Genomic DNA, 57,671 nt, shown 5'->3' with positions numbered 1-57,671 from the left:
GTGCTCCTTTCAAGGGGCTTTTTTTGTAAGGGAAATATATAATTTCACGTATCGTAAGGTTTAATAAAAAACAAAATACATAATCAATAGTCTACATTTAATTTTGTGCCTAATTAATCCGCTTAATGGATTCGGCCTCGTCTGTTTTGGATACTATTTTATGTGAAATGGAAATATTATTTTTATTTCGTATAGATTTCTTGCGAAATATGTCCCTAAAGCAGTATTTCGATTTAAATGTGATACGATAGTGATATATTCGTTTTGCTAGTAAAAGGGGATGAGTGTCGATGAAAAACCACATAAAAGTAAATGGAAAAATCCTTCAAACAAATAAAAAATGGTCACATCTCAAGCAAAGACAAAGACAACATATTTCTAATTGGTTACGTAGAGAATATACACAGTTTGTAAAAACACATTATAGAAAACCTAGAAAGTATGAACATGATGAGATTCTTCATGAAGTGATGAATCAAATACAGGAACGTGAAATTTGGATTCCCAATGGTGAAGTAAAAAGATATTATCTAAGCAAAATAGGAAAATGGTTTAGAAAAATAGAAAGTGAATGGGAATCACAAATATCCAACAGTGAAAAGCAGCAGGTATTAGAAGAAAAGTAAATACAAACAAACCAGGGGGCATATTTCATGTTTAATTTACAAGAAGATATGTATGAACAATTGAAAGAGAAAAAAGGGGCAGTTACAGTATTTTTAAAGAATGGCGTTCCAGTACGTGGGAAGATCCTTGCAACAGATAAATTTACCGTCCTAATGATGGTTCATGGTAAACAACAACTAATCTACAAACAAGCAATCTCTACACTTGCTATGTAATACATACTGGGGTACCGCCAGCATTTCGGAAAAAACCCACGCTAAGAGTATGCAAGATTTTATGCAAAAAATAGGGAGACATAGGGAATCCAAAAGGCACTCCAGAATAGGAATGTATAAAAAGATGCATAGGGTCATAGAAAAAGAAAAAGGCGAATCCCTTGTGAGAGTAAGGGGACGTCTTTTTCTTTGCTATCGATAATGAGACGTTATGTTAACTTAACGTGTATATGTTATACATCAAAACTTCTCATCCAGCGTTCCCCCCACATGATACAATTAAGAAAAGGAGGAGAACTTCAAAATGATTTTAGAAGCAGTCATGTTGCAAGTAAAAGACGGTATGGAGACGGAGTATGAATCAGTATTTAAGCAAGCATCCTCAATCATCTCTTCCATGCCAGGATACATAAATCATGAATTACAACGCTGTATGGAGCAGAAAGGAAAATATTTGCTCCTTGTGCAATGGGAAACTTTAGAAGATCACACGATAGGATTTCGTCAATCTGAACAATATCAAGAGTGGAAAGCATTATTGCATCACTTTTATGATCCATTTCCAACAGTTGAACACTTTAAGTCTGTAGAGTTATCACGAAACTGAACTTGACTGTCTATTAATACTTGAAAAGTAACTTCCAATAACGATAATTATGTAAATGAGCTGTCCAAATGGATGGCTTATTTTTTGCTTAGCGTTTTTTTTTCCAAAATACTGGCGTTACACCACTAAGGATTCCTTTTTTGTATCTAAAATCCAAAAATAAAAAGATAAGATCCGGGAACACGATCTTATCTTCAGCACAAGGAGTAAACAAAAGGATAACCATCATATTTTTATTATAATTTATTTTTTATTAATTTTGAATATTGAAACCATAATTAACAAGTATATCAATATTGAGAAATTTATTACAAAATTAACTATAAGTGATTCAAAACTCCAATGTAAACTTTTACCCATTAGTTTACTTTCAAATTCACTTAAGGTACAAATTTTCTCGTTTCAAAAACTTCATGTTTCAAAAGTTATGGTTTTCTGAACAAATGTTACTAAACGTACAATTTTCTCAGAATGATATAGAGTGTTTTTGCCCATCCCCTCGAAAAGGGGGAAAAAGACAAATGGCATTAAAACCTATTTACTGTTTGTTTTTATACAGATGCCCCTCTCTACACTTTAAATATACCAGTTTATGGACAAAAGAAAAGACACCCTAAGGTGCCTTCCTCCGACTTGATAACCACTTTAATTTTAATAATATATGTTGGAAACCCATCAAAATATTATTTTACCATGTTAAGTAATGTCGGTTATTGAGAAAAAATAAAAGCACTCTTTGAGGTAGCACCACATGGCTATCAAGCTAAGCTTATGCAAAGTCAATTTTAGGCGAGATTGTTTCTTTTTTCTAAAGGGCAAGTGTAGATGATTGAAAGATTTGCATATGAAATAAACCCTAACGGGTTTCACTTTTTTGAATTAAGCGGCTTGATGATCAGACAGTTTTCTCATATCGATGAGACTTTCGCCCGTTTTGCTGTAGGAGATTGAACAGGCGCAATAACACCTTTGATAGCTCTTGGGTGTTTTTCTTACGATTAGTCAACCTGTATTTTTAGTTTTTTACTGGAGTGAATATCAGATTGAACAAGTACTTGTTATCATGCATACCAAAAACCCCTAATATATACTCGTTTTTTTACTAGGGGTGAGATATGATATGATGAATGAAACTATGATATTAGGCCGTTAACCGATAATCATAGTGGATATCATGTGTAATAAGGTGAAAGAGGAGTTTCAAGAACTTGTTTACACATGCAATGGACGCAACTTTATGACATTTGTTATAGGGTTGCGTTTTTAATTTATCGTAATACTCAACAATGTGATTTTGTCCGTAACGTCGTTGTTTAATCATGTTCTGGATGATGAGGAAAAGGAGCTTCCGCAAATGTTTATTTCCACGTTTATTGATTTTATCTTTAAAAAAGGTTTTACCTGATTGAAAACGGCGTATATCAATACCCGCAAATGCATTGAGTTGCTTGTTATTGTTAAAACGAGTAATATCTCCTATTTCAGCCATCAAGCGTACTGCAGTATTCGGTCCAATCCCAGGAAGACTGAGAATGATATCGTATTCTGCACGTTGCTCGGCTATATATACCATCTTGTTAATACAGCATTCTTTTTGGTGAAGAAGCTCTTGATAGCGCCTTGCGTATAATTTGAGTTGATCACACAGAACATCGTTCTGAGAAACAGCAGGATAGGAAGTTTTCGCTATTTCAAGTATTTGAATCGCTTTTTTCTCCGCTGTAATATTTGATATTTTTTTATTGGTGTTGGCACGAATACGATTTTTTATAATGGTTTTTGAAAGACCTAAAATACAATCTGGGTGGGGGAATAGTTGAACAAAATTTAAAAACAAATCAGATTTACTGGTAAACATTCTCTCCAACTCAGGAAATGTTAATTGGATTACTTTATGCATACGACCACGAATTATCGATAATTCACTATCCAGTTCGCTATACAATCTAGAAAGAGATTTTAACTGATGGAATAAGTTATTAGTTCCATTAGATACCCTTCGGGTAACTGTGAAATGAGTGAGAGCTAATCGGTGTGCATCGCTTCGATCGGTCTTATGAATCCGTAAGGAATCACATTGTAGCTTGGCTTCTAATGGGTTTAATAAACAATATGTATACTGATTATCTTGCATAAATCGTTCTAGCTGCCTGGAATAGATTCCTGTTGATTCGAAAACAATTTCAGGTGATTCGCCGTTTTCATCTGTAACCTTATGTATCTTTTCTTGGAGCTTTTTAAAATCTGGCTTAGTATGCTTGATTTCACTTTCGAATACGCATTGTTTTTGTACATTATAAATGACCATATAGCTTTTACCCATACTAACATCAAATGCAATAACGTGTTTCATATAGCTCCTCCTCAGGTGGAATTGAAGTCTTCAACTTACACTTATCTATTCTCATTTCTTATACACGATCTCGAAGACCAACATACTAAAAACTGATTCAAATAAGGTAAGTGAAGAAGGTCAGTTTTGTATACGGATTCAGGATCCCAAAACACCCACGACCTTCTCTTCACTTCTACTATATAAAAAATAGTAGTGCGAACCAATGCCTTGGTCTACACTACTAATCTTAGTATGTTTTGTATAATTTGGAATAGAAGAAGAAAATAGTCTCTAATCATATATATGGCTTTATACTCACTAAGCTCTCGTTCTTTCTTTATAATGAATTTTATTCAGGGAATAATTACCTTTGATATCCTAAGCTAGTTTATCTATAGTATAAAAGGGTATATTGATGACATTAGTATTTTTATACTGCATTAATTCAAAGTGATAAAATTTCTTTGTGTTTTTTTAATTACTAAAAACATTTAAAAAACTTCACGACAAACACATTTTAACTCCACTCATCGCACAAGTTAAAATTATATAATTAATTTATAGTAAAACAAACTAATAATTTTAATATAATAATATTAAGAATATACATTTATTGATTATAATAAAATATAAATTGAATGCGAGGTTGTATTATGAACAAATTTAATAATGATAATATACCAGGTTTAGTTTCTGAAGAAAACGTTGAACTATTAAAAGTTATGGCTCATCCAATACGTCTACAAATTGTTAGTGAATTGGCTAAGAGCAAGAAATTAAATGTAACACAATTAACTAATATTTTGGATATTCCACAATCAACAGTATCGCAACATTTATCCAAAATGAAAGGGAAAGCACTGAAAGCTGAAAGAAAAGGGTTAGAGATTTACTATCATATTCAAAACTCCAAAGCTGATAAAATCATACAAATACTAGGTCAAGCTATTTAAATTGAAAAAATAGGTGGATGTACACCCAAACAGGGATTACAATTCACCTATTTTTTATTTTATAAAAAACATAAAAACGTTATAGTAAAATTTCTATAATTATAGTCCTTGTTCAACGTATTAAAGATTTTAAAGCATATGTTATAGAATGTAACGCATCGTAAAAACTTTACAACATATTCATAAAAAACACGGTACCCTTTCTCGTTAAAACAAGAAAATAGCAACGTGCTTTTAACCTCATAAATAGTCTAAATCCTTAAGTTGATGGATGTGTGGTGCTACCCCTTCAGTATATTCTTTTGGGTCACCATTATCTCCACATGCTACAGGTACTGTAAATGAGAAAGCTCTTACTATCATTAACGTACTTGTTATGTACAAATTTATTCCTCATTTTACCCCTGAAAAATAGGACATGGTCTGTATTTCATCTCCATTTAGATAGAAGGAAGACGTTTTTTTGTTTTGGGGTATTTTTTTAGCTTAATAGCAATACGGTAGTACCTTCTTGTAGGACAAGGGTTGCAATAACTAACAGAAAATTACAAATGATTAGAAAATTTTATATCAATTTACTTTATATTCCATTTATGTAAAAATAATTGTGAGTACATTTTTTAAAACTTTCCCCTAATAAAGTTTTGAAAGAGTTGTCTCAACATTCCCTATGTTGTAAGTATGCCAAGGAAAGAGAGCCTATATGGGTTCTCTTTTCTTTTAAAATTAATTTTTTAACCTCATATTTAAGTAGTAGAAAACTCTATCAGGGATACCATTGCTGTATTGAACAACAAGGGTAGATAAAACCAATAGTATTGTTTTCGCCTTTTTCATAAATGATTATTAAGGATACTATATAAGAAAAGGGATAAATAGGTATATTATTCCAGGGAATAAAAAAGTAGCTAGCAAAAGTTAATTGCTCTGTAAATAAGAAGAACATCAATAGAAGATGAAAGTTTGCCTGAATTATGTCTAAGCTTACAATTTTCTTTTTTTGATATGGTGAGGCTTCTTATGTAAAAACAATCCATAAAATAACATGCTTTGATTTTATTACACTTGATTATATATTTATTTAGTGTATCATTATTTGTAATGGTTAAATTTTCTATAAATAGGAGGTTATATACAATGTTGACTGATTTGCAAAAAAAATTTTTCTCACGGCTACAGATAACTCCGAAAAAAGATGTAAGCTTTGAAAATTTACATGAAATTCTTCAGCAAATGGCATATGTAATACCTTATGAAAATTTAGATGTTATGGAAAAAAATGTCCGGAAAATTACTAGAAAAAATGTTCAAGAAAAATTACTACTAACTCAACGCGGAGGACTATGTTACGAGCTTAATACACTATTATATTATTTTTTACTTGATTGTGGATTTGATGTCTATCGCATATCTGGTACAGTCTACGATTTAGGTGGTGATAAATGGAAACCTGACGATGGACATGTAATTATTATTTTAAATTATAATAATCAAAAATACATTGTAGATGGGGGACTCGCCTCACATCTTCCATTACACCCAGTTCCATTTAGCGGTGAAGTCGTCTCATCTCAAACGGGAAAATATCGCATTCGTAAACAGAATACTGAAAAAGGAACTTACCTACTTGAAATGAAAAAAGGAGAAAATGGGGAGAGTGCTCAATTCCTTAATTCTGAACCTACTAATACATGGTGTACTGGGTTTGCGTTTTCATTAAATGAAATTGATTCCAACAAAGTAAATGCTATACAAAATATTATTGTGGAGCACCCCGAATCACCTTTTAATAAAGGATACATTGTCTGCAAATTAATTGAAGATGGACATATTTCACTTACTAAAAAAAGTTTTACGGAAACAAGGAAAGGTAAAAAAAGCAAACGAACTATAAATGAAGACGAATATCAGCAAATTCTTAAAGAAGTATTCAATATTTCTCTAAATAAATACCCTGATAAAATTTTAGAGAGAGGCTAGCTAACACTAACTCATATAAAATTCTTTTGTTAATTATAACTAGATTTCTTTAAATATAATTACATTTTTATACCTTTATACAATTTCAATTTGGGTAGCTAGTATAATTTATTTACAATATGTTTTAAGAGTGGAAAAGCATAATTTTTTAAGAAGTAGTAGAAAAAGCACTCGAAAGAGTGCTTTTTCATTCATAGAATTATAAATCAATATAAAAGTAAATGAATTGTATTTTACTTTTAATAGAATAATTATATACTTTAAGGGGGGTAATCTCGAGAAGAACAACAGAATACATATTAGGGCTTATCGGTGGAATTATGGAGATCTTATTTTCAATTTATGCTATGTATTTTTATAGAAATAAGGAGTTTGTACATGTAATTTTGCATACATAAGCACAAATCCTTAAAATACATATATTATAATATATGTATTTAATTAAAAAATTTAGAAAATAGGTTAATTATTTATCTAAAACTAATAAAGGATTGATTTAAAATGTCAAGAATTAGCATAACAAAATCCCAAGATAGTATAATGATTGCATGGCAATCAGCAGAGATTACCATCCCTTTAAAAGATATTATTACTATATCTACGAATGACGTTCCTCATAATAAGCTCGATCATGTTGTTTATATTGGAACTCCATCTACCTCGAAGAATAGAATACTAATACATACTACAAACTTAAACTTCATTATCTTTGTTGTTAATCCATCTATAATCTTAGAAGAAATTAATATTGAGTAATACAGTTCTAATAAGAAGTGTAGAACGGCATGAAAATAAGAACTAATTTTATAGTGTAAAATGCTCAATTATCTATAGAGACAGTTCATTTAGTATCCATTTTCTTGTCCACATATCGAAACAAGAAAATGGGTACTTCTTTAAACGGAGACACCAAAGTGGATACTTTCTGAATAGACTTCAAATTGTAGATTTGAAATAAATACAAGATCTTTGCAAGAAAGACGTGAGGTTTCTAAAAAGATACGATGCTTTATCTCTTCATTTAAAGCAATTAGAAGCACACAATATAATACTTTTATTAAAATTAATGAAATAGAAGACTAACTTTATATATCTATAAAGTTAGTCTTCTATTCGTAACAACAATTATTTATGAGAATTCAGGTCCTTTTTTTCGTTTTAGGAAACAAAGAATTGCTTAGCTTGATAGCGATATGGCGGAATCACTATAATTAGTCTGTTATCGATTATTTGTTAAATTCTTTGAAAATACATCTTTCGTGATGTAGAAAGAATGCATACCTGCAAATTCTTTAAATTCTTCATTTAAATTTTTGATTTTTTCTTCAAATTGAAATCCGAGCTTTTTCAAAACTCTAATTGATGCTTTGTTTTCAGGGAATACAACAGCAACAACACGCTCTATCCCTTTTTTTTAAAAATGCGTATTGTAAAAGGGCGTATGTGGCTTCCGTTGCATAACCTTTTCCCCATTTATCATACGATAAAGCATAATACATTTCTGTAGATGTAATCTCAAAGTCTAAAGGATCTAATTCACAATATCTGCTAAACCTTTGAGAAGTTTTTTCAAAAATAGAAAGATTGAATTTAGCAATATTATTTACGTTGTTTTTTTGTTCATCTCTATGCTCCATAGAATAATACCTTGTATTTCTTCTAGTGAATACGACGGAGATGGCATAAAACGGTTTGTTTTGGGATGTTTTTGTAATTCGTATAAAGGTTTTGCATCAGATATGTGATAAGGTTTGATTAATAATCTTTTGGTTTCGATATGAGCCGTACTAACAATCTACAGTACTATGTCTAATCTTGTTTCATTAGTTATTTCAGTAGTATTAATAGCATCAGCTGGAGAATCATTGTTAGTTTGACTAGGTGTCTTCTCATTATCAGCACGAAACTTGTTTAGCATCTCCATAAGGGGACACCTTTATCTTTTAACATGTTCCATGAGCAGAAGGAGAATCTTGAGTATTCTTTACTGTACCCACAGTTGAATACTTTGTAGATTGATTTACCCTATGTGCATTTAAACCAATTTCCATTCCTTACACCTGTTTTCTTTAAATGTTTATATATAGATATTACGAGTTGAAAGATACTTTGGAAATATAAATTTATGGAACTATTACTATCAATATTCATTGAAAGATCAACTCTTAGTAGATATTTTTATAAGTATTTTAGTAATTGAATGATTTCTTTTTTAAACTCAGGACTTGCTAATTTCAATAACTTAGGGACTTCTCTAAAGTGTTTTACAAGGGCTTTATTGATTTTATTAGAGTAATGCTTTTTGTCACCTGTAAGCAGGTCTACAATGTCGTTTTTTAACGAAGTACTCACTTTCCCCCATAAAAATTCTGATTCTGTCTTATGTTTATCAATAAATATTTTTACTTGATTAATAAAAGGATCATTTTTATGCTGAATAGCATCTTGTAACTGTGTAATTGTCATCACTTCTGCTTGAAGAGATTGGTACATAGGAGCTAGATTAGCATTTTCGGCAGCACTTACATTTGTTGCGAAAACTCCAATACCACTACATCCAATCATACTAGCCAAAGCAATTCCTGTACATTGTTTTACAAATGATTTTGGTTTTCTTGCGTTCATAATAAATCTGCCTCCTATATTAATATTTTGTCTTACAGGTAAATGCTACCATATTTATAAGGAGTTTGGGCATATCGAATGTTACAATAAAGTTAAATATTGGGATTTTAAACTTTGTGATAATACGTTTAAAGATTCAATTGGACCTGGTGGTTTGGAAAGTAAGTCTTTTTTCTGAAGTTGGATATACGTTAGAAAGGGCTGTTAAACTAGGGATAAATGATAAGGGGCTAAATGCTGATGGAAATGTGAGTATGATTTAAATAAAGATTTGATGATAAATAAGAGCACATTTGTATATCCGCTCTTAGAAAGGGAAGTAGACAGTCAGTGATAATACAAGAAAATGATTTATTGGATATAAAAAGGAGATTGGAACACAAGAAAAAATTCAGCGTCGATAAATTGATATGAGCTTTTCTACATGTGAAAGAAAAGAGTCTAATTTTACGAAAGATGAAATCCTATCAACAGCTCGTAATTTTAAACCTTTTTCTATTGATGAATATGGAGAGAAGAGTTTTGGTGGTAAGCACCCTGATGCAGATATTCTATTTAGAAATAAAGGGTCAAAACGATTAGATAGGGCACATTATTTTACACTTGGTGCAAGAGTAAGTTCAATATTACCAATGAAAATAGCTTCTTATTATAATGCTTTAGAATGCCTGTTTACTACCGATAAGTCTGAAGTAAGCCGCAAAATTGCAGAACGTGTTGCATTAATGTTAGGCACTTCAGATGAATCAAAGAAAGAGTATTTCGACCTTATTAAAAAGGCTTATGGATGTCGTTCGACTGTGGTACATGGTCAACATATTAAAGGCGAAGAAAGTGATTTCATTGAAATTTCTAAAAAATTAGATGATATTCTAAGACAACTACTTGTTGCAAAACATGAGATATTTTCAAAAAAAGATTTAGAGATAGAGACGTTCTTTACTGATTTACTCTTTAAAACTAAATAACAACTCTACTCAATTTACTAGAAATACCACCAACTCATGATGCACCTATAGACGCAGTAACGATAACTTTTAAAGAAAAATTAAAATAAGATAATCAAAATAAAAAATCTATACAAAAAGGACCAATCCTAAATTGCCCGGTTCTTTTTGTATATCTAAGAATTATAGTTAACAATAACATGAAATTTATTTTCACATAGCTAATTAACTTTAAATATATACCTTTCTAAAAGAACCCTAAATTATTACACAAGACCAATTAGATTTAGTTCGATAAAATTTTAGTTTTGACTTTCTTGTCTAAATAGTTTAAAATTTCATGTCTTTGTACAATTTCTGTAGAAGGACATGAATCTCTAAACTAAAATCGCATTAACAAACAGGGTGAAGTAGCTACTTTTATGAATTTTGTAGGTACTTTCATGTCCCAGAAAAGAGACATGAAAGTCTAAACTTTTTGAACTAGGGACAAGAAACCTTAAACTACTTAGCTTATAATAAAATATCCATGAAAGTATTCTAAATAAATAGATTTATACAAAAGACAAGAAGCTTCTTAATTGTAAGAAGCCTCTTGTTTTTTTGTTTTAGACAAAGCAAATTTATATCAATTTTAAATAACTAACACAACCATAGATATTAAAGAAATAGCATCTATATACTTATTAGTATGGGGATTTTCCCATTGGAAACCTAATAGTTATTTTGCCAACTTTTCAATGATTGGAGCTTTAGCAGATAATTCACCAGTTGCCATATTACTCATAAAAGATGCCCCATAAATAGTAACTGTATCGCCAACTTGAATATCCTCAAGCACTTCAGAAGAAACAACAGCAGTAACAGTCAGGCCTTCACTAGAAATTTGGACAGTTTCCTTCGTTTTATTGATTACACTTCCAGTGTGCATTTTATATTGTTTTTTCAACACGTTTTCCTCATTTTCTTTTTGAACAATTGCATATTTAGCTGTAGCTGGATCACCTGGTATTGAGCCTATAAACATAGGAGCATAAATGGTAACGGTATCCCCAATCTGAATATCTTTAAGTACCTCAGGGGAAGAAACGATAGCGTATACGCTTGAGTTTTTACCAGAAACCACTAATCCCTCTTCTGTTTTTTCAATTACTTTACCTGAAAGTTTTTGATGTTGATCCAGAGCATTTTGTTCTTTTTTATCGACTTCTGATATAGATTTCGATTTATCTACACTTGTATTAGCAGTCACTGTCTTACTTGCCAACTTTTCAATGATTGGAGCTTTAGCAGATAATTTACCAGTTGCCATATTACTCATAAAAGATGCCCCATAAATAGTAACTGTATCTCCAATATTTATATCTTGTAAGACTTCAGAAGAAACGGTAGCGCTAACCGTCGAACCTTCACTAGAAATTTCAATAGTGTCCTTTGTTTTATTGATTACACTTCCAGTGTGCATTTTATATTGCTTTTTTAGAACGCTTTCTTCATTTTCTTTTTGAACAATTGCATATTTAGCTGTAGCTGGATCACCTGGTATTGAGCCTATAAACATAGGAGCATAAATGGTAACGGTATCCCCAATCTGAATATCTCTAAGGATCTCAGGGGAAGAAACCATAGCGTATACACTTGAGTTCTCACCAGAAACCACTAAACCTTCTTCTGTTTTTTCAATTACTTTACCTGAACGCTTTTGATGCTGATTTAGAAGAGGATTAGTATTTGTATAGTCTTTTTCTTTTAAGTTACTATTCATTTCTCTAGATATCATATCAGTTTTAGCAGTAAGTTGAGCGGCCTCGGCGCGTGTTATGGATCTATTTGGTTGCCAGCCGTTATCAGTACCATTAGAAATTTTTAAGTCAATCAAAATATTTGCATATTTTTCTCCCCAATGTCCTTTTAAATCTTCAAATTTACTTTGGCCATTATCATTTGTTGTACTCTGTAGTTTATAAGCATTTACTAGCATAGTAGCCATGGCAGCACGAGTAACTTTTCCGGATGGATTGAAGATTCCATTCCCTTCTCCTTTAATAATGCCCGTTTTTTCAGCGGCAGCAATATATGGAGTAGCCCAGTGGCCTTGGGTATCTGTAAAAGAAGGTTTTGCTTTTGTATCAATTTTTATCCCTAAAGCTTTTGTTATAATTGTTGCGGCGGAAGCTCGATCTAACGTAGCGTTTGATCCAAAGGTACCATCTGGTAAACCTGATACAGCTTGTTTTTCCAATAAATAATTAACAGATTGCTCTGCCCACTTTGGAACATCAGGAAACTTTTGAGTATCCGCAAAAATACTAGAAGAATAGGATAATATAGCCCCTGCGAGAAGACCTGTTGTGATTAATTTGCGCTTCATAAAAATATACACCTCTACCAATCTATTGTATTACCAAATTGAAATTTTTTATTTTTATATTTATATGTTTGTGATGATGCTGATATTAAATAGACATCTATTCAATTTGGTGTAACGATTATAGTTACTTATATGTACAAGTGTCAATGAATAACATTTACATAAATGCTTAAAATTTACATAAATAATAAGTATATATTATTTTTATTAAATAAGACTTAATATTATGTTGACGTATTAATGTAGGCTTAATTATAATAAGATTGACAACACGAGATTACAAGTGTAATATTCAGTTATAGATTACAAATGTAATACAGAGAGGTGTAATTTTAAACAATGAAAGAATTACCTAAAATTTCGGAAGCTGAATTAGAAGTTATGAAAGTACTATGGTCGAACTCTCCACAAACGGCAAATGAGGTGATTGAAGCGTTAGAGGTGAAAATGGATTGGAAACCAAAAACAATTCGAACGCTGATTAATCGATTAGTCCAAAAAGAAGCAGTTGCTTATCATCAAGATAAAGGACGTATGTATGCTTATTATCCTTTGGTATCGCAAGATAGTTATTTACAAGTAGAAACGAAATCTTTACTTAAACGTTTCTATGGTGCAGCATTTAAACCTTTGCTTGTAAATTTCTTAAAAGAAGAAAAGCTTTCTTCAGAAGATATTAACGAACTTAAACGTATTCTGGATGAGAAAACTGAGGAAAATCAGAGGAAGGATAGATTATAGTGATAGAAAGATTTATAAATATCTATCTACCTGCTTTTTTTGATTGGGTGATTGAAACCTCTATTATGGCTAGTATATTAGTGGGTCTAATCTTATGCATCAAGATCTTGTTTAGAAATAAGTTAACTCCACGCTGGCAATATATGCTATGGATCATATTAATTATAAGACTTGTATTACCTTGGTCGCCAGATAGTTCCTATAGTATCTACTCTGTACTTACTTACAAGAATAATGATGCATTTATTTCTAGCCAAAACCCTGTAGCTAGTATTCTTACAAAAGAACGTATGCAAGAATTGAAGAATATAGATAATACAAAGGATCTCACAAAAGAAGATACTTATACCTCAAGTTCAACACAAACTACTCAGACAAATAAGACACAAACATACAATAATGAAAAGCAGGATGAAAAGACGGTTCCATTCTATACAATCTTTATATACATTTGGCTTACTGGAGTTATCCTTCTAAGCTTTGCTACTTTTATAATGAACAGGCGTTTATTACTTTACATAAAAAAACAACCTGTTATTACAGATGAGAAGATTATCCAGATTTTTGAAAAGTGTAAGCACTCTATGTCTATTCAACGGAATATCCCTCTATTTGTATCTGGAAAGGTTTCCAGTCCAACAGTGTTCGGATTTATTCGTCCCAAGTTGTTATTGTCAACTGTACATATGGAAATATTAGATGAACAACAGTTACGATATATTTTTTATCATGAATTAGCTCACATCAAGCGAAGAGATGTTGGTGTGAACTGGCTTATGCATGGCTTACTCATTTTAAATTGGTTTAATCCTATTCTTTGGTATGCCTACTCATGTATGCGAGAAGATCAAGAACTAGCATGCGATGCATTAACTCTTACATGTATAGATTCAGAGGAACAAATTGCGTATGGACATACTATTATTAGTCTATTGGAACACTACTCAAGTTATTATCAAGTACCAAGTATAGCAAATTTTAGTAAAAACAAGAGAGCGTTAAAAAGGAGAATTCTAATGATTAAAAAATTCCAAAAAAAATCATATCGTTGGTCTGCGATAGGGGCTGTGGCAGTGATTGCAGTATCATCTGTATCCTTATTAAACGCCCGTGCTGATAAGCCGACTACCCCTGAGAAACAACAAATAGAAGTCAAAAATAATATGAAAGAATTAAAAACACAAACCGATATTCCTATACAGCAAATTGTAGAAAAAATGATTGGTACAAAAGAACAGGCAGATGCAGAATTTTTTATTTCGGAGGGAGATTATAATACTTTACTTACAGAACTTGGGGTGGCACGAAATCTGTTTACGAAAGAAGAATTTGAACGATTTATTGATTTAGAAACAGTGGCATCTACTTTAGGTAGAAAAGAAAAGTTAGACCCAGAAGAGGAAAAAAAATATGAGAAAAACAGTGAAGAAATTGGACCATTTAGAGAGAAAATTTATTCGCATTTTAGATTAACTAAAAAGGAAGCGCAGAAATATCTTGATTTTCCAATTAAGACCCCAAGTTATGTGGTAAAAGGGTATAAATTAACTGGTCAAGATGTTCAAACACCGATGACTACTGAAAAAATGAATCCCACTATTGTTTCTCAATATCAAAATGAAGATAATGTGTATTTTGTGTACCAAACTGCAGATACTGATCAGGGAGAAAATTTGTCGAACAAAGTAGCGGAGTATAATGAAAAGGTAACAAATTATGAATTAGAAGGTACAAAAATAAGCTTAACTGAAAGTCTCGATACAGAGGAACACTATAAATTTATGCAAATGATTGTTCCTGCAAAAGGAAAGAATAGCGCTTATCAAGTCATAATTCTTGCAGGTGATTTAAGTAAAGAAGAAACAGAGAAAATTATGCTGTCCTTTCTAAAATAAAAATAGAGTCTCAGGATCCCGTTCTTGAGGCTATAGTTTTTTAGCTTAAACGAAACCTATAAGTGCGAAGAGAAATTAGTATAGTCTATATAATAAGAAAGTAAAATGATATTTAGTTTTGCTAGCTTGATTGAGGTGGATAAAAAATAACAATTTAAAAAATAAATTGAATCTAGGTAGGTATATTGTATGGAGAACAGGAGGGAATATGATTCAAAAGGAAGTAATGGAAGAATACTAGCAAATGGTGATGTATTTTAACACTATCACCTGGATTGAGAAGTAAAACCTCATCATTTAGATATAGTTTTACTTGCCCTTTTATAATAAATGCTATTTCTTCACCTTTATGTGCCACAGGCTCCATAGATGAAGCGGTAGAAAAAGAAGAATACAAGCTAATAATGTATTCTTAAGTTTTTAAAGGACGTGAAATGAATATGAAACCAGTTTTAAAATATATAATTATTTCCCTTGTTTTTTCAATAGTAGGGGTGTGTTGGGCGCTGTTTGACATCTTTATGTTAGATGCAGACTGGCTATTGATTTGGATAGGTGTATTAATGGCATATCTATCGTTGTATATTGTGATAGGTCTATATAGTAGAAAAACGTGCGACTCAAAATTGGCTAAAGTGCTTCTAAAAACAATCATTACAACCTTTAGTTTTGGAGCATTAGGTATATCATTCGGAGTTGTACACGAGATATTAGGACCATTGAGTCTTACTTTAATGACATGGTATTGGTTTATAATGCTATTTTTATATTTAATACCCATAATATTATTAGTGATTTTAGTATTGGTAAATAGTAAAAATCATAATTTTCCTTGGGTATATAGTATACTTATACTTCTAAATATACTTCTTACGTTATGGCCGTTATTATGGCCGTTATTTATTAATTTTATGGGATCTGCTATGAATGCAAGTGCAGGATGGTAGTAGCTCACAGATTATAAAAAGATTAAAAGAAAAAGGTTATGAATTTAAAGATTATAACCGAATATAAAAAAGTATGAATAAATTAAATGAATGGAATAAGAAATTAATATAGGGTTTAAATATTTGTAAGAGTGTGTTTAGCTAAATATATAACAACACGCTCTTTTAACTGGCTATTTTTTATTATTTAATTTTTAAAAAATAATATTGATTAAATGAAAAAGAGAGTTTTGCTCTCTTTTTTTGCATTTCAGCAAAACCTAATTAAATGTGAAGTGAAAATTCATTTGGAATTTATATTAGTAGCGAAAGATATTCAAGAAGTATCTACTTTCGTGTCTAAATAGTTTAGAGTTTCATGTCTTTGTACAATTTCTAAGTGTACAAAGACATGAAAGTAGGAACTAATTTTATAGTGTAAAATGTTGAACTATTAACGGATACAGTTCATTTAGTACCCATTTTCTTGTCCATATATCAAGACAAGAAAATGGGTACTTTTTTAAATTAAGACACCAAAGTGGATACTTTTTAAAAATAGCAAAACAGGCAACTAAATTTGTTATAATTGATAAATATTACATTTGAATATTTGGAGGAATTGAATTTTGAACAAGAAATTATTAGCAGCTCTAACATGTAGTACTTTATTTATGGGGATGACAGCGTGTGAATCTAATGATACTGCTAGCACAGCGGAAAAATCAAAGCAAGAAAGCTCAAAAAAATCAAGCAATACACAGAAAAAAGCTACAAAAGAAGAGGTATCGGTAAAAGAAATAAATACAACTATTAATGCTGGACCCTATAAATATAGTCCTAATGGTTTAAATAATGAGCATTTCATAATTTATGATAATGCAAAATTCGAAGATAATTTTGATGGGCTTAAAGTATCTATGAACCAACTATCTTTAACGAATAAAGAAAGTACTTTTAATGAAAAAGATTTAGGATCTCTTCGAATATCCTTTTCAGTTGAGAACACCTCAAGTTCTACTTTTACACTTAACTTTAATGACGTGCGTGTTACTACTGATCAAATCGAACTATTTGCACCATATGAAGCTATTAAACAAACTCGTTTACATCCTACTATAAAGATAGACGATACACAGGATAATAAAGTTATATTTCACGACTATAATATGCAAGGCTTAGAATCTCTAAATTGGGTTGAATTTACTTTTGAAATCCATAGACAAAGCCCAGAAATGACAATTGCAAAAACTCGAAAATATAAAATTAGATTTAATATAGATCAGCATTATACAGGGACTACAACTAAACAAGAACAACCTCAATCTTCTTCAAATCCGGATGCTGTTACATACAAAAATGAAATTAAACCAAAAATTGATTCCATGATAAAAGAGTTTAATGATATATGGAATCAAGAAGTAAAATCAGTTTTTAACAAAGAGGGTGAAACTCCAGCAACTGTAGATCAAAATACTTTACAAAAACAAATGGAGCTTGTATCTACTAAATACAGAGAATTATCTAATGAGAATATCAACTTTAATGCCTCTGATAAAATAAATAATCCAACTTTAAAAGAGAAAATAAATAAATTTAGAGAAGATTTTGGTGCTGCGGCAAATTATAGAGAAAATGCAGCAAATGCTATATTGCAAGGAATACGAGGTGTAGCTCCAATGGAAGACAGAATGAAAGAGGCACGAAAATCCATTAAACTTTCTGAACAAAAGTTTAATAACGCTTCAACTAATTTAATTGAATTTGAAACAAAACTAAATAGTAAATAGTATAAAAAGAGAGCCATGCTCTCTTTTTTAGTTCTCAGAAAAAACCTAATTAAATGTGAAGTTCAACTAAAATTTAATTCTACATAAGTAACAAAAGACAATCATGAAGGATCTACTTTCTTGTCTAAAAAGTATCAATTTTCATGTTCTTGTACAGTTATTTCTTTTATTGTTAAAAATATAGTTATCTAAATAGAATTCCTATTTGTATTTCATAAAAAAATATCACCACTTCCTTATTACAGTATATAAGGTTATTATAATAACTGGAGTATTAATATTTACTAAGTTAATTATTGTAGGGAGAGAATTTAATAGTATGGACATTTTAATAACAATTTTAGTATTTGCTTCAATCGGTTTATTAGTATACTCACTAATACAGAAAATAAGAAAAAAACCAGCTATCATATGGCTTAAAATTGCTGCTATACCATTCGGTCTTGCTTTAATTGTATCTGGATTTTCTGTTGGAGTAAGAGGTGGATTTGCCGCAATAACGTTTATTATTGGTGCATGCGCTACAGTAAAACTAATTATACAATTTGTAAAAAAACAGTCGGGAAAATTAAAAACTTTCATTGTGGTTCTTATTGCATTTACCACGTATACCATACTAGACAATGTAATTCCATATAGTACAAGTGTTGAAAGTAGCGATGGAAATGTTACAAGTCAAAAGAAACCTGCTGTAGATGTGGGGAAAGTAGATAAAAAAGAAGAATCTAGAGAACCTACTCACAAACAGTATAGTACGGAAGAAATTAAATCAATGTTTACTATCGGGATGAGTATAAAGGAATTTGAAGAAAAAAAAGAAGACAGTAAGATAAAAGTTCGAAACTATAACAATTACAATCCAGCCGGATTAAACTCATTTGATACTAAAGATGGGCAAATTGTAGTAGTGGTATTAAATGCAAAAGAAGTTACTAAAATAGAAACATTAACTGACGAAGCTTCTTTAGGAAATTTCATTAAAGAAGAAGAAAATAGAATAAACGAAGAAAAAAGAATTGCTAAAGAAGAAGCTGATAAAAAACTAAAAGAAGCATACGAAAATAATAAACAAAAATTAGAAGGATCTGGTGATTCTGTCACAAATAAAGTCAATCTAAAGTCAGGTTTGGCATTTTTTGATTTTAATAATACAGGTTCAAGAAACTTTATTGTACATTTAAAAAATGCTAGTGGTAATGACGCTGGATTGTTAGTAAATACAATTGGTAGCTATAAAGGAAAAGTATCAACTACAATTCCGGCTAGTGGAGAATATTATTTAGAAGTGAAATCGAGTGGCGATTGGAATGTAGCAATAACGCAAGAAACACCACTTGTATCAGAATCGGTTCCAGGGACAATTAACGGGCATGGTGATGATGTAGTATTCATTAATATCCCAAGCGGAAATCATATTGTTAAGTTAAAGCATACAGGTTCAAGAAACTTTATTATTAAAGTGAATGATCAGAATTTATTAGTGAATAAAATTGGTTCTTATGAAGGTTCTTCTTCTCACGTTTTCAAAGATTCAGGGATGTATAATTTTGGAGTAAAAGCAGATGGAGATTGGAGCATTACAATAGAATAGTACTATAAGGGTGGCCACAAATATAGTTATAGCTTTAAAATGAAGTTTAAATTAAAAACCTTCGTTAAATTTAATGAAATATTGATTTAAGACGTTTTTTGGGAGTCTTAGATTAAACCCTTGTATAAAAAATAATTTTATATGACTAACACGAGAATCTATTTTGATTAATCTTTTTTCAAAATGGATTCTTTTTCTTTATCGTAAAACATGTTTTTATGCAGAAGGAAATGAAACTGGATACTAATTAATAACATAAAATATCTAATTACCAATAAAGAAGATTCGTTTAATACTTGTTTTCTTGTCCAAAAACAATAATAAAAACAGAAGTATCCACTTTCTTGTCTAAAAAGTATCCATTTTCATGTCCTTGTATGTAGAAAGACATGAAACTCTAAACTAAAATATCATGAACAATCGTTGATAAATAGCCATTATCATAAATTTTGTAGGGACTTTCATGTCCTAATAACAGGACATGAAAGTCTAAACTTTTTGTACCTAGGACAAGAAAATCTAAACTACTTAGCCAGTAATAATGCAATAAGAAGAAAGTTAACTTTCTTCTTATTAGGTTTCTCAAGTAGAATTGTTACATTTTTTACTCTAAAATATTGGTGATACCTCTAATGTAAAAACTTTTATTTAAAAAGCCATAGGTTCTTTACCTTTATTTGTCCAAACGGTACCTCTACGTTCAAATTCAATCATTTTCTCGACAGCGTGTGCAATTTTTGGTCCTAGTTTTTGTCCAATTGTATAAATAGCAAGATCTATCCCTGAAGTAACACCACCGCTAGATACTAAATCTCCATCATCTACGATACGAGCATGCACTGGTGTAGCTCCCATTTTAGGTAAAGCACCCATCCCCATAAAATGTGTACTAGCATATCGACCATTTAGTAGTCCAATCATGCCTAAAAGGTTAGCACCTACGCATACTGTATTTAAAGTAATATTAGGGTTGTGTGCTGCTTGGTGTAGCAAGGTTTTCAACTCCGTCTCAGAAGCTTTTTTTAACCTATTTACAACTGAATTTGGTCCATCATCGTAGGAATCGCCAGCACTACCTGGAATTAAAATTACACCTTCAGCGGTTGGATCGAGTATGCCTGTGGCTTCGATTCTTACGCCATTTACTCCACTTTTAACTAATCTTTTCCCTTCGACAGTTACTAACTCCACTGTTACTTCTTCTGGAGATAGAGCTGCTGCAACGTGAAAGACATCATAAGGAGCAAGTGCATCCATTAAATCAAACCCATCAAATAAAACAACTTGAAATTTCATATTTTATACACATCCTATAATTATTTCAGACCGAACAGTTCGGTCTGATGAAAGTGCTATATACAGATTAATGAACAATCCTCCAGTTACACGGAATATGATAATAGGTATGTATATATAACAGTCAATAGTTGCTTATAACACCTGGATTTTAATATCATAAAAATTCTGTAATATACGGCGGAAAAGTAAATAAAAAGAGAGAGTTTAGAATCTAAAAACCTGAATTTATAGATGTAATTATCCGTGATGTATGGGTTTTATGAGTAGCATCATTATATACATTTTGAATTTCCTTTCAGTGTTATAAATGGGGGGGAGTGTTATATATGGTTCCAATGTAGCATACAAGTATCTAAATGGATTTTGTCTTAATACAAAACTGTCTATTTAATTATCGCTAAACTTTTCTATTAGTTATACCAACCAACATATGTATAAAATCTTGATTTTTCAGTTTAAATTATTTAACATCTAACCATTAATCTTATTACTATCAAAAAAGAACTTGTAGTCTAGCTACAAGTTCTTTTTTGATAAGGTTATATGTTTTTAAATGAGGCAGTCCTATTGTTATATTTATAAGATTGAATAGATTTTTTGAACTACTAATCATTTGGCACCATACTGTAATTAAAAGAATGGTGAATTGTCATGAGCTGTCTTCGATGAAATAACCGAATGGAATATATGACATAAAACTTTAACACCCTCTTTTAATTCTTGTTCACTCATATAAGAAAAACTTAATCTCATATGATGATTTTCTAATTCTACAGGGTAACAAGCTGAACCAGGCAAAAATGTCACTTTTTTCTTTTGTGCTTCTAAAAGAATAGAATTTGTATCTACCCAATCAGGAAGACTAATCCAAAGATTTAATCCTCCTTCAGGAGTGTACCATGAAACTTCAGAAGGAGCATACTTTGATAATAAATATAAAACTAGATCTCTTCGTAATTTCAAAGCAGTTCGTAACTTTTTTATATGCTCCATTGATTTCTCTGATTTAATAAACGGTAATATCATCTTCTGAGTGAGTAAAGGACTACCCAAATCTGCGTTAGCTTTTGCTGCTAACAATCGATTAAATATGGAACCAGAAGCAACTAAAACTCCAATTCTACAACCAGGTGCAAATGTTTTACTTAAACCTTTTAAATAAATAACATGCCCGGAATCATCTAAGCTTTTGATAGGAACCGGTGGTTTTTTACTAAAGTAAATTTCATTCCATGGATCATCTTCTATAATTATGCTATTGCTACTTTGGGCTATATCAAGAATCTGTCTACGTCTTTTAGCAGTTGTGATAACACCTGTTGGATTATGAAAAGTAGGGACTGTATATATAACCTTTGGTTTATATTTATCGCATAAACTCTGAAGAATATCTATCCTCATGCCATCTTTATCGATTGGAACGGTAAGGACTGTAGCACCTCTCCCGCGAAAAACATCGATTGCTCCTGGATAAGTAGGAGCCTCCATAATAACCACATCATCAGGCCCGATAAATGTACGAGCAATTAGACCGATTCCTTGCTGAGAGCCATTTGTAACTAATATATTATCTGGATCCGTAGTAATATCAGTTCTTTTTAAATATGCAGCCATTTCATGTCTTAGTTCAAGATCTCCTTGAACTTCTGCATACTGGGATAAAATCCTTGGATTATGAACAAATATTTTTTGAACTTCTTGTTCTAAAAAGCGGTTAGGAAATAACCTGGGATCAATCATTGAAGATGATAATTGAATCATTTCTGGAACTTGATGAAAACGAGAAAATTGAGATCTAGGTAAGTAATCCTGAATTGAGAGCTGCCAATTATAAGGTGAAACTTTTGGTTGTCGATTAACAACTTCTTTTCTTTCCGGATTAACAAAGGACCCTTTCCCTTGAATAGAAGTAACGAATCCATCTTCCTCGAGTTTCTTATATGCTTTTGCTACTGTCACTAGACTCACCTTCAATTGTTTTGTAAGTGTGCGTATAGAAGGTAATTGTGTTCCTTCTTGTAGAAAGCCAGAACGTATTTGATCGACAATAGATAGATATATTTGTTTGGAAAGCGAAATTTCACTATTACGTTGAATTTCAAAATGCATATTAAATCTCCTTTCAGTGTTATAGAAGGTGGTTGCGTGTTATATAGGGTTTCGATATAACATACAAGTAGTTCAAGGGATTTTTAAAATAAAATTTAAAATGCGAAAGGAGGTAATAGCTCAATTAATAAGTATTAGGTTAAACGTCTTTACTTAAAATGATACCTATATGTGATGATAATTGAATCATTTCGCACAAAAGCGTTTTATATTTATAACCCATTAAGTAATGTGAATTAAACGAGACTTATAGTATAGAGGCAATATACGTGATTTTTAAGATTCATGCAAATATTTAATTTTGATTAAATAATTTTTTAGGTAGTCAGGGATTGCAACATTATCACGCTTAAAAGGAGAGATATTATGTTTAAACACGATACTATTGTACGTTTTAGTGAATGTGATTCTTTAGGACATGTAAACAACTCAAAGTATTTTACGTATTTTGAAGAAGCAAGAAATGACCTCTTTAAAATTTTTAACCCGAGTCTAAAGATAGAATCCTGGAATTTAATTGTTGCTTCAACTCAATGTGACTTTATTCGTGAGGTGGTTTATGGTCAAAAACTAGTTGTTTCTACATGGATTAGCAAAATAGGTAATGCAAGTTTTCAAGTTGAACATGTTATACAAGATGAAAATCAAAATTGGATTGCAAGAGGAAAAGTTATTTTAGTTCATTTTAATTTTCATACACAAAAATCAATTCCTTTATCTCAAGAAATAAGGAACGTACTTTCGGAACATACTGAGGCGCCTAAAGGTGTTCCGATGCTGAGATAAAAACATCATAATCATTTGATCTTAATACACAATGGGACACTATGGAGGTATATGCAATGAAATATTATGTAGTAGACGCATTTGCAGAAAACGTATTTGAAGGAAACCCTGCAGCAATTTGTATCATGGAAGAGTGGATTTCAGATGAGAGGATGCAAAAAATTGCGATAGAAAATAATCTGTCTGAAACAGCTTATGCTGTAAAAGAAGGGGAGGGATATCAACTAAGATGGTTTACTCCTGGAGGAGAAATTGATCTTTGTGGCCATGCAACTTTAGCCGCGGCATACGTTATTGCAAATTATTATGAAAAAGGTATTGAGGAAATAATATTTCTAACAAAGAGCGGAAAACTTGTTGTATCCAAAAAAGGTAATCTTTATGAGATGGATTTCCCAAGCAGAATGCCTGAAAAAATTGCATTAACAGATGAGATGGTTAAAGCCATTGGTATAAACCCCATTGAAAGCTACTTAGGTAGAGATTTGATCTTTGTATTAGAAAAGGAAGAGGATGTTCAAAATCTAACTCCTGATTTTGCGAAAATGAAGGAGTTAACAGAAGGATTAGCCGTATCAGTTACTGCTAGAAGTGCTAAATATGATTTTGTTTCCAGAGTTTTTTTTCCAAAACTAAATGTAAATGAAGATCCAGTTTGCGGTTCAGCGCATTGTAGTTTCATCCCATTTTGGGCACAACGTCTTGGTAAAGATGAAATGGTTGCAAGGCAGCTGTCTGACCGAGGCGGAACACTATATTGTAAACATGAGGGAGACAGGGTAAAGATTGCTGGAACAGCAGTTGTATATGCCATTGGTGAGATTCAAATTTAATAAAAAGGAAGCTAGAAAATGAAAATAGAACAAAGAATGGAAGAACTAGGTATTATATTACCTAAGACTTCGCCTGCTAAAGCATTGTACGTACCTGTCAAACAATTAGGAAATTCTCTTTTTGTTTCAGGACAGGCTCCATTTATAGATGGTACACCCGCTTATACCGGAAAAGTTGGTGGAGAAAGAACCTTAGAAGAAGCACAAGAAGCAGCAAGAATTTGCATTATTAATACACTGGCAGCAGTCAAAGAGTATATTGGTGATTTAGACCGTATTGTAAATGTAGTGAAACTACAAGCCTTTGTGAATTGTGAAATTGAATTCAATCAACAACATATTGTTATTAATGCTGCTTCAAAATTATTACATGATATCTTTGGAGTGGAAGGTCAACATGCACGGACGGCAATTGGAGTGAATCAGTTACCCATGAATATCACAGTGGAAATTGATTCTATCTTTGAAATTCAGGCCCAATAAGCGAATTACAAATGAAATTTCCCCTTAAAAATAATAATAAATACTAAAATCACATGCTAGCTGATAAGGATATTCAGCAAGTATTATAATTTAGCTTTCAATTATAATACTTACATTAGACGGAGAAAAATATATGAATAAAAAGAATAATTTAATTGATAATCAAAACAAATGTAAAACTCTTAAACTTTCCAAAAATGATCAGTGGCAATATGAATCATTTTATAAATACCAACCTGTATTTTCATGTAAAACTTTATTGAAGTTTTTCATTAGAAGAACAAAGCAATAGTATTAACTTACATTACAAAGTCTGAATTTTCTTTATTTAAATTTAGGAAAGGGATGCAACTTGTGAAATGCAGATCAAAGCAATTACTATAGAGGAAATTTATCAGGAGATATTAGATGGAAAAAGAAATAGATTCCCGCCAAACACATGGAAATTAGATAAAAATAATGAAATGGCTAAAAGAGTAACAAGGTATTTAGTAACAAACATTTTAAATTGGAACGAAGAAAAGATCAAACAGAATTGGAATAACGCATTAATTGCAAAGTATCGATTACGTGGCGTATTGAAACATTAATATGAAAATAGTCCGTATGCAATGATTAATGATTTATATCCAAACAGATATGTAAAACATTCATTTAGAGGATATATAAATAAAGCTTAATATATTTATAAAAGTTACATTAACATGATAATCCGAAAGGGAAAGGAAGGTCCGTAAAATGTCGTTAGAAAAAGTCATTTCCTATTTTAAACAATATGGTATGGAAGATAGAATTATAGAGGTAACAGAATCTAGTGCAACAGTTGAATTAGCAGCAAAAGCGTTACAATGTGAACCTCAAAGAATCGCAAAGACTTTGTCTTTTCAAATAGAAGATCGTGTTTTAGTAATAGTAACTGCTGGTGATGCTAAAATTGATAATCGTAAATACAAGGAACAGTTTGGTGTTAAAGCTAAGATGATTGATGCAAACAAAGTAGAAGAGTTAATTGGACACGCAATAGGTGGTGTTTGCCCGTTTGCTGTAAATAAAGATGTAGAAGTGTATTTGGATGTATCACTACAAAGATTTATAACTGTTTTTCCTGCTTGTGGAAGTGGAAATAGTGCTATTGAATTAACAATAGAAGAACTAGAACGATACTCAAAATATTTAAAGTGGATTGATGCCTGTAAGGGATATGCAAACTAAGAAGCAATCTTAGGAGAACAATCCATATATGTACGTCTGTACGCTATTTTTATAGAACTATAAATTACAGAGGGATTGAATAAGAATGAAAAAAAGATTTTTTATAATAATGTTAGCTATGCTATTCAGTATTGGATTGGCTGGCTGCGAGCAATGGGATCGTTATAGTCCGTTTGTAAGTGCGATAGATGTATATGGTGTAGTGAAAGAAGAAGCTAAAAAAGACCCTAAGGCCCCTAAAGATGTAATTCATTATTCATATGATTTAATTGGATATGATGAAAATTTAAATAAAATAGACTTAGGTTTTGGATCAGATAACAAATTTCCTATTGGCACATATATTAAAGCTGCGAAAAGGGGAAGTGATACAAGAATGCATGATATTTCAGTTATTAAAAAAGAAGAGATTCCAGAAAATATATTAAAGAAATTAAATGAGAAGTAATAACCTCGATAAAAAACTACCTTCTATATTGAAATGAACCCCGAAAACGGGACACCTATCAAAACACCTAAACCACTTGTTCCCTAAATTCTTTAGGGGATAGGTGGTTTAATTTTTCTTGAATTCGCACACAATTGTAGTAATGAATGTATTCTAGCACAATCTTTCGCACAGTTGTGTTGGATACTTTTGTTATCTCTTGTGAATAGAAGGCTTCACTTTTTAAATGACCAAAGAAGCTTTCCATGACGGCATTATCATGGCAATTTCCTTTTCGGGACATGCTGGTGATGATGCCGTTTTGTTTGGCATATGCTTGAAATTCCTTCGCCGTATAAATACTTCCTTGATCTGAGTGAAGAAGGACATCTTTTATTTTCCGCCCTCTCATTGCTTGTTTTAACGTCTTCATCGCTAATGGCAGTGCTTGGGACTCGCTGATGACATAACTAATAATTTCACGATTAAAGGCATCCATAATCGTTGATAAATACAAGGTACGCTCTCCAAATAATAGATACGTCACATCCGTAAACCACTTTTGATTTGGTGCGGATGCATTGAATTGGCGTTCCAATCGATGAGGGGTCACCACTGGTTCCGCGCCATTGATATATCTCTTTTTCTTTCGACGTACTTTTGAGAGAATGTGATTTTGTCTCATGATTCGTAATACTTTTTTATGATTGACACACAGCCCCATTTTTCGAAGAGTAGCCGTTACTCTTCGATATCCATACCGTAATTTATGCCGAAGACAAACGTCCTTTATTTTCTCTTCCATCTCATCTCTCAGGTCCTCTGTTCGTTGTAACCAGCGATAAAATGTGGAACGAGGTAATTCTAATACAGTACACAATTCTTTTACTGTTATTTTTGCTTTTAAATTGTTCCATAAAGTAACTACAGTTTCCGGGTTCAACTCCTTTCGATTTCCAGATACTTTCCCCATATAAGTAATTTTGTTTTTAATTGTTTATTTTCTAACCGTAGCTGTTCCAATTCATTTAACTCTTTTGGCCCTTTCCCATAAGAATATTGTTTTCCTACAGGTTGTTGAAAACGATACGTTTGATTGGTACGATACCATTTCATCCATGTCTTAATTTGGGAAACATTTTTAATTCCAAGCTTCTCCATGATTGTCCGATTGGAATATCCATCCTTTTTCATTTCAATCACTTTCCACTTTATTTCTTCTGGGTAATGAACTCTTGTTTTCAAACCAAAAACACCTCTGTTGAATTTGCATACTTAGTATGCGAATTCAGGAGGTGTTTTTTTCATGTACTACTATTCGGGTTCACTTCAAAATAAGGAATGTTATTTTATTTTGTACGAGTTTGACCTACTATTTTGTATGTGCTCTTCTTTCTATCTTATAACAATCCGCCAATATATCTTTTAAATATTCCTTATATTTGGAGCGTAGCATTTCTGGAGAAATGATTTTAATTTCTTTACCGAAAGACAAAAAATACTGAACTAGAAAATCTATCTCCTTTTCTCCAAAAGTCCCAATAATGTATTTATTTTGTTCTTCTTCTTGAAGAGATATGTTATCGTAAATGCGTTTATAGAACTGTTCGACCCCTTTATCACTAACTTTGACTTTAAAAGAAAAAGGGCGTTGTGTATTGAATTGTTTTCTAAATAAAGAACTAATTGTCTCTTCAGTAAAAGGAATGCTTTCTTTATCTTTATACTTTACGGATTGAATATAGTCACAACGAAAATTTCGAAATTCATTTTTGTCTAAATCCCAACTAAAGTAATACCAATTTCCATCCGTGATTAATAATCTTAGGGGTTGAATGACTCTTTGATTGTTGCCATAGCGATAATAACTGATTTCTATTACCTTTTTATTGAGTATTGCAGAGAAAAGTTCTCCTAAAAAAGGAGATTCTTTTTTTGATTTGTTCCTACAAATTGGATGACTTGATCCGCCTGTTGAACCATTTCTTTTTGCTTCTTTGGCAGTATAGCTAATAGTTTTTCTTTAATTTCTTTGTAGTCTTTATCAAATGGAGTTTTTAGCAATGTTTTTAATAGTTGTAGCGAAAAGAATATAGAATGTAATTCATTATTACTAAAATAAATTGGTGGTAGAAGTTGATTTTCTAACACGTGATATCCACCATGACTTCCCTTTCAGAATAAAGAGGAACACCTAGTTCTTCTAGGGAAGAAATGTCTCGTAAGGCGGTACTTCTAGAAATATCGAATTCTCCAATCAAGTCGTTAAGGTTAAAATTCTTTTTTGAATTGATATAGATCATTTCTTGAATGAGTCGCTCGTCTTTTTTCATAAAAAGTTCCTAATGGTATCATGTTTTGATACCATTCTATCATATACTGAAGGTATCAAAAATAAAGGTGTGAAAGAATTATGAAACAGTACTCTAATGCTGAAGAATTAATTGAATCAATCGATAAAGCCTATAAGAAATTTATTGAAGAATTTAAGGTGATTCCTGAAGAGTTGAGAGATAAACATATCTCTGAAGTGGATAAATCTCCTTCTGAAATACTTTCTTATCAATTGGGGTGGATCAACTTGTTGTTATCGTGGGAAAAAGACGAACAATGTGGACTTGACGTACAAACGCCCACTCCAGACTACAAATGGAATAACTTAGGTAGACTTTATCAATCTTTTTATGAGCAGTACGGTGTTTTAACCTTAAAACAGCAGGAGGAAGAATTGACAAAGTTAGTTCGAAAGTTAGTCGATTGGATAAATGATCTTTCTGAAAAAGAATTATTCCAATCAGAACAAAGAAAATGGGCCACAACAAAAGCAATGTGGCCTGTTTGGAAATGGGTGCATATCAATACAGTTGCTCCATTTACGAATTTCAGAACTAAAATTCGCAAATGGAAAAAAATAGTTTTATAAGAAATTTAAGAAAAGTAAGTATCCAGAAAGTTAGACAAAAGACAATAAAGTCCATTTCTTATACACTAAAAGAAATGGACTTTATTTATTTGAATTTTCTTAGTGTACGAAATTCGCGCTTTGTTGAAGGAACCTCATCGCTATCAAGCTAATAAAAAGAAAGAGAAATGATTATATGAAAACATCACTTCTCTTTCTTTTTATTTACGAGTGGCTCCAAAAAGAAGGAATGGTTGCCGTACCCCATAAATGATTACTTTTTCATCCATGTATCTACTAATTTTTTATTCTTTTTTATCCATTTTTCAGCGGCCTGTTCAGGGTCATTCGATTCATTAATCATGGTCATCAACGTTCCGAGTTGCTCATCGGTCATGTTCCAGTTATCAAAATACTTTATAAGCTCTGGATAATCTTTTTCAAATCCTTTACGAACAGAGTAATAAATATCATCTTTTTCTCCATACACCTTTTTAGGATCTTTTAAATATTTAAGATCAAACTCTGAAAAAGCCCAATGTGGATTCCATAACGTTACTGCAATGGGTTTCTTTTGATTATATGCTTTTTTTAATTCACTCATCATAGCGGCTTCTGAAGATTGAACAAGATTTAGCTCTATCCCATATTTGTTTATCGCTTTATCTGTTAAGCCCATTAAACTGCTGCCAGGTTCAATACCAATGATTTTATTGTTGAATTTATCCTTATTTATATTCAAATCCTCAATACTATTGATATCTGTCATGTATGAAGGAACAACTAAACCAAGACCAGTACCTTTATACCACGCTGATTTTATTTCAACATCATCCTTATATTTTTCATATAATGGCTTATCAGTAATTGGTAACCAGACCTCTAAGTTGGCATCCACATCTCCTCGTGCTACTCCGGTCCAAACAGCTGCCTTTTCCAAATATAACAATTCAACTTTATAGCCCTTTTGCTCAAGTAATACTTTCCACATATTTGCGGTAGCTATGTTTTCTTTCCAACTCGTTACACCAATTTTGATTTTGCCTTTTGCATTACTGTTCACGCCACTACAAGAAGTAGTAATTATACTAATTAATAATAGTATGCACAGAAGCCATATTTTTTTCTTCATCAAGCTCCTCCTAGTCTCTATGATTAGATATTTCTTCTTTAACTAACGCAGAAAATCATTTCAGTAAAGCTAAATATTTTATTTTTATAAATAAATATTTTATAATTATAACTATGAATAATATAAACTAACTATTAATAGCTTAACAAAAAAATAAAAAAAAGTCTTTGATGAACTATTGTAATGTACTATTTGGTTTAGAAATTGTTACAGTATTTGTATAGAGTCAAAGAAAAGGAGTGAAAGAATGAAAGAAACGAAATTACGTGTTGAAAACGTTACAAAAGTATTTGGAAAAAATCCTTCTAAAGGAATCGCTTTACTAGAAGAGGGAAAAAGCAAAGCTGCTATATTAAAAGAAACTGGTATGAATATTGGCGTGAACCAGGCAAAATTCGATGTTTATGCTGGTGAAATATTTGTCATTATGGGATTATCCGGTAGTGGGAAATCTACACTTGTTCGCATGTTAAATCAGTTAATCAAACCGACTTCTGGCCATATATATATTGATGGTGAAGATATCGCAACAATGGGAAAAGAATCTCTTCGAAAAGTAAGAAGAAACAAAATGAGTATGGTATTTCAAAAATTCGCCTTATTCCCTCATCGAACGGTTTTACAAAATGTTGCATATGGTTTAGAAATACAAAAAGTATCAAAAGAAGAACGAGAAACAAAAGCGTTAGAATCTCTAAAATTAGTAGGTCTAGAAAACAATAAAGATAGTTATCCGGAACAACTTAGCGGTGGTATGCAGCAGCGTGTTGGTATCGCAAGAGCACTAACAAATAATCCAGATGTCCTACTGATGGATGAATCATTTAGTGCGTTAGATCCGATTATTCGAAAAGAAATGCAAAATGAATTATTAGAACTGCAAGATAAAATGAAAAAAACGATTATTTTTATTACACACGATCTAGATGAAGCACTCCGAATTGGTGATCGTATTGCTTTAATGAAAGACGGAGAAATTGTTCAAATTGGAACACCAGAAGAAATTATGGTGAGTCCTGCAAATGAATTTGTAGAGCAATTTGTTGCTGATGTAAATTTAGGAAAAGTTTTAACCTCTGAATCCATTATGAAAAGACCGGAAACCTTATTGATTGATCGCGGTCCACGTGTTGCACTCCAAATCATGAAAAATGCTAGTGTTTCTAGCGTATATGTAGTGAATAAGAAACATGAGTTTTTAGGTGTCTTAACTGCTGATGATGCTAGTAAAGCTGTTAAAAGACAGGTTCCAATAGCGGATTTATTAGTAACAGACATTCCCCTTGTTTATTTAGATACTCTATTAGAAGAAATGTATATAAAAATGGTTAAGGCAAAGTTACCTCTTCCTGTTATAGATGATAAACATAGATTACGAGGGATAATAAAGCGTGAAAGCATTATTCAAGCTTTAGCAGGAAATGTAGAGGAAGAGGTGAATGATAATGAATAGTATTCCACGTATTCCTTTAGGAGAATGGGTTGACACACTTGTTACAAGTTTGTATCAGCATTTCGAAGGGGTGTTCAAAGGATTTTCTTTTATTATCGGGGGATTTGTTGATTTATTAACAAATCTATTAATATTTATCCCAGCCATTATTTTTATTGCAATCACATGCTTATTAGTTTGGTACACCTCCCGTAAAATTTCACTTATAGTATTTTCTTTAATTGGATTTCTGTTTATCCTTAACATTAACTATTGGGAACAGACCATGCAAACACTAGCGCTTGTCTTGACGTCTGTTATTATCTCTATCATTATCGGTATACCAATTGGGATTTTGGCATCTCAGAACGAAAGGTTTTCCAAATTTTTAAAACCAACTCTTGATTTTATGCAAACAATGCCTGCATTCGTTTATCTTATTCCGGCAATTACATTCTTTGGTGTTGGAGTAGTACCAGGTATTATTGCATCTGTTATTTTTGCAATGCCACCCACTATTCGCTTTACTGAGTTAGGGATTAGGCAAGTACCAGAAGATTTAATTGAAGCAGCTAATGCCTTTGGTTCAACATCGTCACAGAAACTATTCAAAGTACAGCTTCCACTTGCAACTGGAACAATCATGGCTGGTGTAAATCAGAGTATTATGCTTTCTCTATCAATGGTTGTCACTGCATCTCTTGTCGGTGCACCAGGTCTTGGCGTAGACGTTTATCGATCGGTTACACAAGTTAATATAGGCATGGGCTTTGAAGCAGGCCTTGCTATTGTAGTAATTGCAATTATATTAGATCGAATTACACAAGGTTTTCATAAAAAATAATTATAATGTACATACTAAAAGTTATCATTTGAAACCGTGAGAAATTTATTGCTTAAAGCTGGTGCAAGTAAGGTAATATTAGTTGGTATTATCCCTTTTAAGTAGACAGTGTAAAAAGACTACATTCTTAATGTGGAATGTTACACTATACTTGAAGGGATATTTTAATGGCAAAAAAAGAACAACATTTCAAAAAATATGCAGAGACATTTAAAAGGAAAGAGAAAAAATATGGAGGATAAACCAAAATGAATGATTTTCATATATATGAAGAACAAGCGGATGTACTTAGAAATATTGCACACCCTGTCCGACTTCAATTACTTCAGGAACTGATACGAAGAGGTGGTTGTACTGTGACCGAACTATATCATATGTTGAAAATTCCCCAAGCCACTACTTCTCAACACCTTGCAAAATTGAAAAGAGCTCGTATTGTGAGAAGTATTAATCAAGGAACAGTGAAAACATATCAGGTATGTCATGAACAGATACATCCAATTGTTAATATATTAATGAATACAAGATAGACGAAGAGTAATTTCAATTTCTATTAATGTTTCATGAAGTACTGGATATCTAACCAAATTAGTATGGCGAGGATTAAATTTATTTAAAATTAAGAATAGTAAATCTTAATTCTGTCAATTTACTATATATTACATTTATGTAAGTATTGTTATAAGGACGTTTTTTAAAACTTTCCCCCTAATAAAGTTTTGAAAGAGTTGTCTCAGTATTCTCCATGTTGTAAATATGCCAAGAAAAAGAGAATCCATTTGGGTTCTCTTTTTCTTTTAAATTTGAGTCCTTAGCCTCAAATTTAAAATACGCAGTAATAATTGTGATAATTTAACAGAAAAATCATCTTAACATACAGCAAATACAAAAAAGACCGGATATAATATTGATATTATCCCCTTTAGGTAGACAGTGTGAAAAAGACCATGTATACACATGGATGTTACACTATTACTTGGAGGGGATTTTTCATGGCCAAAAAAGGTACAACATTTAATACATACTCAAATGAGATAAAGTTATCAGCTGTTCAAAGTTATTTAAACGGTGAAGGAAGCTACGATATGATAGCGGAGAAATATCAGATTAGAAGCTCTACACAACTTAAAAATTGGGTAAAAAAATATAAAGAATGTGGTGAAATTACAGATACTCGTGGGGAAAATAATAAAATGAAAGGCATACCGAACCCTTTAAAAGGCAAACGGATTCATTTTAAAACTGTTGAAGAAGAGCGTGATTACTATAAGGCTCAGGTTGAATATTTAAAAAAGCAGTATCCAAATCTGTAAATGGGGGCGTACTAAAATATAAAGAACGATATCATATCATTGAATTACTAAAGAGAAAATATCCCGTTATATGGCTTACTAATTTTGCGGGTGTACATCGTTCAAGTTACTATAAGTGGGTTCATACAAAAAGTATGAACAACATACGACTAGAATCCGATAAACGATTAAAAAAGGTAATTCAATCTATTCACCTAAAGCACAAAGAATATGGTTATCCACGTATGAAAATTGCTTTAGAAGAAGAGGGTTATTTTATAAATCATAAAAAGGTATATCGATTAATGAGTGAGCTTAACATTCAGTCTATTATTCGGAAGAAGCGTCGCTTCTTTAAAGGGAATTATTCTAATACTTTTCCAAATGTTTTAAACCGTGAATTCAAAGATCGCCAACAAAATGAAGCGCTTGTTACAGACATTACCTACCTACGATTTCAAGAGGGCTTCCGCTATCTTTCTGTTGTACAAGATATTTATAATAACGAAGTTGTTTCTTGGAAAATATCCAAGCGTAATGATAATGAACTTGTATTAGATACAATTGAAATGTTGGCACAAAAAAGAGATGTGCGTGGAACCATTCTCCATTCAGATCAGGGGTTCCAGTACACATCTCATGCCTACAATAAACGACTTTTCGATTTAGGTATCATTGGCAGCCACTCTCGCAAAGGAAACTGCCATGATAATGCCTGTATCGAGTCATTTTTCTCCCATTTTAAATCGGAGATGTTGTATTTGAATCATTTTAAAACAGAAGCGGATTTAATACAAGCAGTTGAAGAATATATTTACTTTTATAACTATAAACGTTTCCAAAAACGACTCAACCATCGAGCTCCGATAGAATATCGAATCTCGATGGCTGCTTAGTCTTTTTAATACTGTCTACTTGACAGGGATAAGACCAATATCCGGTCTTTACTTATTATTGATTAATTGGATTTTCACAATATTTCTTTGCAATTGCACTTGCCATATCAATTGCCCTTTGTAGAGTAGCGTGTTTAGAACTAAAATCATAAGGCTCAAATCCAAATTCTTCATAAATTTCAAAGGAGATGCTTGTTACAAGTCTATACTTTGAAGGGATAGCTTCATTATCAATTGTTAAATGGAAATCATAACGATCATCAAAACATAATAGTTCAACTTTGAATGTATTATGTGTGCTTGCTTGGCGAAATTGATAATACTCAACTGGATATAAATAATCACCTTCATTTTTGTAGTTAAAGTCTTTAAAAAAAATCTTAATCAACGCCCCTCGTGTGTTTTTTGGGATATTTCCTATTTTTATCATAAACTCTTACCTATTACAAAGTACATAATTATTAGATTTATTATTTATAATTGTTTCAAAAACGATGGTTTTTGATAAATATAAAATGAGCAAAAATTAATCTTTATAAATTGCGTAACTGCGTTATCAAAACTATTATCAAAATCAAATTAACTTTAACATCCCTTTATGATAAAATTATCTTGTAAAGGTTAGGTGATTTCATGAATTCATACATTTATGGCTACGCAAGAGTAAGTACTCAACAACAAGATTTGATTCGTCAACTAGACATGCTTCAAAATTATAACTGTACTGAAATTTTAACTGAAAAAATAACAGGTACGAAAAGTGATCGTCCAGAGCTTACTCGATTAAAAGATAAAATTAGACCTGGTGATACATTAGTTGTTGAAAGCTTTTCTAGATTAGGAAGAAGTACCAAAGATTTAATTGAACTTGTTGATTTTTTTGAGAATAAGGGAGTTAAGCTAATTAGTATTAAAGAACAGTTTGATACTAATACACCCCAAGGAAAGTTGATGTTAACAGTATTTCAAGCATTCAGCCAGTTTGAAAGAGACTTGATTGCTCAACGTACTCACGAAGGGCTTGAAAGTGCAAGAGCAAGAGGAAGAGTAGGTGGACGCCCTCGTGTTAAGGATAGTTTCATTCAGAGAGCATTGAAGTTATATGATTCTAAAGAATATAGCATCCAAGAAATTGTAAACATGACAGGTATTAGTCAAGCTACACTCTACCGATATATACGAAAAAATAAGAAAACCGAAAAAGGCGAACAAACTAAAGAACAAACAGCCACTATTCGTATGTTGTTACGTGTGGAAAATAATAATAAATTTGTACGAGGAAAGGGGAAAGTTCTAAAAAATATCGAATCCTTTCTCATATCACAATACAATATGGAACAACATTCGGGAGAGTACAAATTCTATGTTCCTTACACCACAATTCCAGATTTAGAAAAAAAGGTAGATAACATAATTCGTGAAATTGATTTTGAAGCGGATTTACAAAACTGTTTTACGGAGTTAGATGTGTACTGTGATGAATTGGAGCTACAATGGTAAAAGTAGCATTTGCTTATATAAAGAATTACATTATAAAATAATAAGAAGAACAGAAATACAGGGAGAGGAAACCCATGTCCACAAAATTAGTAAATTTACGGATTGATTTCGCTTTTAAACAGTTATTCGGAACGAAGGGAAACGAAGAGATTTTAACTGGATTTCTAAACGCTATCCTAGAAGAATCTTTAGATGCACCTATTGTATCTCTACAACTAGAAGATCCACATCTTCATAAATCTTATGAAGATGATAAGTTATCCATATTAGATTTATTAGCAACACTAGATAACGGAACACAAGTTAATATCGAGATTCAATTACGGAACACACATGATATGGTCAAACGCTCTTTATATTACTGGAGTAAACTCTATACATCCCAAATGCAAGAAGGGATGCCGTATCGTTCACTTCGGAAAACAATTACCATTAACTTATTAGATTTTATATTATTTTCCCAGGATGATTCATTTCACACCATAGGACAATTATGGAATCCCCAAAAGCAACAGATACTAAGTGATGATATTGAAATTCATTTTGTAGAAATTCCAAAATTGGTCAAACAATGGCGTGAAGAAAAAGTAAATCCATGGGAAAATGCATTTGTTCGCTGGATGTTATTACTGCCAGCACATGAAGATGAACATTTAACTCAAACATTGGAGGAGATCGCGATGAATCAAGATCCAATTTTACAAAAGGCAATGAATAAATGGGAAAATATGAGCCATGACTCCTCATTCCGAACAGCTTATGAAGCTCGTGAGAAGTTACTTCTAGATGAACAAGCTAAGTTGGCACACGCTCGTGAAGAAGGATTAGAGGAAGGTTTAGAAAAAGGGATTCAAACAGGAATCCAAAAAGGAAGAGAAGAAGGAATTGAACAAGGAAAAATTCAATTAATCCGTGGTATGCATAAGAATGGTATGCCATTAGAAGACATTGCAAAATTCACAGGTCTAAGTACAGAAGAAATACGAAAATTACTCTTATAATACGTATTATTACAAAAACTTTGCGAAAAATATCGTAAAGTTTTTTATTTAGTACTTTAAACATCAACTCCTTAAAATGTTTTTTCCTTTTTTAGACAGTTTACTTTTAATTTATATTAGTGTGATTTTAAAAGTAAGTTGTACCGTTTGTAAAAATTTTGATTAAAAATCCTATATAAGGCCTCACCATACATGCCCATCAACTTAAGAAATGTATACACCCCAAAAACAAAAAAATGAGCTAATTTCTCAAGATAGCTAACTGTAGAGAAAAAGAATTTTCATTTAGGGGGTACTTCAAAACCTTAGCTTGATGGCAATGGGACGTTACCCCATTAAGGAGTTTTTTATCTTGAAAGCAACGGATATATTATCATACATGTCAATCAATATGCTAAATTGCATATCTAAAAAAGTATAATTTGTTAACATTTTCAAAATAAGGGTTATTCTTATAAAATTCTGTTAATATCAAACTTGTACTTATATAAAAGAAGGGGATGTTTATATGTTTAAAAAAGTTACATTAGGGATATCATCATTAGCAATGGCAGCAGTAGTTGGTTTAGGAATGGCATCGGAGGCATCTGCAGGACCAGCGGCACCTCTAACTTCTTTAAGTGTAGTAAAAGTAGAGTCACAATTGGGTGGAGTTGAATACATTAACCCTAATAGTTTTAGTACAACTAAAGATCATGGGGGAAGTTACTTATATGTTTACACAAAAGAAATAGGGTATGGCCAATTTCCTTTTGCGAAAATGAATGGATTTGATGTGAAAAGTATTGGTTCACAAATAATTGGTGGTAATCCTATTGTAGGTTGGGAATATAAATGGGATGCATCAAATCATCAAGAAGGGACTTTTGAATATCAAAAGACTTCAATAAACTATCCAAGAGATACGTGGCGTACTTCACTATATATTAAATAGTCAGTTTTATATATTCGTAGCATAAAAATCCCTGCACCTTGTGTGGGGATTTTTTCATAAAGAAAAGACACCTTAAGGTGTCTTCCTCCGACTTGAACCACTTTACTTTTAATAATATGTATTGGACTTTTATCCAAATATAATTTTATCATATTTTGCGAAAAATAAAAGCGGATTCATTAACCTGCTTAATGGTTTTATCCATAACTTCTTTATATTTATTAAACTCTTTATTTTTTATATCACCATTGATCTGTGAAAGGAAATCGCCTTTAGCGTATATACAAAAAAATAGTATTGGAGCTGAGTTTCCTAGCTCAACATAGTACTTCTTAGCTTTCTCTAAATCTTCTTTCTTACTAAATGGGGTAGTGACAGGGTAGTTGTTATAGACCGCAAAATAAGTAAGGTTGAACCAACCGTAGCATTAAAACCGCCTATTATCATAATTAATATAAAAGAAACTTATTCTAAATGGAAAAGTGGGGAAATAACAGCTATTATATTTACGGAAATGTTAGAGCTAAAGAAAAATACGTTTTATAAAATAATGAAGGAATATGAGAGAAAAAAGTAGCATCTTTCCTATGAAAAATCCAACTTTTCCCTGGCTGTAAGAATCCTGGGGTTTTTGCACCAGAACAGTATTATATATATCGAGAAAAAATAAAAGACAACTCTAATTAAGAGCTGTCTTTTTGTGTAATAAATTTTACAAAAATCTGAAGATATACAAACGACTATAATACGTTATGGTTATTATTATAACAAAAACGAATAGTATTTTGAATAAAAAAATATTTGAATGAGTTTTTGAGCTTTTTGTTAACAATGTTCAAAAATAAACTTTTTGTAAAGGTTTTCTTTGAATATAATTATTTATTTTAAAAATATAATCATGGTTATTGTATTTCAATGGTTTCCTTATAAACCTTAGCTATATATTTAACAAAATCAATGACGGGATAGTGTATGAGTGAACGGTGCTGCGCAAAGAGAATCCCTTCTTTTTCCATTTTAGAAATGAGTTGTTCCATTTTTAACTCTTTTTGTTGTATCCTATTATAATTTTGGTATACAATGTTTTTCCATTGATAGGAGGAACCCTGAAAATAACTCTCTCCTTTTACCCTGTGACTAAATATTATTTCTATTTTTTCTCTACGTTGTTTTTCCTTCATATGAGCTTCCGTTGACTGCATGTTTATCGCCTCTTCCCTTTGAGCTGTATACTGTTTCCAAAAATAAGGTCTAACTCATCATAGCTAATGTACAGTAATCTTGTTGGGGATTGTCGTTTACGGCTATCTCATCAACTGTATAGATTTTTCAAGCACTTAATCTAACATCTTGGATCTTACATCTAAATAAGTTGTTAGTCTGTATAACATACCATTAATCTTTTAAGTTTTTGCTACCAATAACAAAATTAGAAAGTAGTGAAAACGCAGGAAAGATTAATTGTTTATCAATCTTTATTATAAAACGATTCTTTATGAGCATGCACCTTTTTACAATCACCAAGATTTACAACATGACGAGTATCTTCATCCATGAATGTTATTCTCTATTTACTGATGATCGTTTTTTTATCTAGGCTAAGCAATATACCGTATGCCTCAGAACCCCTTTTATAAAAAAGGACAATATATGTAACGGTTCCTCTTTTGATTTGAAAAAATCATATAAAAATATAGGGATCTTAAAGAGTTTTGTTACAAATTTGTTATGTTTGACTTAAAAAAAGGAAAGTAATATTTATTTGTAGAAAATTTTTAAGGATAAAAATGAATGTAAAAATAGAATGACTATCTATGATAAGAAAAGGGGGCACTTATATATGCTAACAAATGATTTAGATTTCCGATTAGAACCACGTTTAAAAGAACTGTATGAACAACATAAAATAAGAGCGCAAAAGATAGACTGGGGTTATCATGAGTTTTTACCTTGGGATAAGGGAATGGACTTTAAAAGAGTTCCTTGGGATGAAAGCCAAGTTACTCTTCCTTCTGGTGTAATTACAGCTATTGAAACAGCTTTATTAACAGAAGTGAATTTACCATGGTTTACAACGTATTTATCTGCGACTTTTAAAGGGTCCCTTTCTGTTATTACAGACTTTATTCATACTTGGACTTCAGAAGAGGATCAACATTCTAATTTATTGGAGACATATTTACTACTCACTCGAAGTGTGAATCCCAAACGATTACATGAATTAAGAAAGTCAGTCGTTGAGGGTGGATTTGAACCTGATTTTCACACACCAATCGAAGCAATGACATATACGACCCTACAAGAACTTGCAACGATGGTGTTTTACAATCATGTAGCTAAGGTTGCAAGTAAGCACGATCCAGATCTTGCTACATTATTACGCCGTCTTGCAAAAGATGAAACTCTTCATTATGCGTTTTATCGGGACGTCATTCGAACACATTTGGAGTTGGAACCTAATTATTGCTATCATATTGCCAATGTGATTAGGAATTTTAAAATGCCAGGTGCTGTCATGCCTGATTTTGAAAATAGAATGGCTGTAATTGCAAAAGAAGCGAACTATGGACCACTACAATATTTTGATCAAGTACTTGATGTAGTGGTTGATTATTGGGGGTTAAAAGATTTACGACCAATTGCACCTTTAGCTGAAAAAGCAAGAATTGAGATTTTGGAATACCACACAAGATTGAAAAAAATACGGGATCGATTTGGTCGTTTTCAAGGGAAAACTGATCTACGTTAATGAGTAGAGATTTCAGAATATAAGCGGGGAAATTCCCCTTCCCTTTATGGGAAATCTGACACACTCCCTATTGTTTTGGGGGTGTTTTCTACTTAATTTAATTTTTGTTAAAAAAGTGATTGACGATAAAAATGATTTTGTGATATTATAAAATATTTGATAAAAAATCAAATATATGTTAAGGTTAAGAAGGTTACCATATATGGAGGTGGATTATATGTTTCAAATTGGCGATAACATTGTTTATCCAATGCACGGAGCAGGTATAATTGAAGCCATAGAAGAAAAAGAATTCTCAGGGAAAAAACAACAGTATTATGTGATAAAAATGTCAATCCGTAATATGCAAGTCATGATTCCTACGGGAACAATATTGAGTTCGAGTATACGACCAGTTACTGATATACTTGCATTAAAACACATTATACACATTTTCCAGCATGGAGAATCAGATGAATTACTGCCGTGGAAACAAAGGCATAAAGTGAACACGGACAAAATAAAAACGGGTGAAATACAAGAAGGTGCTGAAGTTGTACGTGATTTAATGCGTATGAAGAAAGAAAAAGCACTGAATACAAGCGACAAAAAAATGTTGGATAACGCACATGAATTTTTGATTAGTGAACTAGGATTAATTAAAGGGATCACTGAAAATCAAATAAAAAGTTTCTGTTAAGGTTCATTATAGATCATGTATTACATCTCCCGGAAATATCCTGAATTTTTCGGGAATATGATGATTATTAAAAGTAAATCATTTCAAAGACATTCAACTTCTTCAACTCACTTTTAGAGTAGAAACCTCTTTTGTTATTACTTCAATCTAATCCATTTTTATTTTTAAATTTCTTTTACGAACGTTCAAAGTTTCATTAAATAACTCGATCAAATGGTCACTTGATTTTTGCAATCCTGATTCACACTGGCACGGACAAGGAGCCGTAAGGATGAAAGAGAGGTAGGGCTTTCATTGTTTTAGGTATATATATCTAAGTCATTATTTCTAGAAGAAAAAACAATCAATCTCATCTCTATCTTTAAGAATTTTTACATTTACTGAGACAGTGAATAGTAATTGTTTATCTTCTTTTCATAAGAGAGATACGCGAGTTGGTAACATCTAAATATATGGTCAACGATACAAATTGATGGGATTTCTAGAACTAGAACCCATTTTTACAATTTATTTAACATAATAAGATTAAATGAAACAATAAGAAGGAGTGAAGATATGAAACGCATGCCAACGCAAGAATTAAGTAACGAGTTAAAGAAGCGGAAAGGGATTACTTCTATTAAGATTGAGCCTTATGAAAAAATTGAAGTTGGTGGAATTGTTGTAGATGGATCGGCTGTTATTTTAATTAATCAAGAATACCTAAAAATTGTTGAATGAAGAAAAGGATGATCCTTTACGAAAAGGGATGATCCTTTTTGTTTGCTACAGCTAATATGGGATATACATAACTTTTATCTGATGTGTTGGGGTTAAAAGGAAGGAGAGGGTCGGGATTATCATGGTGGAAAGCTTAATATTGGTAGGATTTCTTTTTACGTTATATAAACTAGTTGATAAAAAACAAACTAATTATTTAAAACGATAGATTGTTTCCTTTTTAAGGGCTAGATTTATTTGAGAGTGAAATGGATAATTTAAAGGAGGAATTTAGATGGATGCAAGGAAAGAACGCATAAAATACGAGAAGATGTCAAGGAATTATGATCGTATTTATTCAGTTTCGTTTATCCTATTAATTGTACTTGTTTGTAGTAGTGTGATTATCATAGGAGCTACAGGAGGAAAATATGGAGTGTTTTTATTGTTAGCAATTTTACTTAACGCACGTATTACGAAAGAATCTCAAAAAAAGTATGAGCACTATTCTAATAAAGGGCGTATTTAAAATCATACATATCCTAAAAGGAACAACCTAGATGTACATTCAAAATATCCCTATATCATCACCTATTAACTAGTAAAAGTAACTTTATATAAATAATTTTTAGCAATTTAGAAATAGAAGCCGTACCTTATTAAAATGTTATTTCCGTTCCTATAATGAATTATCCTTCTAGCATATTTATAAGATTTATATCATATATTAGGAGAAAGAATGCAAGTTAGAAAGGAGTCTTATAGAATGAGTTATTCGGAAGGAAATGACTTGAGTGAACAACAATAGAATGAGTTATTCGGAAGGAAATGACTTGAGTGAACAACATATGGTAAGTGCACCCAATTCCAACGTATATCAGACATTACAATCAGTAATTGGTAAACATGTGGTTATTGAAACTGTAAGAGGTAATGTAAGAGGAAAGTTAAAAGATGTGAAACCAGATCATTTGCTCATTGAAGATACGGTGCCATATATTGTACGCATTCAACAAATTGTATGGATTATGCCAAAACAATAATCAAATTACATCTAATTTAATTTATAACAGATTGGCGTCATAGACGCCCCAATAAAAACACAGGGTTTTATCTCTGTGTTTCTTCAAGTTTTCGTTTTTGAATATATGCTTGAGCATGAATAATTTCTTTCTGAAGTTCTTTTAATTCTTCCGTAGACCCTGATTCAATCCTCATGTACGTAGTAACTAGACTAATCATCATATCCATTTTCTCTACTATATTTTGAATGACCTGTTCAGATTGCTCTTTTTTAGGGTGTTGTATTGCTATTAATACATTTTCTATATAATTGTTCTTTCTTTGCTGGATATCATAAATAAACTGTTTTGTGTTTGAGTTCATTTTTTGTTCCTCCATTTCGGATATAGTTCCATTCTATCATATCTGGATGGAAAATATTAGATTACCCCATGTTTACACCTCTCTCGTACATCTCCTCAAATATACAAACTAATTCCTTAACGTACAGAGAACTAATCGAAATGTGTCAATTTCATGTCTAATTCTTTTCGGGGTAGGTGACCCCCTATAGGTATATCAAATAGCTATAATTTGTAAACAAAGTATATGCTCTATACCCCTAGCATATAAAAGAGAGGAGGTAACACTTTATGGAAAACAGATTAGCAATAAGAAAGCCTAAACTATCTAAACAATGGCATGAAACTAAAAATGGGAAATTAACTCCTTTTGATGTTACATATAGTTCCGATAAAAAGAATTGTGAGAAAGGGCATGAATGAGAAACATCTCCAACCGACATAAAGAAAGTGGCTGTCCTTATTGCTCAAGGAAAAATAAGTTAAGAAATTAATATAGTTTTAAAATAAATTTTTAAAATATGGTTTAGACACGAATTTATCCTTTTTCTGTACGCTGTATCACAATATATGTACCTGAAACAGATAATTACAGAACTCAGTAATAAATCAACTAATTAACCAATTCCAAGCATATAAGCATTTCTTAAAAAGAAAATTTTTATTACGCACATAATCTATTTAGGTTATGTGCTTTTTTGTCGAAATTAACAGAAATAATTTTCAGAAATATTATTGATTAATCACGAAAACTTGATAGTATAGAAATACAGAACATCACGTTTTCGTGATTGAAGAGGGGGAATATAATGACCGATAAGAAGAATTCTGTAGAAAAAGTTTTTTAAACTCCCCACTTTTCAATGTTTTTACAGCAAGTGAAGCCGAACAGAAGTGGGGATTGGAAAAAGGTACCGTGAGATCGTCTTGTGTACGCGGTAAATTAAAAAATTACGTAGAATTAGGGTTAGTCAAGAAGTCAGGAAATACATGGCTTCTGACTAAAGGGGTTATGATTGAAGTATACGGATTTCAAAAGAATTAGGAATCTATAAACCACAAAAAATACTCATTAAAAATAGACATAAAAAAGCCCCCACCACCGCCAAGTAAGTAAGGGCTTTTCCAGATACATTATAAAAGAAAGGCTGATTCTAGATTACAATTAGCTACCTAAAAACTCATCACAGCAAGAATATTTTATCATATTTAACTAAAAAAGAAAATTATTATAAAAACCAATTTAAATAAGCGATATAATGTCACTTGTAAATGGTTTATAGATAATTGTATTACCTCGCAAATTTGCTTCTTTGGTACATTTGGAATATCTATTTTTATGGTTGTAGCTACATATATGATCTCTGGAATAAATTTTGGGTTTTAATTCTAATATCTTTCAACCTATATAATTAAGGAGGAAATATTTGATGAATAAAAAATCTGTAAATGTAAAAATTGGTGATTCTGTACAATTCCGTTATCGTCATGATTCTTCAGTAACACTAATTGGTTCCGTAGTTAATGTATTAACTAATACCATTGTTGTGGATGTCTCAGATTCTTCAAATAAGATCCCTGGACTAGAAAATCGGCAACTAGTAAAGTTGGGTCAGTTTAAAAAAATTTGTAAACAAGATTTGTTCTTAGCGCAATAATTTTCCCTTATAACTAATTCCTTTCAAAAATACAATTTATCTACATCTAACATATGTCAATACGATTGTAGAAGATTTAAAATGCATATTTTAAAGTTGGATTTCTTTACCCATCCCTTCGAGAGGATGGGCAAAAACCCCTTCTTCGACAATGTTTAAGATGAGAGAACTCCTGTTACGTAAGAAACAGAAAGAGCTAAGTGAATATAAAACGATGTACATAATTAAAGAATATTTTTCGATTTTTCACTAAGCATTACACAAAAACACCCAAGAGCTATCAAAGTTTCTCCTTCGTCTGCTTAACCTCCTACAGCGCAACGAACGAAAATCTCTCATCGATACGAGAAAAAGACAGTCTTTGATATTTTAGGTGTTGTGTATGAGTATATCACTTCTACTCATCAGGTAGCATAGTCAAAAAATTCAAACCCGTCAGGGTTTATTTGATATGCCTACTTTTATAACATCTATAAACAATAATAAAATACTACGTGAAAAGACCGTGTTTTGTATAAAAATATACCTTAAGTTGATGGAGGTGGGGTTCTACCTCTAATGGAGCGGATAGATAAACGGATTATGAAGGAGGAACAAAAATGACAAACAAAGTTGAAGTGGCGCAGGCTTTATTAGAAAGAATCAATGAATTAACTAAGGGTTGTAACGACATAGAAACAGCGTTGGTAAAAGTATATCACTCTAGATAAATAAAAATGAGCCTTGAGTGTGAAGCTCAAGACTCATTTTTTAAGGGTAAGGTCGAATTGGCGACCTTACAAACTGATAATACCACAAATTTACATATAAGACAAATTATAAATTATTCGAACATTTGGTAAATAAAAAACTAAAGTGGCAGGTGCCCCTACTAATGCAACTGTTCCTGGATATTCCGATGCGTGAAAGCATCAGAAAGGGTGAGCACAATGCATCCACTAGCTAAAACTAGCATCAAAAAAAGCCCGTACAGAAGCACAGGCCGGTTGTAACACAACGGTAATTACATTTTAACAGGATAGTTAGAAATTATCAAAACCAAATAAAAACCCGCATTACCCCTAAGACGGTTTGGTTATTAAAAATGAAAAAACGCCCAGTTGGGAGACAGGGCGTTTCTCGAAAAGTCGAAAGATTATGAGCTGTTATTATATCATATCGACTTTTCCTAGTAAAGGGAAGAATGTGAAAATGAAAGGAGGTGTAGTTCTAATGTATTGCAAGGGTGGAGTGCTATATCCAGTAGCGTTAACAGACGAACAAAAAAAGATGTTACAAATGTCATCAATGTTATTTCAAGTATTAAAAGTGTTTTTTGATAAACCGCAAGGACAAGCTAGAGGATATACAAATACTTTTTTACCAGGCGGTCATATTGAATTTGGAGAGAGTGCAAAAGATGCATTGATAAGAGAGATTCAAGAAGAATTAGGCATTAAATGTACAGTAAATAATTTTCTTGGATTAGTTGAACACAAATGGGAGAAAAATGGAGAATTACATTGCGAGGTAAATCAAGTATTTGAGGTTAATAGTCATGAGTTACAAAATAATTTAAAGTCTAGCGAATCACACCTTAAGTTTTTCTGATGTGATGGAAAACATTTGGATGATAGGGTCACCATATCATTTCGAGAAAATTGTACGCTAAGGAATTTATAAAGGTCATAGATACTTAATAAACGTTTATAAATGTTTTGTAACATGTTTATAAACGTGATAAACCTTGATTTGATAACGATTAAAGTTACGTCCTTAAAGGTATACCTTTACAAACACGAATTTTATAACATTGACCCCTTATATACATATTCCTTTATTTCTATATTTTAAAAAAGAACTTGTAGTAATTACTGCAAGTTCTTTTGGATTTCTAGTTTTTTATAGAAGAAACTTGTTTTAAATAAAAACCCCACTTTAAGGATGATTCAAAGACTATATCTTGTTACTAGGATGTATTAATAGGAATTTTGAAAGCATTACTGACGAAATTTACTAACTTTAGTTGATACATGACGGTTAAACAGTTTGATTTCCTTACAAATCTGTAATGTTAATGTCATGTTATGAAATTTTTATACTTTGATAAATAAGTTAGAATTATAAGATGAGCTAAGTGTTATAAATGCTTTACCTTAATAATAACGTATAAAAAGAAGCAGAGAGGAAGTTGTTAAAATGAATTTTAATGTCCATTTTAATAAAAAACAAAATATTATTCCTCATATAATATTGCAGGTGTATTTTTAGGGGAGGTTGAGATATAGCTGATTACAAGTTTCCCTAAAAATACATTGAAAAGGAATGAATTGAAAATGTTAGGAACAAAATTTACAAGTTTTATGGGTAGACCACGTGTTTGGAATGTATCAAGTGATGTAATGGGAACCTCTAAAATGCGGAGTACAGAAAAAAGCGAGTTTGAAATCAAAAATAAAGCTTATACAAATGAAAAAGATGAACTTTTAAAAGATAAACAAGTATACATGAATTTAAAATCAGAATTTAATTCTTTTTCGCAAACTCTTAATGAAATGGCTACTTTTAAAGGGGAAGAGAAAAAAGTAACAACATCACAAGAGGGACATATTAAAGTAAAAGCAAATCGTGATGCTATTGAAGGAACATTTCATATGACAGTTACACAACTTGCAGAGCATCATCAAATTGTTTCAAATGCTATTAATGTCGATGAGAAGTTGAATGTAAATGATGTATTGCAAATTGCCGATAAAGAATTAAAGATAACTAGTGATATGACATACAAGGATTTAATTCACCTAATTAATAATGGGGATTATGGAGCAACTGCTTACACACAAGGCGATAAGATTTTTATGCATGCTAAAAAAGTTGGTGAATCAAATAAAATTGAATTAAAAGATGGTGCATCAGATTTATTTAAAAAGTTGTTTTATACCCCGGTGGAAACAAGTCAAATAGATGAACCTGATAATAATACACAAAACTTTGTACTTAATACCATTAATACAGCGAAAGATGCGAAATATATTCTTAATGGTATCGAAGGAACAAGTGATAGTAACACATTAAAACCACTTCCTGGTGTAGAGATTGAATTACTAAAAGAAACTACAGAAAACACCAATGGAAAAAGTAAAGAATTAAAATTTACAGTAAGTAATTCTGGTGTGTCAGATGCAACTAAATTAATAAAAAAAATGGTTGCAGATTATAATAATATTGCTTCGTCCTATGAAGAGTATGCTAGTCCGATGGGAAGTTTACAAGGACATGCGATAATGGCGGATATCTATCATGAAATGAATAATGTAGTTAGATTTTCACAAGGTGGTAATTACTTATCTACATTTGGTATTCAACTTACAGATGAAGGCGCAATGAAAGTAAATGATGCAAAACTAACAAAAGCCTTGGAAGAGCATCCAGGGGCTGCAAAGCAATTCTTTTTTAGCACGGAAGGGTTAGGAAAAATGATGGGGAAATCATTTGAGGAAATCTTTGGTGATAATAGTATTATTAGTGATCGAATCAAAAATATCAATTCCCGCATAAATGATTTAGAAAATAGAATTAGCTATATTGATTTTTATAATAAAGAAAAACAGGATGGCAATGTAGATAAATATCAAAGGTTGGAAATTGCATCTTCATTACTTAATAATCAGATGAATATAATGAGATCGATGATTAGATAAAGAAGAGAATTCTCCTAATTTATAAATGTATATATTTAATTATATTAATATTAAGTTTTCGATTGTAAGGGAGAGATTAAAAATGAATGATAAAGTCTATGAAGAGTTTGTAAATTCTATTTATGAACTTGGTGACTTAAAATTATCAGAAGAGATATTTCAAAAGAAACAAGATAAATTCAATCAATGGCTTGTATCTTTAGGGGAAGAGAAAAGAGAAGAAGTAATAGAAAAAATTACACCTATAATTATGAAAGTTTCAGAACGTATTCAAGATAAACAACAGGTTTTTAAAGAAATAATATTGGAGAATGAAGGAATAATAAAAGCAAATTCACATTATGATAAGTTTTAGTTAAGATAATATTTGATGGATTGTAGTCTAAATATATTTGAGATAAACGAATACAGATAAAGAAAATTTCTTAATATTTTAAAGTATATATTGAAAGATACAAAAATAATTAAATAACAGCAACAAAAATAGTAGTCTTCACTGGTTTCAAAAACTCAAACGAAGAACTACTATGTACGTTTTGACAAGATTTAGGGGTAGCATCCCATCGCAATCAAGCTAAAATTTTATAATCCCCCCAAAATGAAGAGTTTCTTTCACTATAGTTAATTCCTTTGAGAAGTCAGTGGATTTTTTCATTTTAGGGGGATGTTGTTTTGTTAGCTTAATAGTGAGGTGGTGCTACCTAAAATACCAATAGAGTATTTGTTCCTTCCCTTTATTTTAATTAGTTAAAAATCCTTAATTTGAGTCAGTCTTCATATATCCTAACTCTTTTAGAATTTTCTTATGAAATAGCCTTGATTCTTCACGTCTAAAAATCCATTTTTTATTCATATCTTTATCAATTTTAGTGATAGATGGATACTAATTATCATTAAGTAATTGAATGGCAATTTCCTTTATTTTAGTAAATGTCTGCTGTATTCTTTTTGAATTAGCCGAGATATTTTTTTAGTATTTCTAGCCCTATTTTCAATTCATCTAATGAGTTTGTAGAGGAAAGAGCAACTCGTAAATACTTATTAGGCATGGTTTGTGCGGTAATAAAGCGCTCAGAATGAAAAACCCGAATGCCGTGTCTTTCCAAATCTGTTTCTAATTGAAATGCATTATAATGATTTTGAATAGGTAACCAACGGTAAAAACTAAGAGGATGCCCGACAGGATTGTTGGAAAAAAAATAGCCTGAATAAATTTCGTTTGCAGACTCCGCTAAAAGTTTCTTCTGCTTAACAATTTCATGAGCTTTTCCTGATAACACTAGCTCTGTTATCACCTCTGCGTCTAAAGAAGATGTTTTAACATTGACATTAAATATAGCCTTTAAAATATCCTTACGTAAGGCATCTCCGAATACCATATAAGCAACCCTTAATCCTGAACAAATGCACTTAGAAGTTCCACTGATATAAACACTTTGTTCTGGAAGTAAATTAAACATTGGTTGCTCATAATCAGGAATAACCCCCGCTGTCAAAAATGCATGAATATCATCCTCAATCAAAATTAAATGATGCTTTCGAATGACCACTGCTAACTCTTGCTTTCGAAAATCTGCAATCATAATCGTAGTAGGATTAGAACAAGAAGGCATTAAAAAAATACCATGAATATCTAATTGACTACATTGTTTATCGAGTTCAGTTGGGAGCATTCCAAATTCATCTCCTTGAATGGGTACCAATTGAATATGTAGCATTTTTGCCAATTCGATAAAATTTGAATAGGTGTATACATCAGTTGCAATTCGGTTTCCAGGTTTAAACAACGCTGTCAATGTAATTGCTAAAGCATTTTGCGACCCAGAAACTATTGCTATATGGTCTTGATCCACATTAATGCCGAAAGACTTCATCCAATTGAGACCTGCCGTTTTTTGGTGCGGAAGACCCGTTGGATCATTGTAATTTAATAGTTGCTCTAAATACTTTTTATCTACGACCTTTTGAATAGTCTCTGCGACAATACTATTAGTTTGCTCAAATGATGCTACTAAGCCAAGATCAATACAGTTGGTGATTTCCTCTGTAGAAATAGTAATGGAACGAGTTGCATTAGGAGCTACAAAAGTTCCACTCCCTGTGATTGCATAAATTAGGCCTTTAACTTCACATAGTTTGTAAGCTCGGGTAATAGTTGTAAAGTTTAAATCTAAAAAATCTGCTAATTCTCGTTGTGGAGGCAATTTTGTTCCTGGAGCTAAAAAACCATTTACAATATCATGTTCAAGTAGTGCCGCAATAGAGGAATAAAAAGGACGCTTTAATAGTTCCTTATTAGGTTTCCATGACATAGAGTAATTTTCAAATGAATTTACTGGCATGCTTCACCTCTACGGTTATATTTTTTATAGTATAAATTTCCTAAGTTAATATTAAGATTTATAAACTTAGAAAAGTATTACAAGGATATAAATTCAGCATTATTTTTAAAGTTAGAATAACATACTTTCTCTAAAGAAAATTGTAATCCATACAATTTTCTTGTTCATTGTATGGATTTTATGTGTTAAATTTGTATGCAATAAAGCTCTTGATTAAGGATGTGAATGATATGAAAAATAAGAATCAAATAAGAATCGCATTTCGTGCAGCTTTTCCTTATACAATACCTATTCTTGCTGGTTTTGTATTTTTAGGAATTGCTTATGGAATCTACATGAACTCTTTGGGTTTCAGTGCCATATATCCAATCCTTATGAGTTTAATCATATTCGCAGGATCAATGGAATTTATTGCAGCTAATTTATTACTGGTTACTTTTAATCCAATTCATGCTCTTTTTCTTACTTTAATGGTAAATGCACGGCATTTGTTTTATGGGATTTCTATGCTAGATAAGTATAAAGGAACTGGAAAGAAAAAGTTTTATCTCATTTTTGGACTATGTGATGAATCTTTTTCTATTAATTCTACTGTTACTATTCCAAAAGGTGTTGATAAGGGGTGGTTTATGTTCTTCGTGACACTGCTTAATCACTTGTATTGGGGGATAGGAGCAGCAATTGGAGGTATTTTTGGTTCCCTCGTGCACTTCAATACAAAAGGACTGGATTTCGTTATGACAGCACTTTTCGTTGTGATTTTTGTTGAACAGTGGATGAGAGAGAAAAAGCATTATAGCGCTCTTGTAGGATTGGGATTTTCAATATTTAGTCTAATTATTTTTGGAGGAAATAATTTCATCATTCCTGCTATGATTATGATTTTACTCATACTTACTATCCTAAAAAAACCAATAGAGAGAGTAGAGGAGGTTTCCGCGTGACGATGAGTTTACTACAGCAAGTTATAACAGTGGGCATAGTTGTTTTAGGTACAATGCTTACAAGGTTTCTTCCCTTCTTAGTGTTCCCATCAGATAAACCTACACCACAGTATGTTCAGTATCTCGGTAGGGTACTACCTTCAGCTGTCATAGGTCTTTTAGTTATTTACTGTTTTAAGGATATGAGCTTATTATCCGGCAATCATGGTGCTCCGGAATTGATTTCAGTAGGAGTAGTAATAATGCTTCACATTTGGAAGAGACAAATGCTTCTTTCCATAGCAGGTGGAACAATTATCTACATGCTGTTAGTACAATTATTTTTTAATTAAATTCATAATGACAAGTGGTTGTTCCTATCATCATTCTATATTAGAAATAGGATTACTATAATTAATAAAGTAAAGGGGATTTAATATAGAAGAAGCGACTAAATCTTTTGCTTGGTACTTACTGGTTCGTTGTACAAAACCAACATCTCTAGCAAGATCTCGTAAGAAATTTGGAGATAAGAAGTTTTGAATTTCTTGAGCAAATAGTTGTAATTCATCAGATACAGAAATAGCCATACAAAAACGCCATCCTTTCCTATGATTCTACAGAAAGAATAGCATATTTTTTCATTTTAGGGGGTATTTTGTTTTGTTAGCTTGATAGCGATGGGGTCCCACCAACATAACGCGAAATGCTGGCGATACCCCTACTACACAAACCTAAAATTTAGAAATTGTCGACTTTATATTCTCCTTTTATGTATTATGTTTCGATAGTTATTTATGTTTTTTATGCATATTTTTTGCTGAACCATAAAAAGCTGTGTTATATTTCTTATTGTTTTACAAGGAATGGTTGCTTATTTATATACGAGGTTACCTTGAGTTCAATTTGTGATTCACCTGATAGCTCGCTGCAAAGGTGTGTTTAGAAGATCTTCTTCAAGCCGAATACATACCAGCTAGTTTGGGTAAAAGAGGAGAATATAAATAATGCAAATTGGTCTCCGTGATAGGATAAACTCGGTTTAAAGCTAATGGCAACAATAAATGTTTTATTTCGGCAAGAATGAGAAATCATATGAAAAGAAATTTATTCTCTATCAACAGAGAGAAATTCTATTTCAAACAACAAAGAAGGGATGATTATTTTGGAAAGAATCTTTATCAGTCCAGCTAAGTATGTACAAGGAAAAAACGCAATCGAAAAAATTGGTAACCACCTGAAAGGTATAGGTGAACAAGCTGTCGTTATTGCAGACAAAGTCGTATGGGATATCGCAGGACACAAGGTTGTAAATGAATTAAAGAAAAATAACATCTCCTCTGAACAGGTTATTTTTAACGGAGAGGCCTCTAGAGAAGAAATTAAAAGAATTGCTGAGATTGCCAATAACGCAGGTGCAACAATTGTTATAGGAGTCGGAGGTGGTAAAACACTTGATACAGCAAAAGCGGTGTCAGATGAAGTGAACGGCTATACTGTCATCGTTCCGACGGCAGCTTCTACAGATGCTCCGACAAGCGGGCTTTCTGTTGTTTATTCCGACAAAGGAGCCTTTGAGAATTATAGATTTTACAACAAAAATCCAGACTTGGTTTTGGTTGATACAAAAATTATCGCAGAAGCCCCACCTCGTTTTCTTGCATCGGGGATTGCTGATGCAATGGCCACATGGATAGAAGCACGTAGTGTTATTGCTTTTGGAGGCAAAACAATGGCAGGCGGAATTCCTACGATAGCCGGCGAAGCGATTGCGGAAAAATGTGAAGAAGTTTTATTCAAGTATGGTCATCTAGCTTATGAGTCTGTTAAAGCAAAGATTGTTACTCCTGCATTGGAAGCCGTTGTTGAAGCCAATACCCTTCTAAGTGGTTTGGGATTTGAAAGTGGAGGTTTAGCTGCAGCTCATGCTATTCATAACGGTTTTACTGCGCTTGAAGGGGAAATACATCACTTGACTCATGGAGAAAAAGTAGCATTTGGTACACTGGTTCAATTAGCTTTAGAAAAACATTCATTGGAAGAGATTGAACGTTATATAGAGTTTTACATCAGTCTTGGCTTACCTGTTACACTTGAAGATATTAAATTAAAAGAGGCCTCTAGAGAAGATATTATGAAAGTGGCAGAGGCTGCAACGATTGAAGAAGAAACCATTCATGCTGCCTTTAGTGTGAAAGCTGAAGACGTTGCCGATGCAATCATTGCAGCTGATCAGTATGCAAAGTCGTACAAAGAAAAACATAATTTGTAACACGAAGGAACATATGGAATAGTAATTGAGTACTTTTAGAGCTAGTTTAGTATTTGGGGTCCCACCACATGCCCATCAACTTAAGAATTTAGAATTACCCTAAACGAAAAAATGTTATAAGTTAGCACAAAATTTCGTTCTGGGGGTACTATAAAATTTTAGCTTGATGGCGATGTGGCTGTACCCCTGAAATAACTACTGAAACAAGATTAGACGTGATATTGTAGATTTTAATAAAGACCCTTGCAGATGAATGCTGCAAGGGTCTTTATTTTTGCCATTAATTCTTTATTTTCCTATCCGGAATATCCGCATGTGGCACCAGGTGAATCCATCATTGCTATAGGGGGTACTGCCCAAATTACCACTAGATACACAATTAATCAAATACAATAAAGTACCTATGAAATGATATGATCCCCTTATAGTAGACAGTAAAAAGAAAGCACATTAATCTGTTTACTATGGAGGGGATTTTTCTATGGGCAAAATTAGAGTAACTTATGATATAGAATTTAAGAAAAAAGCAGTAGATTTATACTTGAAAGAAGGAATGGGATACAAAACGGTTGCTAAAGAATTAGGAATTGATCACTCGGTAGTAAGACGTTGGGTGAAACACTTTGAAGCTGAAGGTATCAAAGGACTAGAAGAAAAACGTGGTAAAACGAAAGGTCCAGGTATAGGTAGACCAAAAAACAATCCAGAAGATCCAGAAGCTAAAATGAAACGATTAGAAGCGGAGAATGCAATGTTAAAAAAGCTCTTAGGGATGTAAAAGGAGGAGTGGAATCTGTACCAAAAACGAGGAAGTTTGAAGCTATCAAAGGGCTATCAGAAAAAGGTTATGCAGTTACCATTCTATGTGATATCGCTGGAGTAACTAGAGGTGGGTACTACAAATGGATTAAGCGACAGTTGACGCCTTCTGAAAAACAATTGGAAGATACCGAAATAAAAAAGAAGATATTGGAGTGTCATAAAAAACTTAAAGGGATTTATGGATACAGGAGAGTACAAGTTTGGCTGAAAGCCACTTATAACCTTCATTTTAATCACAAACGTATACAAAGGTTGATGGGTGAACTAGGTATCAAAGCTATTATTAGGAGAAAACGACCTTATTACGGGAAGAAAGAAGCTTATGTGATTTCAGATAACCATCTGAACAGGGATTTTCAAGCTTCCAAACCAAACGAAAAATGGGTAACAGATATTACCTATTTGATTTTCAATGGACAGAGATTGTACTTATCCGCTATTAAAGACCTATACAACAATGGAATTGTTGCCTATGAAATTAGCCGTAGAAATGACTTGAAACTAGTACTAGACACACTTAAAAAAGCAAGAAAAAAACGAAACGTGAAAGGGATTCTCCTGCATAGTGATCAGGGGTTCCAGTACACATCTCGTCAATATAATCAACTACTCAAAAAATATCAGATGAAGGCTAGTATGTCCAGAAAGGGAAACTGTTGGGACAATACTTGTATAGAAAGCTTCTTCAGTCACTTTAAGTCAGAGTGTTTTCATTTATACTCTTTCCGCACAGCTGATGAGGTTAAGTTTGCTGTGCGCAAATATATACACTTTTATAATCACCAAAGGTTCCAAAAGAAACTAAATAACCTGAGTCCATATAAATATAGAACTCAGGTTGCTTAGTTGTGTTTTTTGAATACTGTCTACTTGACAGGGGTCACTTCAAAAGTAGGTGGTTTTTCTTTATTATATAGAAATTACATATTAGTTTATATTTGAGATGCTCTAAAAAGAAAAGATGAAGACGGGATTCCTAACGACTAATAATTGTATATAAACGTGTATAGATTTTTAACATATATATTAATTGAAAATGTAAATATATATATTTCAGTAAGAATGCACCATTCTTCTCTATTTACCTATATTTACATTTTTTATAATTTATTATGGTATAGATATTGATTCAAAATATTTTATATAAAATGCATAATTGGTATTTTTAGGGATTAATAGCTCGCTATAACATCTCATTTCTTGAATTCACAAAATTTTCAAAAATAAAATCTTAAAGAATTGCAATTTGCTGTATAATGGAATCAAACCATATATAAGATAGTTTCCCCGATATGAATAACCAGATATTTTATGTGTCCTGTCTATTGGCTGTAATCGCAAAAAGAACTTGTAGGATTCCTACAAGTTCTTTTTGCTTTTCTTATTGTATTTAAAGTAGGAACTTTTCAATATAGCAGAAAAAATAATGAAGTATTTATCTCTAGTTTGCTAACTAAAATGTTGTATTTTTGAATTTTAATAAGTTTGATTAATAAAAACATTTAGACTATAGAATGAATCATTAGACTGTTAGAAAAATAAGCAAAAAGGGAAGAACCACCAATATTCTTCGCCTTTTGCCTGTAATTAGGGTTTCTATATTATTGAATATAGAAGATTATAAAATGTTGGATGCAACAGTTTACTCTTGAAATTATAGCAAGAGTAACAGGTGTTTTTTTATGCAATATTGCATGAAAAGATCATTGTTTATCAAAGATACTGTCTAACGATAGACAGTAGTATATATTTTGTGTGTTTAGTTTTAAGTAAGGTTTGATTTTAAATCAAATTCCCC

At 31.8% G+C, this 57,671-nt stretch carries 58 protein-coding genes and 7 pseudogenes; 46 read left to right on the top strand and 19 right to left on the bottom strand.

All coding sequences use genetic code 11. The features are described from left to right. The first annotated feature begins 290 nt into the window (after nucleotides 1–290). The 3 genes from ACUN0F_RS04605 (at nucleotide 291) to ACUN0F_RS04595 (ending at nucleotide 1,449) form a co-directional block, all read left to right on the top strand. Complete coding sequence (locus ACUN0F_RS04605; RefSeq protein ID WP_000788513.1) at nucleotides 291–626, top strand: hypothetical protein; 336 nt, start codon at nucleotides 291–293, stop codon at nucleotides 624–626. Nucleotides 627–653: 27 nt separating this feature from the next. Next, nucleotides 654–842, top strand: coding sequence for an RNA chaperone Hfq (hfq, locus tag ACUN0F_RS04600; protein WP_086391224.1), 189 nt, complete (start codon nucleotides 654–656; stop codon nucleotides 840–842). Between the two features lie 304 nt (nucleotides 843–1,146). Then, on the top strand, nucleotides 1,147–1,449 hold the full coding sequence (locus ACUN0F_RS04595) for an antibiotic biosynthesis monooxygenase family protein (RefSeq protein ID WP_002090010.1): 303 nt from the start codon (nucleotides 1,147–1,149) through the stop codon (nucleotides 1,447–1,449). 1,141 nt (nucleotides 1,450–2,590) lie between these two features. Here ACUN0F_RS04595 and ACUN0F_RS04590 read toward each other — a convergent pair. Beyond that, nucleotides 2,591–3,802: an IS110 family transposase gene (locus ACUN0F_RS04590; RefSeq protein ID WP_445539185.1), complete on the bottom strand. Its 1,212-nt coding sequence runs from the start codon at nucleotides 3,800–3,802 to the stop codon at nucleotides 2,591–2,593. Between the two features lie 635 nt (nucleotides 3,803–4,437). On the opposite strand from ACUN0F_RS04590, the gene ACUN0F_RS04585 reads away from it, so the two are divergent. Continuing rightward, nucleotides 4,438–4,737 (top strand): ArsR/SmtB family transcription factor, encoded by a 300-nt coding sequence (locus tag ACUN0F_RS04585; protein WP_327989428.1) that lies wholly within the window; start codon nucleotides 4,438–4,440, stop codon nucleotides 4,735–4,737. Between the two features lie 240 nt (nucleotides 4,738–4,977). On the opposite strand, the gene ACUN0F_RS04580 is transcribed toward ACUN0F_RS04585, so the two are convergent. After that, nucleotides 4,978–5,121: a hypothetical protein gene (locus ACUN0F_RS04580; RefSeq protein ID WP_445539184.1), complete on the bottom strand. Its 144-nt coding sequence runs from the start codon at nucleotides 5,119–5,121 to the stop codon at nucleotides 4,978–4,980. A gap of 753 nt (nucleotides 5,122–5,874) precedes the next feature. Here ACUN0F_RS04580 and ACUN0F_RS04575 point away from each other — a divergent pair. Together ACUN0F_RS04575 and ACUN0F_RS04570 are read left to right on the top strand one after the other, a co-directional pair. Continuing rightward, nucleotides 5,875–6,717, top strand: a complete 843-nt coding sequence (locus ACUN0F_RS04575) for an arylamine N-acetyltransferase family protein (RefSeq protein ID WP_445539183.1) — start codon at nucleotides 5,875–5,877, stop codon at nucleotides 6,715–6,717. A gap of 501 nt (nucleotides 6,718–7,218) precedes the next feature. Further along, nucleotides 7,219–7,473 carry a SunI/YnzG family protein gene (locus tag ACUN0F_RS04570; protein WP_046956905.1) on the top strand — a complete coding sequence of 85 codons (255 nt, stop codon included), beginning with the start codon at nucleotides 7,219–7,221 and terminating at the stop codon, nucleotides 7,471–7,473. 617 nt (nucleotides 7,474–8,090) lie between these two features. Here the strand turns inward: ACUN0F_RS04570 and ACUN0F_RS04565 are convergent. Beyond that, the gene (locus ACUN0F_RS04565; protein ID WP_327988759.1) at nucleotides 8,091–8,354 is read right to left on the bottom strand and encodes a GNAT family N-acetyltransferase; all 264 of its coding nucleotides are present in this window, start codon (nucleotides 8,352–8,354) and stop codon (nucleotides 8,091–8,093) included. 541 nt (nucleotides 8,355–8,895) lie between these two features. Further along, on the bottom strand, nucleotides 8,896–9,342 hold the full coding sequence (locus tag ACUN0F_RS04560) for a hypothetical protein (RefSeq protein ID WP_131933828.1): 447 nt from the start codon (nucleotides 9,340–9,342) through the stop codon (nucleotides 8,896–8,898). Between the two features lie 116 nt (nucleotides 9,343–9,458). Here ACUN0F_RS04560 and ACUN0F_RS04555 point away from each other — a divergent pair, with 116 nt between their 5' ends. Further along, nucleotides 9,459–9,605: a hypothetical protein gene (locus tag ACUN0F_RS04555; protein WP_327876791.1), complete on the top strand. Its 147-nt coding sequence runs from the start codon at nucleotides 9,459–9,461 to the stop codon at nucleotides 9,603–9,605. Nucleotides 9,606–9,752: 147 nt separating this feature from the next. Continuing rightward, nucleotides 9,753–10,310 (top strand): HEPN domain-containing protein, encoded by a 558-nt coding sequence (locus ACUN0F_RS04550; RefSeq protein WP_046956902.1) that lies wholly within the window; start codon nucleotides 9,753–9,755, stop codon nucleotides 10,308–10,310. 700 nt (nucleotides 10,311–11,010) lie between these two features. Here ACUN0F_RS04550 and ACUN0F_RS04545 read toward each other — a convergent pair. Then, a complete protein-coding gene (locus tag ACUN0F_RS04545) occupies nucleotides 11,011–12,660 on the bottom strand; it encodes an S-layer homology domain-containing protein (protein ID WP_445539182.1) in 1,650 nt (549 codons plus the stop codon). 339 nt (nucleotides 12,661–12,999) lie between these two features. Here ACUN0F_RS04545 and ACUN0F_RS04540 point away from each other — a divergent pair, with 339 nt between their 5' ends. Further along, complete coding sequence (locus tag ACUN0F_RS04540; protein ID WP_048561803.1) at nucleotides 13,000–13,401, top strand: BlaI/MecI/CopY family transcriptional regulator; 402 nt, start codon at nucleotides 13,000–13,002, stop codon at nucleotides 13,399–13,401. Further along, complete coding sequence (locus ACUN0F_RS04535) at nucleotides 13,401–15,296, top strand: M56 family metallopeptidase (RefSeq protein ID WP_445539181.1); 1,896 nt, start codon at nucleotides 13,401–13,403, stop codon at nucleotides 15,294–15,296. The genes ACUN0F_RS04540 and ACUN0F_RS04535 overlap by 1 nt, the downstream gene beginning before the upstream one ends. A 172-nt stretch (nucleotides 15,297–15,468) precedes the next feature. On the opposite strand, the pseudogene ACUN0F_RS04530 reads toward ACUN0F_RS04535, so the two are convergent. Continuing rightward, nucleotides 15,469–15,675: pseudogene (locus ACUN0F_RS04530) on the bottom strand (cupin domain-containing protein); the annotation flags it as partial. 61 nt (nucleotides 15,676–15,736) lie between these two features. On the opposite strand from ACUN0F_RS04530, the gene ACUN0F_RS04525 reads away from it, so the two are divergent. From ACUN0F_RS04525 to ACUN0F_RS04515, 3 genes are all read left to right on the top strand, one after another. Then, nucleotides 15,737–16,243 carry a DUF3902 family protein gene (locus ACUN0F_RS04525; RefSeq protein ID WP_048561801.1) on the top strand — a complete coding sequence of 169 codons (507 nt, stop codon included), beginning with the start codon at nucleotides 15,737–15,739 and terminating at the stop codon, nucleotides 16,241–16,243. 608 nt (nucleotides 16,244–16,851) lie between these two features. Beyond that, nucleotides 16,852–18,012, top strand: a complete 1,161-nt coding sequence (locus tag ACUN0F_RS04520) for a ribonuclease (RefSeq protein WP_327988940.1) — start codon at nucleotides 16,852–16,854, stop codon at nucleotides 18,010–18,012. Between the two features lie 319 nt (nucleotides 18,013–18,331). Further along, a complete protein-coding gene (locus tag ACUN0F_RS04515) occupies nucleotides 18,332–19,603 on the top strand; it encodes a tripartite tricarboxylate transporter TctB family protein (RefSeq protein WP_327988941.1) in 1,272 nt (423 codons plus the stop codon). Nucleotides 19,604–20,251: 648 nt separating this feature from the next. On the opposite strand, the gene ACUN0F_RS04510 is transcribed toward ACUN0F_RS04515, so the two are convergent. After that, nucleotides 20,252–20,899, bottom strand: coding sequence for a DJ-1/PfpI family protein (locus ACUN0F_RS04510; RefSeq protein WP_327988942.1), 648 nt, complete (start codon nucleotides 20,897–20,899; stop codon nucleotides 20,252–20,254). Nucleotides 20,900–21,532: 633 nt separating this feature from the next. After that, nucleotides 21,533–23,011: a MocR-like pyridoxine biosynthesis transcription factor PdxR gene (gene pdxR / locus ACUN0F_RS04505; RefSeq protein WP_327988943.1), complete on the bottom strand. Its 1,479-nt coding sequence runs from the start codon at nucleotides 23,009–23,011 to the stop codon at nucleotides 21,533–21,535. A 366-nt stretch (nucleotides 23,012–23,377) separates the two neighbouring features. Between pdxR and ACUN0F_RS04500 the strand changes: the two genes are divergently transcribed. The 6 genes and pseudogenes from ACUN0F_RS04500 (at nucleotide 23,378) to ACUN0F_RS04475 (ending at nucleotide 26,773) form a co-directional block, all read left to right on the top strand. After that, nucleotides 23,378–23,797 (top strand): acyl-CoA thioesterase, encoded by a 420-nt coding sequence (locus ACUN0F_RS04500; protein WP_327988944.1) that lies wholly within the window; start codon nucleotides 23,378–23,380, stop codon nucleotides 23,795–23,797. A gap of 56 nt (nucleotides 23,798–23,853) precedes the next feature. Next, complete coding sequence (locus tag ACUN0F_RS04495) at nucleotides 23,854–24,630, top strand: PhzF family phenazine biosynthesis protein (RefSeq protein WP_327988946.1); 777 nt, start codon at nucleotides 23,854–23,856, stop codon at nucleotides 24,628–24,630. Nucleotides 24,631–24,648: 18 nt separating this feature from the next. Further along, nucleotides 24,649–25,113, top strand: coding sequence for a RidA family protein (locus ACUN0F_RS04490; RefSeq protein ID WP_327988947.1), 465 nt, complete (start codon nucleotides 24,649–24,651; stop codon nucleotides 25,111–25,113). A 359-nt stretch (nucleotides 25,114–25,472) separates the two neighbouring features. Next, nucleotides 25,473–25,772: pseudogene (locus ACUN0F_RS04485) on the top strand (DUF4046 domain-containing protein); the annotation flags it as partial. A 79-nt stretch (nucleotides 25,773–25,851) separates the two neighbouring features. Next, complete coding sequence (locus ACUN0F_RS04480; protein WP_327988949.1) at nucleotides 25,852–26,325, top strand: YbaK/EbsC family protein; 474 nt, start codon at nucleotides 25,852–25,854, stop codon at nucleotides 26,323–26,325. Between the two features lie 85 nt (nucleotides 26,326–26,410). After that, nucleotides 26,411–26,773: a DUF1093 domain-containing protein gene (locus ACUN0F_RS04475; RefSeq protein ID WP_327988950.1), complete on the top strand. Its 363-nt coding sequence runs from the start codon at nucleotides 26,411–26,413 to the stop codon at nucleotides 26,771–26,773. A gap of 67 nt (nucleotides 26,774–26,840) precedes the next feature. On the opposite strand, the gene ACUN0F_RS04470 is transcribed toward ACUN0F_RS04475, so the two are convergent. The 4 genes from ACUN0F_RS04470 to ACUN0F_RS04455 form a co-directional block, all read right to left on the bottom strand. Next, nucleotides 26,841–27,997 (bottom strand): IS3 family transposase gene (locus ACUN0F_RS04470; protein ID WP_445539180.1). Its coding sequence is split into 2 segments (ribosomal slippage): nucleotides 26,841–27,748 and nucleotides 27,748–27,997, totalling 1,158 coding nucleotides; the frame shifts between segments, so codons are not numbered across the junction. Nucleotides 27,998–28,124: 127 nt separating this feature from the next. Continuing rightward, the gene (locus ACUN0F_RS04465; RefSeq protein ID WP_445540801.1) at nucleotides 28,125–28,625 is read right to left on the bottom strand and encodes a WYL domain-containing protein; all 501 of its coding nucleotides are present in this window, start codon (nucleotides 28,623–28,625) and stop codon (nucleotides 28,125–28,127) included. Nucleotides 28,626–28,666: 41 nt separating this feature from the next. Continuing rightward, nucleotides 28,667–28,903: a hypothetical protein gene (locus tag ACUN0F_RS04460; RefSeq protein WP_243707102.1), complete on the bottom strand. Its 237-nt coding sequence runs from the start codon at nucleotides 28,901–28,903 to the stop codon at nucleotides 28,667–28,669. Further along, on the bottom strand, nucleotides 28,897–29,055 hold the full coding sequence (locus ACUN0F_RS04455; protein WP_243707104.1) for an HTH domain-containing protein: 159 nt from the start codon (nucleotides 29,053–29,055) through the stop codon (nucleotides 28,897–28,899). Before ACUN0F_RS04455 ends, ACUN0F_RS04460 begins: the two co-directional genes overlap by 7 nt. A 110-nt stretch (nucleotides 29,056–29,165) precedes the next feature. Here ACUN0F_RS04455 and ACUN0F_RS04450 point away from each other — a divergent pair, with 110 nt between their 5' ends. Continuing rightward, entirely contained in the window at nucleotides 29,166–29,675 is a 510-nt protein-coding gene (locus ACUN0F_RS04450) for a ClbS/DfsB family four-helix bundle protein (RefSeq protein WP_063226548.1), read from the top strand. 253 nt (nucleotides 29,676–29,928) lie between these two features. Here the strand turns inward: ACUN0F_RS04450 and ACUN0F_RS04445 are convergent, their stop codons facing one another. Continuing rightward, complete coding sequence (locus tag ACUN0F_RS04445) at nucleotides 29,929–30,786, bottom strand: glycine betaine ABC transporter substrate-binding protein (RefSeq protein WP_131935114.1); 858 nt, start codon at nucleotides 30,784–30,786, stop codon at nucleotides 29,929–29,931. 247 nt (nucleotides 30,787–31,033) lie between these two features. Between ACUN0F_RS04445 and ACUN0F_RS04440 the strand changes: the two genes are divergently transcribed. The 5 genes from ACUN0F_RS04440 (at nucleotide 31,034) to ACUN0F_RS04420 (ending at nucleotide 35,250) form a co-directional block, all read left to right on the top strand. Further along, complete coding sequence (locus ACUN0F_RS04440; protein WP_327988129.1) at nucleotides 31,034–32,239, top strand: quaternary amine ABC transporter ATP-binding protein; 1,206 nt, start codon at nucleotides 31,034–31,036, stop codon at nucleotides 32,237–32,239. Continuing rightward, complete coding sequence (locus tag ACUN0F_RS04435; protein WP_131935112.1) at nucleotides 32,232–33,062, top strand: ABC transporter permease; 831 nt, start codon at nucleotides 32,232–32,234, stop codon at nucleotides 33,060–33,062. Before ACUN0F_RS04440 ends, ACUN0F_RS04435 begins: the two co-directional genes overlap by 8 nt. A gap of 248 nt (nucleotides 33,063–33,310) precedes the next feature. Further along, nucleotides 33,311–33,592 (top strand): ArsR/SmtB family transcription factor, encoded by a 282-nt coding sequence (locus ACUN0F_RS04430; protein ID WP_044784718.1) that lies wholly within the window; start codon nucleotides 33,311–33,313, stop codon nucleotides 33,590–33,592. Between the two features lie 462 nt (nucleotides 33,593–34,054). Continuing rightward, a complete protein-coding gene (locus tag ACUN0F_RS04425; protein WP_001074671.1) occupies nucleotides 34,055–34,375 on the top strand; it encodes a helix-turn-helix domain-containing protein in 321 nt (106 codons plus the stop codon). Then, on the top strand, nucleotides 34,345–35,250 hold the full coding sequence (locus ACUN0F_RS04420; protein WP_142287478.1) for an IS3 family transposase: 906 nt from the start codon (nucleotides 34,345–34,347) through the stop codon (nucleotides 35,248–35,250). Before ACUN0F_RS04425 ends, ACUN0F_RS04420 begins: the two co-directional genes overlap by 31 nt. Before the next feature lie 55 nt (nucleotides 35,251–35,305). Here ACUN0F_RS04420 and ACUN0F_RS04415 read toward each other — a convergent pair whose 3' ends face one another. Beyond that, nucleotides 35,306–35,680, bottom strand: a complete 375-nt coding sequence (locus tag ACUN0F_RS04415) for a hypothetical protein (protein WP_048567256.1) — start codon at nucleotides 35,678–35,680, stop codon at nucleotides 35,306–35,308. A 203-nt stretch (nucleotides 35,681–35,883) separates the two neighbouring features. Between ACUN0F_RS04415 and ACUN0F_RS04410 the strand changes: the two genes are divergently transcribed. From ACUN0F_RS04410 to ACUN0F_RS04400, 3 genes are all read left to right on the top strand, one after another. Beyond that, complete coding sequence (locus ACUN0F_RS04410; RefSeq protein WP_075313428.1) at nucleotides 35,884–36,750, top strand: recombinase family protein; 867 nt, start codon at nucleotides 35,884–35,886, stop codon at nucleotides 36,748–36,750. 74 nt (nucleotides 36,751–36,824) lie between these two features. After that, nucleotides 36,825–37,751, top strand: a complete 927-nt coding sequence (locus tag ACUN0F_RS04405; protein WP_075313426.1) for an Rpn family recombination-promoting nuclease/putative transposase — start codon at nucleotides 36,825–36,827, stop codon at nucleotides 37,749–37,751. A 508-nt stretch (nucleotides 37,752–38,259) separates the two neighbouring features. Then, a complete protein-coding gene (locus ACUN0F_RS04400; RefSeq protein ID WP_002187321.1) occupies nucleotides 38,260–38,685 on the top strand; it encodes a DUF4879 domain-containing protein in 426 nt (141 codons plus the stop codon). Nucleotides 38,686–38,833: 148 nt separating this feature from the next. Here the strand turns inward: ACUN0F_RS04400 and ACUN0F_RS04395 are convergent. Continuing rightward, nucleotides 38,834–39,049, bottom strand: a pseudogene (locus ACUN0F_RS04395) (hypothetical protein); the annotation flags it as partial. Nucleotides 39,050–39,139: 90 nt separating this feature from the next. Between ACUN0F_RS04395 and ACUN0F_RS04390 the strand changes: the two are divergent. Further along, nucleotides 39,140–39,262 (top strand): annotated as a pseudogene (locus ACUN0F_RS04390) (recombinase family protein); the annotation flags it as partial. Nucleotides 39,263–39,587: 325 nt separating this feature from the next. Here the strand turns inward: ACUN0F_RS04390 and ACUN0F_RS04385 are convergent. Beyond that, nucleotides 39,588–39,887, bottom strand: a complete 300-nt coding sequence (locus ACUN0F_RS04385; RefSeq protein ID WP_327989232.1) for a hypothetical protein — start codon at nucleotides 39,885–39,887, stop codon at nucleotides 39,588–39,590. A 638-nt stretch (nucleotides 39,888–40,525) separates the two neighbouring features. On the opposite strand from ACUN0F_RS04385, the gene ACUN0F_RS04380 reads away from it, so the two are divergent. From ACUN0F_RS04380 to ACUN0F_RS04360, 5 genes are all read left to right on the top strand, one after another. After that, nucleotides 40,526–41,434 (top strand): acyl-ACP desaturase, encoded by a 909-nt coding sequence (locus ACUN0F_RS04380; protein WP_075313420.1) that lies wholly within the window; start codon nucleotides 40,526–40,528, stop codon nucleotides 41,432–41,434. Between the two features lie 217 nt (nucleotides 41,435–41,651). After that, nucleotides 41,652–42,113: a CarD family transcriptional regulator gene (locus ACUN0F_RS04375; RefSeq protein ID WP_445539179.1), complete on the top strand. Its 462-nt coding sequence runs from the start codon at nucleotides 41,652–41,654 to the stop codon at nucleotides 42,111–42,113. 555 nt (nucleotides 42,114–42,668) lie between these two features. After that, complete coding sequence (locus ACUN0F_RS04370) at nucleotides 42,669–42,833, top strand: BC1881 family protein (RefSeq protein ID WP_445539178.1); 165 nt, start codon at nucleotides 42,669–42,671, stop codon at nucleotides 42,831–42,833. Nucleotides 42,834–43,107: 274 nt separating this feature from the next. After that, nucleotides 43,108–43,341 carry a hypothetical protein gene (locus ACUN0F_RS04365; protein WP_131935415.1) on the top strand — a complete coding sequence of 78 codons (234 nt, stop codon included), beginning with the start codon at nucleotides 43,108–43,110 and terminating at the stop codon, nucleotides 43,339–43,341. 280 nt (nucleotides 43,342–43,621) lie between these two features. After that, complete coding sequence (locus tag ACUN0F_RS04360) at nucleotides 43,622–43,855, top strand: YuzF family protein (RefSeq protein WP_131935414.1); 234 nt, start codon at nucleotides 43,622–43,624, stop codon at nucleotides 43,853–43,855. Between the two features lie 67 nt (nucleotides 43,856–43,922). On the opposite strand, the gene ACUN0F_RS04355 is transcribed toward ACUN0F_RS04360, so the two are convergent. Then, a complete protein-coding gene (locus ACUN0F_RS04355) occupies nucleotides 43,923–44,198 on the bottom strand; it encodes a hypothetical protein (RefSeq protein WP_131935413.1) in 276 nt (91 codons plus the stop codon). 269 nt (nucleotides 44,199–44,467) lie between these two features. Here ACUN0F_RS04355 and ACUN0F_RS04350 point away from each other — a divergent pair, with 269 nt between their 5' ends. The 7 genes and pseudogenes from ACUN0F_RS04350 to ACUN0F_RS04320 all read left to right on the top strand — a co-directional run bounded on the left by ACUN0F_RS04350 (nucleotide 44,468) and on the right by ACUN0F_RS04320 (nucleotide 49,869). Next, on the top strand, nucleotides 44,468–44,599 hold the full coding sequence (locus ACUN0F_RS04350; protein ID WP_131935412.1) for a zinc-ribbon domain-containing protein: 132 nt from the start codon (nucleotides 44,468–44,470) through the stop codon (nucleotides 44,597–44,599). A gap of 445 nt (nucleotides 44,600–45,044) precedes the next feature. Next, a pseudogene (locus ACUN0F_RS04345) lies at nucleotides 45,045–45,221 on the top strand (helix-turn-helix domain-containing protein); the annotation flags it as partial. A 385-nt stretch (nucleotides 45,222–45,606) separates the two neighbouring features. Further along, nucleotides 45,607–45,834, top strand: coding sequence for a methyltransferase (locus tag ACUN0F_RS04340; RefSeq protein WP_106080919.1), 228 nt, complete (start codon nucleotides 45,607–45,609; stop codon nucleotides 45,832–45,834). Between the two features lie 142 nt (nucleotides 45,835–45,976). Next, nucleotides 45,977–46,251: pseudogene (locus ACUN0F_RS04335) on the top strand (IS4 family transposase); the annotation flags it as partial. A 795-nt stretch (nucleotides 46,252–47,046) separates the two neighbouring features. Then, nucleotides 47,047–47,424 carry an NUDIX domain-containing protein gene (locus tag ACUN0F_RS04330; protein WP_327989000.1) on the top strand — a complete coding sequence of 126 codons (378 nt, stop codon included), beginning with the start codon at nucleotides 47,047–47,049 and terminating at the stop codon, nucleotides 47,422–47,424. Between the two features lie 725 nt (nucleotides 47,425–48,149). Then, entirely contained in the window at nucleotides 48,150–49,514 is a 1,365-nt protein-coding gene (locus tag ACUN0F_RS04325) for a flagellar hook-associated protein 2 (protein WP_327988999.1), read from the top strand. An 82-nt stretch (nucleotides 49,515–49,596) separates the two neighbouring features. Beyond that, nucleotides 49,597–49,869: a flagellar biosynthesis protein FlgG gene (locus ACUN0F_RS04320; RefSeq protein ID WP_131935409.1), complete on the top strand. Its 273-nt coding sequence runs from the start codon at nucleotides 49,597–49,599 to the stop codon at nucleotides 49,867–49,869. Between the two features lie 598 nt (nucleotides 49,870–50,467). Here the strand turns inward: ACUN0F_RS04320 and ACUN0F_RS04315 are convergent. After that, complete coding sequence (locus ACUN0F_RS04315) at nucleotides 50,468–51,856, bottom strand: aminotransferase-like domain-containing protein (protein WP_131935408.1); 1,389 nt, start codon at nucleotides 51,854–51,856, stop codon at nucleotides 50,468–50,470. Nucleotides 51,857–52,086: 230 nt separating this feature from the next. On the opposite strand from ACUN0F_RS04315, the gene azlC reads away from it, so the two are divergent. Both azlC and ACUN0F_RS04305 read left to right on the top strand, forming a co-directional pair. Next, the gene (gene azlC, locus ACUN0F_RS04310; protein ID WP_131935407.1) at nucleotides 52,087–52,800 is read left to right on the top strand and encodes an azaleucine resistance protein AzlC; all 714 of its coding nucleotides are present in this window, start codon (nucleotides 52,087–52,089) and stop codon (nucleotides 52,798–52,800) included. After that, entirely contained in the window at nucleotides 52,797–53,132 is a 336-nt protein-coding gene (locus ACUN0F_RS04305; RefSeq protein ID WP_075313743.1) for a branched-chain amino acid transporter permease, read from the top strand. The genes azlC and ACUN0F_RS04305 overlap by 4 nt, the downstream gene beginning before the upstream one ends. Nucleotides 53,133–53,225: 93 nt before the next feature. On the opposite strand, the pseudogene ACUN0F_RS04300 reads toward ACUN0F_RS04305, so the two are convergent. Next, a pseudogene (locus ACUN0F_RS04300) lies at nucleotides 53,226–53,369 on the bottom strand (IS4 family transposase); the annotation flags it as partial. A gap of 545 nt (nucleotides 53,370–53,914) precedes the next feature. Here ACUN0F_RS04300 and ACUN0F_RS04295 point away from each other — a divergent pair. From ACUN0F_RS04295 to ACUN0F_RS04285, 3 genes are all read left to right on the top strand, one after another. Next, entirely contained in the window at nucleotides 53,915–55,051 is a 1,137-nt protein-coding gene (locus tag ACUN0F_RS04295) for a glycerol dehydrogenase (protein ID WP_131935406.1), read from the top strand. Between the two features lie 481 nt (nucleotides 55,052–55,532). Further along, nucleotides 55,533–55,829 (top strand): transposase, encoded by a 297-nt coding sequence (locus ACUN0F_RS04290; protein WP_048563396.1) that lies wholly within the window; start codon nucleotides 55,533–55,535, stop codon nucleotides 55,827–55,829. A gap of 8 nt (nucleotides 55,830–55,837) precedes the next feature. Continuing rightward, the gene (locus ACUN0F_RS04285) at nucleotides 55,838–56,719 is read left to right on the top strand and encodes an IS3 family transposase (protein WP_445539177.1); all 882 of its coding nucleotides are present in this window, start codon (nucleotides 55,838–55,840) and stop codon (nucleotides 56,717–56,719) included. The last annotated feature ends 952 nt before the right edge of the window (nucleotides 56,720–57,671 follow it).

The sequence above is a fragment of the Bacillus sp. 1A genome, from assembly GCF_052682215.1.
This window is presented reverse-complemented; position numbering and strand designations above follow the sequence as displayed.

Excerpts from the sequence above, each read along its gene's own strand:
- ACUN0F_RS04575 (WP_445539183.1), top strand. The coding sequence starts at position 5,875 with ATGTTGACTGATTTGCAAAAAAAATTTTTCTCACGGCTACAGATAACT.
- ACUN0F_RS04545 (WP_445539182.1), bottom strand. The coding sequence starts at position 12,660 with ATGAAGCGCAAATTAATCACAACAGGTCTTCTCGCAGGGGCTATATTA.
- ACUN0F_RS04330 (WP_327989000.1), top strand. The coding sequence starts at position 47,047 with ATGTATTGCAAGGGTGGAGTGCTATATCCAGTAGCGTTAACAGACGAA.
- ACUN0F_RS04570 (WP_046956905.1), top strand. The coding sequence starts at position 7,219 with ATGTCAAGAATTAGCATAACAAAATCCCAAGATAGTATAATGATTGCA.
- ACUN0F_RS04450 (WP_063226548.1), top strand. The coding sequence starts at position 29,166 with ATGAAACAGTACTCTAATGCTGAAGAATTAATTGAATCAATCGATAAA.
- ACUN0F_RS04370 (WP_445539178.1), top strand. The coding sequence starts at position 42,669 with ATGAAACGCATGCCAACGCAAGAATTAAGTAACGAGTTAAAGAAGCGG.
- ACUN0F_RS04340 (WP_106080919.1), top strand. The coding sequence starts at position 45,607 with ATGAATAAAAAATCTGTAAATGTAAAAATTGGTGATTCTGTACAATTC.
- ACUN0F_RS04510 (WP_327988942.1), bottom strand. The coding sequence starts at position 20,899 with ATGAAATTTCAAGTTGTTTTATTTGATGGGTTTGATTTAATGGATGCA.
- ACUN0F_RS04595 (WP_002090010.1), top strand. The coding sequence starts at position 1,147 with ATGATTTTAGAAGCAGTCATGTTGCAAGTAAAAGACGGTATGGAGACG.
- azlC (WP_131935407.1), top strand. The coding sequence starts at position 52,087 with ATGAAAAATAAGAATCAAATAAGAATCGCATTTCGTGCAGCTTTTCCT.
- ACUN0F_RS04385 (WP_327989232.1), bottom strand. The coding sequence starts at position 39,887 with ATGCAGTCAACGGAAGCTCATATGAAGGAAAAACAACGTAGAGAAAAA.
- ACUN0F_RS04430 (WP_044784718.1), top strand. The coding sequence starts at position 33,311 with ATGAATGATTTTCATATATATGAAGAACAAGCGGATGTACTTAGAAAT.
- ACUN0F_RS04490 (WP_327988947.1), top strand. The coding sequence starts at position 24,649 with ATGAAAATAGAACAAAGAATGGAAGAACTAGGTATTATATTACCTAAG.
- ACUN0F_RS04405 (WP_075313426.1), top strand. The coding sequence starts at position 36,825 with ATGTCCACAAAATTAGTAAATTTACGGATTGATTTCGCTTTTAAACAG.
- ACUN0F_RS04410 (WP_075313428.1), top strand. The coding sequence starts at position 35,884 with ATGAATTCATACATTTATGGCTACGCAAGAGTAAGTACTCAACAACAA.
- ACUN0F_RS04445 (WP_131935114.1), bottom strand. The coding sequence starts at position 30,786 with ATGAAGAAAAAAATATGGCTTCTGTGCATACTATTATTAATTAGTATA.
- ACUN0F_RS04585 (WP_327989428.1), top strand. The coding sequence starts at position 4,438 with ATGAACAAATTTAATAATGATAATATACCAGGTTTAGTTTCTGAAGAA.
- ACUN0F_RS04365 (WP_131935415.1), top strand. The coding sequence starts at position 43,108 with ATGGATGCAAGGAAAGAACGCATAAAATACGAGAAGATGTCAAGGAAT.
- ACUN0F_RS04350 (WP_131935412.1), top strand. The coding sequence starts at position 44,468 with ATGGAAAACAGATTAGCAATAAGAAAGCCTAAACTATCTAAACAATGG.
- ACUN0F_RS04400 (WP_002187321.1), top strand. The coding sequence starts at position 38,260 with ATGTTTAAAAAAGTTACATTAGGGATATCATCATTAGCAATGGCAGCA.
- ACUN0F_RS04540 (WP_048561803.1), top strand. The coding sequence starts at position 13,000 with ATGAAAGAATTACCTAAAATTTCGGAAGCTGAATTAGAAGTTATGAAA.
- ACUN0F_RS04360 (WP_131935414.1), top strand. The coding sequence starts at position 43,622 with ATGAGTTATTCGGAAGGAAATGACTTGAGTGAACAACATATGGTAAGT.
- ACUN0F_RS04565 (WP_327988759.1), bottom strand. The coding sequence starts at position 8,354 with ATGGAGCATAGAGATGAACAAAAAAACAACGTAAATAATATTGCTAAA.
- ACUN0F_RS04315 (WP_131935408.1), bottom strand. The coding sequence starts at position 51,856 with ATGCCAGTAAATTCATTTGAAAATTACTCTATGTCATGGAAACCTAAT.
- ACUN0F_RS04500 (WP_327988944.1), top strand. The coding sequence starts at position 23,378 with ATGTTTAAACACGATACTATTGTACGTTTTAGTGAATGTGATTCTTTA.
- ACUN0F_RS04290 (WP_048563396.1), top strand. The coding sequence starts at position 55,533 with ATGGGCAAAATTAGAGTAACTTATGATATAGAATTTAAGAAAAAAGCA.
- ACUN0F_RS04435 (WP_131935112.1), top strand. The coding sequence starts at position 32,232 with ATGAATAGTATTCCACGTATTCCTTTAGGAGAATGGGTTGACACACTT.
- ACUN0F_RS04375 (WP_445539179.1), top strand. The coding sequence starts at position 41,652 with ATGTTTCAAATTGGCGATAACATTGTTTATCCAATGCACGGAGCAGGT.
- ACUN0F_RS04560 (WP_131933828.1), bottom strand. The coding sequence starts at position 9,342 with ATGAACGCAAGAAAACCAAAATCATTTGTAAAACAATGTACAGGAATT.
- ACUN0F_RS04325 (WP_327988999.1), top strand. The coding sequence starts at position 48,150 with ATGTTAGGAACAAAATTTACAAGTTTTATGGGTAGACCACGTGTTTGG.
- ACUN0F_RS04380 (WP_075313420.1), top strand. The coding sequence starts at position 40,526 with ATGCTAACAAATGATTTAGATTTCCGATTAGAACCACGTTTAAAAGAA.
- hfq (WP_086391224.1), top strand. The coding sequence starts at position 654 with ATGTTTAATTTACAAGAAGATATGTATGAACAATTGAAAGAGAAAAAA.
- ACUN0F_RS04605 (WP_000788513.1), top strand. The coding sequence starts at position 291 with ATGAAAAACCACATAAAAGTAAATGGAAAAATCCTTCAAACAAATAAA.
- pdxR (WP_327988943.1), bottom strand. The coding sequence starts at position 23,011 with ATGCATTTTGAAATTCAACGTAATAGTGAAATTTCGCTTTCCAAACAA.
- ACUN0F_RS04415 (WP_048567256.1), bottom strand. The coding sequence starts at position 35,680 with ATGATAAAAATAGGAAATATCCCAAAAAACACACGAGGGGCGTTGATT.
- ACUN0F_RS04455 (WP_243707104.1), bottom strand. The coding sequence starts at position 29,055 with ATGATCTATATCAATTCAAAAAAGAATTTTAACCTTAACGACTTGATT.
- ACUN0F_RS04355 (WP_131935413.1), bottom strand. The coding sequence starts at position 44,198 with ATGAACTCAAACACAAAACAGTTTATTTATGATATCCAGCAAAGAAAG.
- ACUN0F_RS04440 (WP_327988129.1), top strand. The coding sequence starts at position 31,034 with ATGAAAGAAACGAAATTACGTGTTGAAAACGTTACAAAAGTATTTGGA.
- ACUN0F_RS04320 (WP_131935409.1), top strand. The coding sequence starts at position 49,597 with ATGAATGATAAAGTCTATGAAGAGTTTGTAAATTCTATTTATGAACTT.
- ACUN0F_RS04475 (WP_327988950.1), top strand. The coding sequence starts at position 26,411 with ATGAAAAAAAGATTTTTTATAATAATGTTAGCTATGCTATTCAGTATT.
- ACUN0F_RS04590 (WP_445539185.1), bottom strand. The coding sequence starts at position 3,802 with ATGAAACACGTTATTGCATTTGATGTTAGTATGGGTAAAAGCTATATG.
- ACUN0F_RS04425 (WP_001074671.1), top strand. The coding sequence starts at position 34,055 with ATGGCCAAAAAAGGTACAACATTTAATACATACTCAAATGAGATAAAG.
- ACUN0F_RS04525 (WP_048561801.1), top strand. The coding sequence starts at position 15,737 with ATGAAACCAGTTTTAAAATATATAATTATTTCCCTTGTTTTTTCAATA.
- ACUN0F_RS04480 (WP_327988949.1), top strand. The coding sequence starts at position 25,852 with ATGTCGTTAGAAAAAGTCATTTCCTATTTTAAACAATATGGTATGGAA.
- ACUN0F_RS04495 (WP_327988946.1), top strand. The coding sequence starts at position 23,854 with ATGAAATATTATGTAGTAGACGCATTTGCAGAAAACGTATTTGAAGGA.
- ACUN0F_RS04550 (WP_046956902.1), top strand. The coding sequence starts at position 9,753 with ATGAGCTTTTCTACATGTGAAAGAAAAGAGTCTAATTTTACGAAAGAT.
- ACUN0F_RS04515 (WP_327988941.1), top strand. The coding sequence starts at position 18,332 with ATGGACATTTTAATAACAATTTTAGTATTTGCTTCAATCGGTTTATTA.